The 53,535-nt window shown below is 69.9% G+C and carries 62 protein-coding genes; 8 read left to right on the top strand and 54 right to left on the bottom strand.

Going from position 1 to position 53,535, the window contains the following annotated elements; all coding sequences use genetic code 11:
• Positions 1 to 237 precede the first annotated feature (237 nt).
• The 4 genes from tsaE to ACWCRA_RS03745 form a co-directional block, all read right to left on the bottom strand.
• Positions 238 to 747, bottom strand: coding sequence for a tRNA (adenosine(37)-N6)-threonylcarbamoyltransferase complex ATPase subunit type 1 TsaE (gene tsaE, locus ACWCRA_RS03760; protein ID WP_351547780.1), 510 nt, complete (start codon positions 745 to 747; stop codon positions 238 to 240).
• Complete coding sequence (locus tag ACWCRA_RS03755) at positions 719 to 1,933, bottom strand: alpha/beta fold hydrolase (protein WP_451066784.1); 1,215 nt, start codon at positions 1,931 to 1,933, stop codon at positions 719 to 721. Before ACWCRA_RS03755 ends, tsaE begins: the two co-directional genes overlap by 29 nt.
• Positions 1,934 to 1,988: 55 nt before the next feature.
• On the bottom strand, positions 1,989 to 3,149 hold the full coding sequence (gene alr, locus ACWCRA_RS03750; protein WP_351547786.1) for an alanine racemase: 1,161 nt from the start codon (positions 3,147 to 3,149) through the stop codon (positions 1,989 to 1,991).
• Positions 3,150 to 3,661: 512 nt separating this feature from the next.
• On the bottom strand, positions 3,662 to 5,104 hold the full coding sequence (locus ACWCRA_RS03745) for an NAD(P)H-hydrate dehydratase (protein WP_351547789.1): 1,443 nt from the start codon (positions 5,102 to 5,104) through the stop codon (positions 3,662 to 3,664).
• Positions 5,105 to 5,401: 297 nt separating this feature from the next.
• Here ACWCRA_RS03745 and ACWCRA_RS03740 point away from each other — a divergent pair, with 297 nt between their 5' ends.
• On the top strand, positions 5,402 to 5,974 hold the full coding sequence (locus ACWCRA_RS03740; RefSeq protein ID WP_351547792.1) for a hypothetical protein: 573 nt from the start codon (positions 5,402 to 5,404) through the stop codon (positions 5,972 to 5,974).
• A gap of 2 nt (positions 5,975 to 5,976) precedes the next feature.
• Positions 5,977 to 8,136 carry an endoglucanase gene (locus tag ACWCRA_RS03735; protein WP_451066783.1) on the top strand — a complete coding sequence of 720 codons (2,160 nt, stop codon included), beginning with the start codon at positions 5,977 to 5,979 and terminating at the stop codon, positions 8,134 to 8,136.
• A 30-nt stretch (positions 8,137 to 8,166) separates the two neighbouring features.
• Here ACWCRA_RS03735 and ACWCRA_RS03730 read toward each other — a convergent pair whose 3' ends face one another.
• The gene (locus ACWCRA_RS03730) at positions 8,167 to 9,129 is read right to left on the bottom strand and encodes a DUF389 domain-containing protein (RefSeq protein WP_351547796.1); all 963 of its coding nucleotides are present in this window, start codon (positions 9,127 to 9,129) and stop codon (positions 8,167 to 8,169) included.
• 13 nt (positions 9,130 to 9,142) lie between these two features.
• Complete coding sequence (gene coaA, locus ACWCRA_RS03725; RefSeq protein ID WP_451066874.1) at positions 9,143 to 10,174, bottom strand: type I pantothenate kinase; 1,032 nt, start codon at positions 10,172 to 10,174, stop codon at positions 9,143 to 9,145.
• A gap of 90 nt (positions 10,175 to 10,264) precedes the next feature.
• Here coaA and glmS point away from each other — a divergent pair, with 90 nt between their 5' ends.
• Both glmS and ACWCRA_RS03715 read left to right on the top strand, forming a co-directional pair.
• Positions 10,265 to 12,112: a glutamine--fructose-6-phosphate transaminase (isomerizing) gene (glmS, locus tag ACWCRA_RS03720; RefSeq protein WP_351547799.1), complete on the top strand. Its 1,848-nt coding sequence runs from the start codon at positions 10,265 to 10,267 to the stop codon at positions 12,110 to 12,112.
• Between the two features lie 4 nt (positions 12,113 to 12,116).
• Positions 12,117 to 12,485, top strand: a complete 369-nt coding sequence (locus ACWCRA_RS03715) for a holo-ACP synthase (RefSeq protein ID WP_351547802.1) — start codon at positions 12,117 to 12,119, stop codon at positions 12,483 to 12,485.
• Positions 12,486 to 13,148: 663 nt separating this feature from the next.
• Here ACWCRA_RS03715 and glmM read toward each other — a convergent pair.
• The 4 genes from glmM to ACWCRA_RS03695 form a co-directional block, all read right to left on the bottom strand.
• Positions 13,149 to 14,507 (bottom strand): phosphoglucosamine mutase, encoded by a 1,359-nt coding sequence (gene glmM, locus ACWCRA_RS03710; protein ID WP_351547805.1) that lies wholly within the window; start codon positions 14,505 to 14,507, stop codon positions 13,149 to 13,151.
• A gap of 204 nt (positions 14,508 to 14,711) precedes the next feature.
• Positions 14,712 to 15,233 (bottom strand): 30S ribosomal protein S9, encoded by a 522-nt coding sequence (gene rpsI / locus ACWCRA_RS03705; RefSeq protein WP_351547808.1) that lies wholly within the window; start codon positions 15,231 to 15,233, stop codon positions 14,712 to 14,714.
• Positions 15,234 to 15,274: 41 nt separating this feature from the next.
• Positions 15,275 to 15,718: a 50S ribosomal protein L13 gene (rplM, locus tag ACWCRA_RS03700; protein WP_351547811.1), complete on the bottom strand. Its 444-nt coding sequence runs from the start codon at positions 15,716 to 15,718 to the stop codon at positions 15,275 to 15,277.
• 330 nt (positions 15,719 to 16,048) lie between these two features.
• Entirely contained in the window at positions 16,049 to 17,671 is a 1,623-nt protein-coding gene (locus tag ACWCRA_RS03695) for an ABC-F family ATP-binding cassette domain-containing protein (RefSeq protein WP_351547814.1), read from the bottom strand.
• 55 nt (positions 17,672 to 17,726) lie between these two features.
• On the opposite strand from ACWCRA_RS03695, the gene ACWCRA_RS03690 reads away from it, so the two are divergent.
• The gene (locus tag ACWCRA_RS03690; protein WP_451066782.1) at positions 17,727 to 18,665 is read left to right on the top strand and encodes a hypothetical protein; all 939 of its coding nucleotides are present in this window, start codon (positions 17,727 to 17,729) and stop codon (positions 18,663 to 18,665) included.
• Here ACWCRA_RS03690 and truA read toward each other — a convergent pair.
• The 38 genes from truA to ACWCRA_RS03500 form a co-directional block, all read right to left on the bottom strand.
• A complete protein-coding gene (gene truA, locus ACWCRA_RS03685; RefSeq protein ID WP_351547820.1) occupies positions 18,636 to 19,523 on the bottom strand; it encodes a tRNA pseudouridine(38-40) synthase TruA in 888 nt (295 codons plus the stop codon). The genes ACWCRA_RS03690 and truA overlap by 30 nt on opposite strands.
• A 110-nt stretch (positions 19,524 to 19,633) precedes the next feature.
• Complete coding sequence (gene rplQ / locus ACWCRA_RS03680; protein ID WP_351547822.1) at positions 19,634 to 20,140, bottom strand: 50S ribosomal protein L17; 507 nt, start codon at positions 20,138 to 20,140, stop codon at positions 19,634 to 19,636.
• Positions 20,141 to 20,268: 128 nt separating this feature from the next.
• The gene (locus tag ACWCRA_RS03675; protein WP_003956430.1) at positions 20,269 to 21,291 is read right to left on the bottom strand and encodes a DNA-directed RNA polymerase subunit alpha; all 1,023 of its coding nucleotides are present in this window, start codon (positions 21,289 to 21,291) and stop codon (positions 20,269 to 20,271) included.
• A 226-nt stretch (positions 21,292 to 21,517) separates the two neighbouring features.
• Positions 21,518 to 21,922 (bottom strand): 30S ribosomal protein S11, encoded by a 405-nt coding sequence (gene rpsK / locus ACWCRA_RS03670; RefSeq protein WP_003956432.1) that lies wholly within the window; start codon positions 21,920 to 21,922, stop codon positions 21,518 to 21,520.
• 99 nt (positions 21,923 to 22,021) lie between these two features.
• Positions 22,022 to 22,402 (bottom strand): 30S ribosomal protein S13, encoded by a 381-nt coding sequence (rpsM, locus tag ACWCRA_RS03665; protein ID WP_266659690.1) that lies wholly within the window; start codon positions 22,400 to 22,402, stop codon positions 22,022 to 22,024.
• Between the two features lie 194 nt (positions 22,403 to 22,596).
• Positions 22,597 to 22,710, bottom strand: a complete 114-nt coding sequence (gene rpmJ, locus ACWCRA_RS03660; protein ID WP_003956441.1) for a 50S ribosomal protein L36 — start codon at positions 22,708 to 22,710, stop codon at positions 22,597 to 22,599.
• Positions 22,711 to 22,776: 66 nt separating this feature from the next.
• Positions 22,777 to 22,998: a translation initiation factor IF-1 gene (gene infA, locus ACWCRA_RS03655; protein WP_003956442.1), complete on the bottom strand. Its 222-nt coding sequence runs from the start codon at positions 22,996 to 22,998 to the stop codon at positions 22,777 to 22,779.
• 208 nt (positions 22,999 to 23,206) lie between these two features.
• Positions 23,207 to 24,043: a type I methionyl aminopeptidase gene (map, locus tag ACWCRA_RS03650; RefSeq protein ID WP_351547826.1), complete on the bottom strand. Its 837-nt coding sequence runs from the start codon at positions 24,041 to 24,043 to the stop codon at positions 23,207 to 23,209.
• Between the two features lie 194 nt (positions 24,044 to 24,237).
• Positions 24,238 to 24,897, bottom strand: a complete 660-nt coding sequence (locus ACWCRA_RS03645) for an adenylate kinase (protein WP_351547829.1) — start codon at positions 24,895 to 24,897, stop codon at positions 24,238 to 24,240.
• Positions 24,897 to 26,216, bottom strand: coding sequence for a preprotein translocase subunit SecY (gene secY, locus ACWCRA_RS03640; protein ID WP_351547831.1), 1,320 nt, complete (start codon positions 26,214 to 26,216; stop codon positions 24,897 to 24,899). The genes ACWCRA_RS03645 and secY overlap by 1 nt, the downstream gene beginning before the upstream one ends.
• Before the next feature lie 257 nt (positions 26,217 to 26,473).
• A complete protein-coding gene (rplO, locus tag ACWCRA_RS03635; protein ID WP_351547833.1) occupies positions 26,474 to 26,929 on the bottom strand; it encodes a 50S ribosomal protein L15 in 456 nt (151 codons plus the stop codon).
• 1 nt (position 26,930) lies between these two features.
• Entirely contained in the window at positions 26,931 to 27,113 is a 183-nt protein-coding gene (gene rpmD, locus ACWCRA_RS03630; RefSeq protein ID WP_005313525.1) for a 50S ribosomal protein L30, read from the bottom strand.
• Positions 27,113 to 27,718, bottom strand: a complete 606-nt coding sequence (gene rpsE / locus ACWCRA_RS03625) for a 30S ribosomal protein S5 (protein ID WP_005313527.1) — start codon at positions 27,716 to 27,718, stop codon at positions 27,113 to 27,115. The genes rpmD and rpsE overlap by 1 nt, the downstream gene beginning before the upstream one ends.
• 46 nt (positions 27,719 to 27,764) lie before the next feature.
• A complete protein-coding gene (rplR, locus tag ACWCRA_RS03620; RefSeq protein WP_153486742.1) occupies positions 27,765 to 28,148 on the bottom strand; it encodes a 50S ribosomal protein L18 in 384 nt (127 codons plus the stop codon).
• 3 nt (positions 28,149 to 28,151) lie between these two features.
• On the bottom strand, positions 28,152 to 28,691 hold the full coding sequence (gene rplF, locus ACWCRA_RS03615) for a 50S ribosomal protein L6 (protein WP_351547836.1): 540 nt from the start codon (positions 28,689 to 28,691) through the stop codon (positions 28,152 to 28,154).
• A gap of 21 nt (positions 28,692 to 28,712) precedes the next feature.
• Positions 28,713 to 29,111, bottom strand: coding sequence for a 30S ribosomal protein S8 (gene rpsH / locus ACWCRA_RS03610; protein ID WP_005313538.1), 399 nt, complete (start codon positions 29,109 to 29,111; stop codon positions 28,713 to 28,715).
• 207 nt (positions 29,112 to 29,318) lie between these two features.
• Positions 29,319 to 29,504, bottom strand: a complete 186-nt coding sequence (locus tag ACWCRA_RS03605) for a type Z 30S ribosomal protein S14 (RefSeq protein ID WP_003956452.1) — start codon at positions 29,502 to 29,504, stop codon at positions 29,319 to 29,321.
• Between the two features lie 3 nt (positions 29,505 to 29,507).
• Complete coding sequence (gene rplE, locus ACWCRA_RS03600) at positions 29,508 to 30,065, bottom strand: 50S ribosomal protein L5 (RefSeq protein WP_323449569.1); 558 nt, start codon at positions 30,063 to 30,065, stop codon at positions 29,508 to 29,510.
• On the bottom strand, positions 30,065 to 30,388 hold the full coding sequence (gene rplX, locus ACWCRA_RS03595; protein WP_351547841.1) for a 50S ribosomal protein L24: 324 nt from the start codon (positions 30,386 to 30,388) through the stop codon (positions 30,065 to 30,067). Before rplX ends, rplE begins: the two co-directional genes overlap by 1 nt.
• Before the next feature lie 2 nt (positions 30,389 to 30,390).
• Positions 30,391 to 30,759, bottom strand: a complete 369-nt coding sequence (gene rplN / locus ACWCRA_RS03590) for a 50S ribosomal protein L14 (RefSeq protein WP_003956455.1) — start codon at positions 30,757 to 30,759, stop codon at positions 30,391 to 30,393.
• A 103-nt stretch (positions 30,760 to 30,862) separates the two neighbouring features.
• A complete protein-coding gene (gene rpsQ, locus ACWCRA_RS03585) occupies positions 30,863 to 31,147 on the bottom strand; it encodes a 30S ribosomal protein S17 (RefSeq protein WP_067283945.1) in 285 nt (94 codons plus the stop codon).
• The gene (gene rpmC / locus ACWCRA_RS03580) at positions 31,147 to 31,371 is read right to left on the bottom strand and encodes a 50S ribosomal protein L29 (protein ID WP_153486748.1); all 225 of its coding nucleotides are present in this window, start codon (positions 31,369 to 31,371) and stop codon (positions 31,147 to 31,149) included. The genes rpsQ and rpmC overlap by 1 nt, the downstream gene beginning before the upstream one ends.
• On the bottom strand, positions 31,371 to 31,790 hold the full coding sequence (rplP, locus tag ACWCRA_RS03575; protein ID WP_072485538.1) for a 50S ribosomal protein L16: 420 nt from the start codon (positions 31,788 to 31,790) through the stop codon (positions 31,371 to 31,373). Before rplP ends, rpmC begins: the two co-directional genes overlap by 1 nt.
• Before the next feature lie 5 nt (positions 31,791 to 31,795).
• Entirely contained in the window at positions 31,796 to 32,626 is an 831-nt protein-coding gene (gene rpsC, locus ACWCRA_RS03570; RefSeq protein WP_351547847.1) for a 30S ribosomal protein S3, read from the bottom strand.
• Positions 32,626 to 32,973, bottom strand: a complete 348-nt coding sequence (rplV, locus tag ACWCRA_RS03565; protein WP_351547911.1) for a 50S ribosomal protein L22 — start codon at positions 32,971 to 32,973, stop codon at positions 32,626 to 32,628. Before rplV ends, rpsC begins: the two co-directional genes overlap by 1 nt.
• Positions 32,974 to 33,015: 42 nt before the next feature.
• The gene (gene rpsS / locus ACWCRA_RS03560) at positions 33,016 to 33,297 is read right to left on the bottom strand and encodes a 30S ribosomal protein S19 (protein ID WP_030351437.1); all 282 of its coding nucleotides are present in this window, start codon (positions 33,295 to 33,297) and stop codon (positions 33,016 to 33,018) included.
• Between the two features lie 12 nt (positions 33,298 to 33,309).
• Positions 33,310 to 34,146, bottom strand: a complete 837-nt coding sequence (gene rplB, locus ACWCRA_RS03555; protein ID WP_351547851.1) for a 50S ribosomal protein L2 — start codon at positions 34,144 to 34,146, stop codon at positions 33,310 to 33,312.
• Positions 34,147 to 34,183: 37 nt separating this feature from the next.
• Complete coding sequence (gene rplW / locus ACWCRA_RS03550; protein ID WP_351547854.1) at positions 34,184 to 34,504, bottom strand: 50S ribosomal protein L23; 321 nt, start codon at positions 34,502 to 34,504, stop codon at positions 34,184 to 34,186.
• The gene (rplD, locus tag ACWCRA_RS03545; RefSeq protein ID WP_351547857.1) at positions 34,504 to 35,154 is read right to left on the bottom strand and encodes a 50S ribosomal protein L4; all 651 of its coding nucleotides are present in this window, start codon (positions 35,152 to 35,154) and stop codon (positions 34,504 to 34,506) included. Before rplD ends, rplW begins: the two co-directional genes overlap by 1 nt.
• A 5-nt stretch (positions 35,155 to 35,159) precedes the next feature.
• Positions 35,160 to 35,804 carry a 50S ribosomal protein L3 gene (gene rplC / locus ACWCRA_RS03540; RefSeq protein ID WP_351547860.1) on the bottom strand — a complete coding sequence of 215 codons (645 nt, stop codon included), beginning with the start codon at positions 35,802 to 35,804 and terminating at the stop codon, positions 35,160 to 35,162.
• 14 nt (positions 35,805 to 35,818) lie between these two features.
• The gene (rpsJ, locus tag ACWCRA_RS03535) at positions 35,819 to 36,127 is read right to left on the bottom strand and encodes a 30S ribosomal protein S10 (RefSeq protein ID WP_003948644.1); all 309 of its coding nucleotides are present in this window, start codon (positions 36,125 to 36,127) and stop codon (positions 35,819 to 35,821) included.
• Between the two features lie 860 nt (positions 36,128 to 36,987).
• On the bottom strand, positions 36,988 to 37,221 hold the full coding sequence (locus ACWCRA_RS03530) for a hypothetical protein (RefSeq protein WP_451066781.1): 234 nt from the start codon (positions 37,219 to 37,221) through the stop codon (positions 36,988 to 36,990).
• Positions 37,221 to 38,873: a putative T7SS-secreted protein gene (locus tag ACWCRA_RS03525; protein WP_451066780.1), complete on the bottom strand. Its 1,653-nt coding sequence runs from the start codon at positions 38,871 to 38,873 to the stop codon at positions 37,221 to 37,223. Before ACWCRA_RS03525 ends, ACWCRA_RS03530 begins: the two co-directional genes overlap by 1 nt.
• A 135-nt stretch (positions 38,874 to 39,008) precedes the next feature.
• Positions 39,009 to 39,536 (bottom strand): hypothetical protein, encoded by a 528-nt coding sequence (locus ACWCRA_RS03520; protein WP_451066779.1) that lies wholly within the window; start codon positions 39,534 to 39,536, stop codon positions 39,009 to 39,011.
• A gap of 13 nt (positions 39,537 to 39,549) precedes the next feature.
• Positions 39,550 to 41,376: an alpha/beta hydrolase gene (locus tag ACWCRA_RS03515; RefSeq protein WP_451066778.1), complete on the bottom strand. Its 1,827-nt coding sequence runs from the start codon at positions 41,374 to 41,376 to the stop codon at positions 39,550 to 39,552.
• A gap of 7 nt (positions 41,377 to 41,383) precedes the next feature.
• Complete coding sequence (locus ACWCRA_RS03510; protein ID WP_451066777.1) at positions 41,384 to 41,815, bottom strand: hypothetical protein; 432 nt, start codon at positions 41,813 to 41,815, stop codon at positions 41,384 to 41,386.
• A 103-nt stretch (positions 41,816 to 41,918) separates the two neighbouring features.
• Positions 41,919 to 42,191 carry a DUF397 domain-containing protein gene (locus ACWCRA_RS03505; RefSeq protein ID WP_451066776.1) on the bottom strand — a complete coding sequence of 91 codons (273 nt, stop codon included), beginning with the start codon at positions 42,189 to 42,191 and terminating at the stop codon, positions 41,919 to 41,921.
• Entirely contained in the window at positions 42,188 to 43,051 is an 864-nt protein-coding gene (locus ACWCRA_RS03500) for a helix-turn-helix domain-containing protein (protein ID WP_451066775.1), read from the bottom strand. Before ACWCRA_RS03500 ends, ACWCRA_RS03505 begins: the two co-directional genes overlap by 4 nt.
• Positions 43,052 to 43,209: 158 nt before the next feature.
• Here ACWCRA_RS03500 and ACWCRA_RS03495 point away from each other — a divergent pair, with 158 nt between their 5' ends.
• Positions 43,210 to 43,665, top strand: coding sequence for an ATP-binding protein (locus ACWCRA_RS03495; protein ID WP_451066774.1), 456 nt, complete (start codon positions 43,210 to 43,212; stop codon positions 43,663 to 43,665).
• Between the two features lie 203 nt (positions 43,666 to 43,868).
• The gene (locus tag ACWCRA_RS03490) at positions 43,869 to 46,010 is read left to right on the top strand and encodes a PIG-L family deacetylase (RefSeq protein WP_451066773.1); all 2,142 of its coding nucleotides are present in this window, start codon (positions 43,869 to 43,871) and stop codon (positions 46,008 to 46,010) included.
• Positions 46,011 to 46,147: 137 nt separating this feature from the next.
• Here ACWCRA_RS03490 and tuf read toward each other — a convergent pair whose 3' ends face one another.
• From tuf to ACWCRA_RS03460, 6 genes are all read right to left on the bottom strand, one after another.
• The gene (gene tuf, locus ACWCRA_RS03485; protein WP_190121711.1) at positions 46,148 to 47,341 is read right to left on the bottom strand and encodes an elongation factor Tu; all 1,194 of its coding nucleotides are present in this window, start codon (positions 47,339 to 47,341) and stop codon (positions 46,148 to 46,150) included.
• 163 nt (positions 47,342 to 47,504) lie between these two features.
• Positions 47,505 to 49,631: an elongation factor G gene (gene fusA / locus ACWCRA_RS03480; RefSeq protein WP_351547882.1), complete on the bottom strand. Its 2,127-nt coding sequence runs from the start codon at positions 49,629 to 49,631 to the stop codon at positions 47,505 to 47,507.
• A gap of 38 nt (positions 49,632 to 49,669) precedes the next feature.
• Positions 49,670 to 50,140, bottom strand: a complete 471-nt coding sequence (gene rpsG / locus ACWCRA_RS03475) for a 30S ribosomal protein S7 (protein ID WP_351547885.1) — start codon at positions 50,138 to 50,140, stop codon at positions 49,670 to 49,672.
• A 2-nt stretch (positions 50,141 to 50,142) separates the two neighbouring features.
• On the bottom strand, positions 50,143 to 50,514 hold the full coding sequence (rpsL, locus tag ACWCRA_RS03470; RefSeq protein WP_003948652.1) for a 30S ribosomal protein S12: 372 nt from the start codon (positions 50,512 to 50,514) through the stop codon (positions 50,143 to 50,145).
• Positions 50,515 to 50,897: 383 nt separating this feature from the next.
• Entirely contained in the window at positions 50,898 to 51,812 is a 915-nt protein-coding gene (locus ACWCRA_RS03465) for a hypothetical protein (RefSeq protein ID WP_451066772.1), read from the bottom strand.
• Between the two features lie 153 nt (positions 51,813 to 51,965).
• Positions 51,966 to 52,415, bottom strand: coding sequence for a helix-turn-helix transcriptional regulator (locus ACWCRA_RS03460; RefSeq protein ID WP_351547891.1), 450 nt, complete (start codon positions 52,413 to 52,415; stop codon positions 51,966 to 51,968).
• Positions 52,416 to 52,597: 182 nt separating this feature from the next.
• Here ACWCRA_RS03460 and ACWCRA_RS03455 point away from each other — a divergent pair, with 182 nt between their 5' ends.
• Positions 52,598 to 52,897 carry a WhiB family transcriptional regulator gene (locus ACWCRA_RS03455; RefSeq protein ID WP_351547894.1) on the top strand — a complete coding sequence of 100 codons (300 nt, stop codon included), beginning with the start codon at positions 52,598 to 52,600 and terminating at the stop codon, positions 52,895 to 52,897.
• Positions 52,898 to 53,535 lie beyond the last annotated feature (638 nt).

The raw sequence follows: 53,535 nt of genomic DNA, 5'->3' as shown, positions 1-53,535 counted from the left end.
GGGACGCCCCCGAGACGGCTCCGGGAGCCACCAGCCCGGGGGCGCGCACAGAGTCCCGCCCTCAAACACCGGACGGGCTGAGGTTGCCCAGCACCACCGGGGGACGCCCCCCGAGACGGCTCCGGGAACCACCAGCCCGGGGGCGCGCACAGAGTCACGTCCTCAAACGCCGGACGGGCTGAGGTTGCCCAACCCCGCCGGGGGGGCACCGGCCGGAGAGCGCGCCGGGTGGTGGGGTCAGAGGGTGGAGAGGGGGGTGGCGGACCAGCGGGGGCCGTACCCCCGCAGAGTGACCTCACGGCGGTCGTCCCCCGTATCCCCCACCACCCGGTGAATCACCACGTGCAACCGCTCCTCCGCCAGCCCCTCCACCTTCCCGTCCCCCCACTCGACCACCACCACCGACTCCGGCAGCGAGACATCCAGGTCGAGGTCCTCCATCTCGTCCAGCCCCCCGCCCAGCCGGTAGGCGTCCACATGCACCAGCGCGGGCCCGCCCACCAGTGACGGGTGGACACGGGCGATGACGAAGGTCGGCGAGGTGACCGCGCCGCGCACCCCCAGGCCCTCCCCCAGGCCCCGGGTCAGCGTGGTCTTCCCCGCGCCCAGCTCACCGGTGAGCATCACCAGATCGCCGGGGCGCAGCAGTTTCGCGAGCCGTCGCCCCAGCTCCTGCATGCGGGCGGGGGAGTCGACGGAGAGATGAGCGGCGGACGTCTCAGCCGCCGGGCTGTGCGGTGCTTCCATACGGGCCAACGTTAGCGGCTGACGGTACGGCCCCGACCCGCGCGAGCAGGTCGGCCAGCCGGTCGGTGACCGCCTCCGGGTGCTCCAGCATCACCAGGTGCCCGGCGTCGGGCACGATCACCAGTTCGGCGTCCGGCAGCAGATCGGCGATCGCCTCGCTGTGGGAGCTGGGGGTGACCAGGTCCCGGTCCCCGGAGAGGACCAGCACCGGCACCTCGTCGAGGACGCTGAGCGCGGCGGCGCTGTCGTGCTCGTCGAAGGCGGGGTAGAACTCGGCGACCACGTCGATGGGGGTGGACTCGATCATCCGCTCGGCGAACCGCACCACCGCCGCGTCCACCTCCTTCGACGAGAAGGAGTACCGCTTGATCAGCCCGGCGAAGAGATCCGCGGTGGCCCGGCGCCCGCGCTCCACCAGCTCGGTCTGGGAGCCCAGCGCCCGCAGCACCCCGGGGAGCACCCGGCGCACCGCGTTGACCCCGGCGGCCGGGAGCCCGTAGTCGACCTCGCCGAGCCCGCCGCTGGAGGTGCCGACGAAGGCGACCCCGGCCACCCGGTCCCGTATCAGCTCGGGATACCGGCCGGCCAGCGCCATCACCGTCATCCCTCCCATGGAGTGCCCGACGAGCACCAGCGGCCCCTCGGGCGCCGCCGCCTCGATGACGGCCCTCAGATCCTGGCCGAGCCGGTCGATGGAGACGGGCACCCGGTCGGGGCCGGACTGGGAGACCCCTCGGGCGGAGCGCCCATGGCTGCGCTGGTCCCAGTGGACGGTGCGGACCAGTCCGCGCAGGGCGGCGCGCTGGAAGTGCCACGCGTCCTGGTTGAGGCAGTAGCCATGGCTGAAGACGACGGTGACCGGTGCCGGCTCGCGGCGGCCGAAGAGCCTGCGGCGGCGCGGCGAAGCGGCCCCGGGGTCGCCCTCCTCGATCTCGTCGACCTCGTAGTAGAGCTGGGTGCCGTCGTCGGCGAACGCCTTCCCGGGGGTGCCGCGCAGGGCGCCGTAGGGCCCCGAGGCGTCGAGGGCGAGCCGGGCCTTCCTCCGTACGCCCCGGCTGACGGTGAGCCGCTCGATCGCGACCCCGGCCGCCGCGCCCGCGGCGATCACGCCCAGGGCCGCCCCGGCGATGCCCGCCCGGCGCCAGTTGCCCGCCGGGAGAATGCCCCCTGTGGTGGTCTCGCTCACCGTGCCGCTCTCCTCGTCGTCGTGAACCGGCCGTCCGCGTCCGCACCCCCGCCGGTCAGTGGGCGGGGTCCCGGTCCCGGTGCAGATGGACCCGGGGGACCCGGGACCCGATCCGGGTGACGATCTCGTACGCGATGGTGTCGGCGGCCTGCGCCCAGTCCTCGGCGGTCGGCTCCCCCCGGGTCCCCGGACCGAAGATCAGGGCCTCGGCCCCCTCCTCGATCTTCTGCCCGCCGAGATCGACGACGAACTGGTCCATGGCGATCCGGCCGGCGGCCCGGTGCCACTCGCCGCCGACCAGGACCGGGCCCCGGCCCGAGGCGTGACGCGGGAGGCCGTCCCCGTACCCCACGGGGATGAGGCCGAGGGTGGTCTCCTCGGGGGTGATGTAGCGGTGGCCGTAGCTGACGCCGTGGCCCGCCGGGACGCCCTTCACCAGGGCGACGGAGGCGGCGAGCGTCATGACGGGGCGCAGCCCCAGCTCCTGATGGGTGCCCAGCTCGGGGCTGGGCGCGATGCCGTACATCGCGATACCGGGGCGGATCAGGTCGAAGTGGGTCTCGGGGAGGGTGAGGGTGGCCGCCGAGTTGGCCAGATGGCGCACCTCGGGGTCGATGCCCTCCCCCTCCGCGTACGCCACCATCGCGCGGAAGGCGGTGAGCTGACGGTCGATCGAGGGGTGGCCGGGTTCGTCGGCGCAGGCGAAGTGGGACCAGAGGCCGGTGACGACGGCGGTCCCCTCGGCCTCGGCGGCGCGGGCGGCGGCCACCAGCTCGGGCCAGTCGGCGGGCTGGCAGCCGTTGCGCCCGAGACCGGTGTCGGCCTTGAGCTGGATACGGGCGGGCCGGCCGGCCTCCCGCGCGGCGGCGGTGACCTCGGCGAGCGCCCACATCCCGCTCACCGACATGTCGAGACCGGCCTCGATGCCCTCGCGCCAGGGGTCCCCCGGTGTCCACAGCCAGCACATGATCCGCCCCGGGACCCCGGCCGCGCGGAGCGCCAGCGCCTCCTGCGGGGTGGCGGTGCCGACCCACTGGGCCCCGGCCTCGATGGCCGCGAGGGCGCAGGGCAGCGCGCCGTGCCCGTATCCGTCCGACTTCACCACGGCCATCAGGGCGGCCTGGGGCGCGCGGGCGCGCAGTGAGCGCACATTGGCGCGCAGCGCGGCGAGATCGATCTCGGCACGGACTCGGATGGGCGGTGGTGTCCTGGTCATCGGCCCCAGTCTCTCAGAGCCCTCGGACAGCTCCGCCGCGACAGGTCCCGTTTCCCCGGGCCAGGGGTGTGCCGGGGCCGGCCCGCTCCTCCCCCGGGCGTGCCCCGGCGCGGCCTCGGCGGAAGGACCCGGGCAGCCGGACGTGTCCAGCCCGCCCGGCGCTGGGGCCCTCGCAGCCGGCACAGCAGCGGCCTCCGGCCCCAGGGGCACACCTCCCCAGGGGCACGTCCACGGAGAAAGCCGGCCGGACGCGTCCAGCCCGCCCACAGCTCAGGAACGACCCCTCGCGGCCGGTGCACCAGCGGCCTCCGGACCCAGGCGCACCTCCGCGGAAGAACCCCCGCCCGACACACCCAGCCCGCCCGGCGCTTGAGGGCCCCCGCAGCCGGGGCACCCGCGCCCCAGGGGCCGGGCGGGGCCCGGGCGGGGCCCGGTCCCAGGGGACGGCCGTGTCCGCTCCGAGGAGTGTTCCCCGCACGGCGGGGACCCCGGCCCGGCACCGGCCGGAGGCGTCACCCCCCTCCGCGTACGTCCCTCCACGCGCCGGACAGCGCCTCCGCCACCTCGTACGACGTGATGGGGACGCCCGTCGCGGAGACATGGCGGGCGGCGAGTCCGTGGAGGTAGGCGGCGGCCGAGCCGGCGTCGAGGGGGTGCAGGCCGGCGGCGAGGAGGGAGCCCGCGAGCCCGGAGAGGACATCCCCGCTGCCCGCGGTCGCGAGCCAGGGGGTGCCCATCGGGTTCACCCGCACCGGGACTCCGGCTGCGGGCGCGGCGACCAGCGTGGTCGAGCCCTTGAGCAGCACCGTCGCCCCGTAGCGCGCGGCCAGTTCGCGCACGGAGTCCAGCCGCGACGCCTCCACCTCCTCGCGGGCGACACCGAGGAGGGCCGCGGCCTCCCCGGCGTGCGGGGTCAGCAGCGTGGGCGCGGCCCGGTCCCGTACCGCCCCGGGCTCCAGCAGCCGCAGTCCGTCCGCGTCGACCAGGACCGGGACGCCGGAGGCGAGGACATCGGCGAGGGCGGCGGCGTCCTCGCCGAGGCCGGGGCCGGCGACCCAGGCCTGGACCCGGCCCGCCTTCGCGGGCGGGCCCTGGTGCACCAGGGTCTCGGGGAAGCGGGCGATCACCGCGTCGGCCGCGTGGCCGACGTACCGCACCGCGCCGGCGCCGCCGCGCAGGGCGCCCGCGACGGCGAGGACCGCCGCGCCCGGGTAGCGGGCGGACCCGGCGACGACCCCGACGACCCCGCGCCGGTACTTGTCGCTCCCGCCGGTGGGTTCGGGCAGGAGGTGGGCGACGTCCTCGTGCTGGAGCGCCTCCAGCTCGGGCACGGACGGCAGATGCGGTTCGAGGCCGATGGGGGTCAGCCGTACGGTCCCGGCGCACTCCCGCGCGGGGTCGATCATCAGGGCCGGTTTGTGGGCGCCGAAGGTGACCGTCAGATCCGCCCGCAGCGCCTCGCCGCGCACCTCGCCGCTGTCGGCCTCGACGCCGCTGGGCAGGTCGACGGCGACGACAACGGCGTCGGAGCCCCGGGCGGCGCGGGCGACCGGCACCGCCTCGGGGCGCAGCCCGCCCCGGCCGCCGATGCCGGTGATCCCGTCGAGGACCAGATCGGCCGAGGCCAGGACCTCGAAGGGGTCGTCGGCGACCCGTCCGCCGGCGGTGGTGAGGGCGGTGAGCCCGCCGGGGTGGGTGCGGTCGGGGGCGAGCAGCACCGCGCTGACACCGGCGCCCCGGCGGGCCAGCAGGGCCCCGGCGATGAGCGCGTCGCCGCCGTTGGCCCCGGCGCCGACGAGGAGGACGACTCTCGCCCCGTACACCCGGCCGAGCACTCCGGCGCAGGCGGCGGCGAGCCCGGCGGCGGCGCGCCGCATCAGCGCGCCCTCCGGCAGCCGTGCCATCAGCTCGGCCTCGGCGGTCCTGACGGTCTCCACGCGGTAAGCGGTACGCATGGTGCCGAGTCTGCCGCAGGAGCGGGCTTCCCGCTCCGGGGGCGCGGAAGCGCCCCCGGAGCGGGAGGGGCGGAGGCGGGCCCGCGGGGCGGGGCGGAGGCGCGCCGGCGGGGCGGGGCCGGGCAACGGGGCGGTTCGGAGGCGGAGTTGCCCCGGGTCCGGCGGGGCGGCCGGGACCGCCGCGAGGCCGGACGGCGGGGCCGGCGCCAGGGTTGACGCGACCTCAGATCGAACTTAGGTTTGCCTTACCTAAGCGGACACTCGGTGTGTGTCCGCCTACCGAAAGGTGTCCTCTTCATGCGCCCTGCCGTCCGCACCGTCTCCCGCGCCGCTGTCGCCCTGGCCGGAGCCGGAGCCCTCACCCTGGGCCTGGCCTCCTCCGCGTCCGCCGCCACCGTGAACCGCACGGTCACCGACGGCGGCGCCACCTACAGCCTCTCGGTGACCGCGCCGTCCACGGCCCCGGCCGCCGGCGCCAATGTCACGGTCAGCGGCACCGGTTACAACCAGGCGCAGGGCATCTACGTCGGCCTGTGCGCGGTGCCCGCGGGCGTCGACGTCACCAACCAGGCCACCTGGAACAGCAAGCCCACCCCCTGTCTGGGCGGCCAGGACGAGAGCGGCTCCACCGGCGCCTCCCACTGGATCAACAACCAGTGGTACTGGATGTCCCCGAACAACTCCTCCCCCTACTCCCCGGGCGCCGGCAACACCGGCGCCTTCTCGGTGAACATCCACGTCAAGGCCAGGATCAGCGCCTCGGTCACCTGCGGCCAGGCGGGCGTCACCTGCGCCGTCGTCACCCGCGCCGACCACTTCGACAGCAACGACCGCAAGTACGACGTCTACGTCCCGGTGACCTTCTCCTGACCATGTCCACGCTCATCAGCAGAACCCTGCGCGGAGCCCTGCGGGGACGAGGAGCCGTGGCCGCCGCGCTGCTGCTCGTGGCGGGACTGACCGCCGCGGGCCCGGCGCGCGCGGCCGGCGCCGGCGAGGCCACCGGCCCCACCGGGCAGAAGCTCTCCGCCGGCGCGACCAAGGACCTCGATCCGACCGGCCACCGGGTGACCGTGACCGGCTCGGGATACGACCCGGGCCAGGGCGTCTATCTCGCGGTCTGTGTGATCGGGAAGGCCGGGGAGGCGCCGAGCCCCTGCCTCGGCGGCATGGATCTCTCCGGGGCGTCCGGCTCCTCCATCTGGATCTCCAACAACCCGCCGGAGTACGCCAAGGACCTGGTCCGGCCCTTCACCGTCAAGGACGGCAAGGGCGGGTTCACCTTCGATCTGACCGTCAAGATCAAGGACAGCGGCGCCGACTGCACGGAGAAGAACTGCGCGATCGTCACCCGCTCCGACCACACGGACAGCTCCGACCGCCGGCAGGACGTGATCATCCCCATCACCTTCGGCGCCATGGCCCCGCCCCGGCCCGAGGTCCCGCCCGGGACCGTCCGGCACGCCGAGGTGCGCCGGATCGCCCCGCCGAGCGGAGGGGTGCGGGACGCCGAGGTGGACCCGGTGGCGCGCCGGGTCTGGGTCAGCAGTGCCGACACCTCCGCGTACTGGCTGACGTCCTACGACACCGGGACCGGCGCGATGGTCGGCGAGCCGGTCGAGCTGCCCTCCCACGCCGGGGTGATGGCGCTCGACACGGCATCCGGCACGCTGCACCTCGGGTTCTCCGACCGGATCGCGACCTACGACACCAGGACCGGTGTGCTCACCGACGACCGGACGCCCCGGGTGGCGCAGAGCGTCGGCCACGTGGCGGTCGACCCGGGCACCGGCCGGCTCTATGTCGCCAACCAGAACCGCGCGGAACCGGCGGTCACCGTCTGGGACACCGGGAAGTGGAAGCCGGTCGGCGAACCCGCCCGGCTCGCCTTCCCCGCGTTCGGCCTGGCCGTCGACACCAAGAGGCACATCGGGTACGCGGTCCACGTCGGCAACGTCCGGAACCCGGAGACCGGGCAGTTCACCTTCAGCAACACCCTCGACGGGATCGACGGCTCCACCGGGAGACTCGCCACGACCCTCAGCCTCGGCACCACCGCGCTGGGCAGCCAGGGCGTGGCCGTGGACCCGGAGACCGGGACGGGGTACGTCGCCAATATCGCGGCCGGCTCCGTCCTCACCGTGGATCTGGAGGCGAACAGGGTGACGGGTTCGGTGGTGGTGGGCGGCAACCCGAAGTCCCTGGCGTACGACTCCGGGACCGGCACGCTCTACGCGGCCCAGACCACGGCCGGCACGGTCGCCGTCGTGGACCTCGCGCGGGACCGGGTCGTCCAAGTGCTGGAGACCGGGAAGCGGCCGAACGCGCTGGCCCTGGACCAGCGGAACCACACCCTGTTCACGGTCGCCGAGGGCATCGGGAAGATCGTCCAGACCCAGCGCCAGGTCTCGCCGGGGGTGACCGGGGAGCCCGCGCCCGTCACGGTGCGGGCCGGGCAGCAGGCGGTGCTCAAGGCCGCGGGCGAGGGGACGCCGGCGCCCGGCGCGAGCTGGGAGGTGAGCACCGACGAGGGGCGGAGCTGGCAGCCGATCGCGTGGTCGATCGGGACGGAGCTGAGCTTCCGGGCGACGGTGGAGCACAGCGGGAACCGTTACCGGGCGGTCTTCTCCAACCCGGTCGGGAGCACCCGCACGGCGGGTGTGGAGCTGACCGTGACGCCGGCCCCCGAACCCTCGCCGAGCGGCCCGGGCCCGGGCCCCGGGACCGGCCCGGAGCCGTCACCGGAGCCCTCGCCGAGCGGCACGGAAGCGGAGCCGGACCCCGGGTCCAGCGCGCCGGAGACGGAGACGGAGACAGCGACGGAGACGGGCGCCGGCGGGAGCGGTGACCCGATCACGTCCCCGGCCGGAACCGGAGGCGGGCCCGGCGCCGGGGACGGCACCTCCGCCCAGGGCGGCGGCAGCCTGGCCGCCACCGGGACGGATCTGCTGAGGTACAGCATCGCGGCGGCCGTCCTCATGGCCCTGGGCACCGCGGCCGTGATCCTGCGCCGCAGGGCCGCCCCGGTGTAGGGCCTCCCGACCGGCTCGGCCCCCTCCCGCTCATCGGCCGGGAGGGGGCCGAGTCGCGTCCGGGGACCTCGTCCCCGAGGTGCGGGACCACAGGAGCTTCTGGACCAGCAGGGTGAGCGTCCCCGCCAGGACGATCCCCAGAAGGTTCAGCAGCAGCTGCTCCACCGACCCCCAGGCCTGCCGGTACTCCTCGAAACTGAAGGCCACCGCCGCGTTCGCCGCCGCCGGCACCGTCGTCACCGAGATCGCCACCCCCACCAGCGCCCCCGACTTCGCCGATGTCAGCGAGAGCGTCCCCGCCACCCCGGCCAGCACCGCCACCACGAACGAGAACAGATCCGGCTGCCAGATGAAGCTGGTGTTGGGCCGGTCCGCCTCCAGCATCGACGCCTCGAACAGCCCCCACCACTCCATCACCTGGCTGAACCCCACCGTGATCAGCATGGCCAGCAGGAACCCCGCCACCACCGCCACCAGCGACCGCCACACCAGCCGGGGAGCGCGCCGCACCACCCCCGTGCAGAACCCGGCCAGCGGGCCGAACTCCGGGCCGACCGCCATGGCGCCGACGATCAGGATCGCGTTGTCCAGCACCACCCCGCACGCCGCGATCATCGTCGCCAGCGCCAGGAAGGCGATATAGGTGACGGAGAGCGTGGACTCCTCATGGGTCGCGTCCTCCAGGTGCTCCCAGAGCACCGCGTCCGCGCCCTCCCCCGGAGCCTCCTCCTCCGCCCGGTCCGCGCGCTTCGACAGCGACAGATCGATGTTCTCGACGGCGATCGAGCCGCAGTCGTCGATCCCCAGCTCGCGCAGCGCGCCGATCAGCTCGTCGCCCGCCTCCCGCGCCACATCGCACATCACCAGATCGCCCAGCGGATCGCGGGCGGCCCCGGGCACCACGGCCACATGGGCGGTGCCCACGGTCTCCTCCACCAGGCGCAGCACCTCGGCGGTGCGGTCGGCCGGGGTGATCAGACGCAGATGCAGCACTCGGCGGTCCCCTTCAGAGCTTGCGCAGCGACAGCCGCTGGACCGTGTGGTCCGGGCCCTTGCGGAGGACCAGTGTGGCGCGGCCCCGGGTGGGGGCCACGTTCTCCAGGAGGTTCGGCTTGTTGATGGTGCGCCACATGGTCCGCGCGTACTCCATCGCCTCCGCCTCCGACACCTGCGTGTACTTCCGGAAGTACGAGAACGGGTTCTGGAACGCCGTCTCCCGCAGCTGCCGGAACCGGCTCAGATACCACCGCTCGATGTCCTCGGCCCGCGCGTCCACGTACACGGAGAAGTCGAAGTAGTCCGCGAGGGCGACCCTGGTGCGCCCGTCGCTCCCCGGCAGCGCCGGCTGGAGGACATTGAGGCCCTCCACGATCAGGATGTCGGGCCGCCGCACCGTGAGCCGCTCACCGGGCACGATGTCGTAGAGCAGATGCGAGTAGACCGGCGCGGTGACCTCGTCCTTGCCCGCCTTGATGTCCGCGACGAAGCGGGTCAGCGCGCGCCGGTCGAAGGACTCGGGGAAACCCTTCCGGGACATCAGCCCCCGCGCCTTCAGCTCCTTCATCGGCAGCAGAAAGCCGTCCGTGGTGACCAGCTCCACCCGGGGGTGCTCCGGCCACCGCGCCAGCAGGGCCTGGAGGATGCGGGCGACCGTCGACTTGCCGACGGCCACCGACCCGGCGACCCCTATGACGAAGGGCGTGCCGCGCTGCTCGCCCTGGCCGCTCCCGGCGTCCCCGAGGAAGGTGTTCAGCGCGCCCCGCAGCTCCCCGGTGGCCTGGACATAGAGGTTGAGCAGCCGGGAGAGCGGCAGATAGACATCCCGCACCTCGTCCAGGTCGATCACGTCCCCGAGCCCGCGCAGCCGCTCGACCTCCTCGGCGGTGAGGGGGAGCGGGGTCTTGTCGCGCAGGGCGCTCCACTGAGCGCGGGTGAGGTCGACATAGGGCGTCGGCCCGTGTTCCGCGCGGCGCGGGGTGCCGTGCGAGGCGCTCGGCGTGCCCTGCGTGCCCGGTGTGCTCTGTGGCGGCGAAGAGATCACCTTCACATTGTCGGGGGTGCCGCCGGGGGCGCACCCGTTCCGGGTGGTGTGCTCGGTCACGCGGCGCCGCCGCCGTAGGCTGCCGACATGTGCGGAATTGTGGGATACGTCGGTGGGCAGTCGGCGCTCGATGTGGTGATGGCGGGCCTGCGGCGGCTGGAGTACCGGGGGTACGACTCGGCCGGTGCGGCCGTGCTCTCCGACGGCGGGCTGGCCTCGGCCAGGAAGGCCGGGAAGCTCGTCAATCTGGAGAAGGAGCTGAAGGACCGGCCGCTGCCCGCCGGCTCCACCGGCATCGGGCACACGCGCTGGGCCACCCACGGCGCCCCCACCGACGCCAACGCCCATCCGCATCTGGACAACGCGGGCCGGGTCGCCGTCGTCCACAACGGCATCATCGAGAACTTCGCACGGCTCCGCGCCGAGCTGGCCGGGCGCGGGCACCGGCTGCGCTCCGAGACGGACACGGAGGCGGTCTCGCATCTGCTGGCCGAGGCGTTCTCGGCGTGCGGGGATCTGGCGGAGGCGATGCGGCAGGTGTGCCGGCGGCTGGAGGGCGCCTTCACGCTGGTCGCGGTGCACGCGGACGAGCCGGGTGTGGTGGTCGGCGCGCGCCGGAACTCGCCGCTGGTGGTGGGCGTTGGGGAGGGTGAGTCCTTTCTCGCGTCGGATGTGGCCGCGTTCATCGCCCATACGAGGTCCGCGATCGAGCTGGGTCAGGACCAGGTGGTGGAGCTGCGGCGGGACGGCGTGCGGGTCACCGGCTTCGACGGCGCTCCGGCGGATGTGCGGTCGTACCACGTGGACTGGGACGCATCGGCCGCGGAGAAGGGGGGTCATGATCACTTCATGCTCAAGGAGATCGCCGAGCAGCCCCGGGCCATGGCCGATACGCTCCTCGGCCGGGTCGACGACACGGGGTCGCTGACGCTCGACGAGGTGCGCATCCCGGTCTCCGCGCTGCGGGAGGCCACCAAGGTCGTCGTCGTGGCGTGCGGGACCGCCTTCCACGCCGGACTGATCGCGAAGTACGCCGTCGAGCACTGGGCCCGGGTTCCGTGCGAGGTGGAGCTGGCGAGCGAGTTCCGCTACCGGGACCCCATCCTGGACCGGCGGACGCTGGTGATCGCGATCTCCCAGTCCGGGGAGACCATGGACACCCTGATGGCGCTGCGCCACGCGCGGGAGCAGGGCGCCCGGGTGCTCGCGGTCTGCAACACCAACGGGTCCACGATCCCCCGGGAGTCGGACGCGGTGCTCTACACGCACGCGGGGCCCGAGGTCGCCGTCGCGTCCACCAAGGCGTTTCTGACCCAGCTCGTGGCCTGCTATCTGGTGGCGCTGTATCTGGGGCAGACGCGCGGCGCCCGGACCCCGGCCGAGGTCCGGGCCGTCATCCGCGAACTGGCGGAGGTCCCGGAGGCAGTGGCGCGGCTGCTGGGCACCATGGAGCCGGTGCGGGAGCTGGCGCGTTCGCTGGCCGGGAAGGACACGGTGCTCTTCCTCGGGCGCCATGTGGGCCATCCGGTGGCGCTGGAGGGGGCGCTGAAGCTGAAGGAGCTGGCGTACATGCACGCGGAGGGGTTCGCGGCGGGAGAGCTGAAGCACGGGCCGATCGCGCTGATCGAGGAGGATCTGCCGGTGGTGGTGGTGATGCCGTCGCCGTGCGGAGGGCCGGTGCTGCACGACAAACTGATCTCCAACATCCAGGAGATCCGGGCGCGGGGCGCGCGGACGATCGTGATCGCGGAGGAGGGGGACGAGGAGGTGGTGCCGTACGCGGACCATCTGGTCCGGGTGCCGGCGGTGCCGGCGCTGCTCCAGCCGCTGGTGGCGACCGTGCCCCTGCAGGTCTTCGCGTGCGAGCTGGCGACCGCGCGCGGCAATGAGGTCGACCAGCCGAGGAATCTGGCCAAGTCGGTGACGGTGGAGTGAGCGGATGATCATTGGGGTGGGGATCGATGTCGCGGAGATCGACCGGTTCGCGGCGTCGCTGAGACGGACACCCGGGCTGGCGGCCCGGCTCTTCCTGGAGCGGGAGCTGCTGCTGCCCAGCGGGGAGCGGCGCGGCTATGCCTCGCTGGCGGCGCGTTTCGCCGCGAAGGAAGCGGTGGCGAAGGCGCTGGGCGCGCCGGCGGGGCTGCACTGGACGGACGCGGAGGTGTACGTGGAGGAGAGCGGGAGGCCGAGGCTGCGGGTGTCGGGGACGGTGGCGGCGAGGGCGGAGGCGCTGGGGGTGAGGTCGTGGCACATCTCGCTGAGCCATGACGCCGGGGTGGCCTCGGCGGTGGTCATCGCCGAGTCCTGACCCTCGCGCCTCAAACGCCGGCGAGGCTGAGTTTTCCAGCCCGCCCGGCGCTTGAGGACAGCTTCCGCCGCACAAGTGCCCGAGCACACGAAAACCAGCCCGCCCGGCGCTTGAGGACGGACCCTGTGCCACAGGAACCCGCACCATACGAGCCCCGGTCAGGGCCCCGCCCCGAACCCCGCGCCTCAAACGCCGGCAAGGCTGAGGTTTCCCAGCCCGCCCGGCGCTTGAGGACGGCTTCCGCCGCACAGGTGCCCGAGCACACGAAAACCAGCCCGTCCGGCGCTTGAGGACGGACCCTGTGCCACAGGAACCCGCACCATACGAGCCCCGGTCAGGGCCACGCCCCGAACCCCGCGCCTCAAACGCCGGCGAGGCTGAGGTTTCCCAGCCCGTCCGGCGATTGAGGACGGCTTCCGCCGCACAAGTGCCCGAGCACACGAAAACCAGCCCGTCCGGCGCTTGAGGACGGACCCCGTGCCACAGAACCCCGCACCATACGAGCCCCGGTCAGGGCCACGCCCCGAACCCCGCGCCTCAAACGCCGGCGAGGCTGAGGTTTCCCAGCCCGTCCGGCGCTTGAGGACGGACCCCGTGCCACAGAACCCCGCACCATACGAGGCCCCCGGGGCACAGGCGCCCTCACCGCGCCCCCCCGGAGGGCTACCCCAGGGCGGACTTCACCGCGTCCGCCAAACGCCCCGCCACCGCGCGGGCCTGTTCGATGTCGGCCGCCTCCACCATCACGCGGACCAGCGGCTCCGTCCCCGACGGGCGCAGCAGCACCCGCCCCGTCGCCCCCAGCTCCCGCTCCGCCTCCGCCACCGCGTTCGCCAGCTCCGCCGACGTGTGCACCCGCGACTTGTCCACGTCCGGCACATTGATCAGCACCTGCGGCAGCCGGTCCATCACCGAGGCCAGCTCCGCCAGGGAGCGCCCGGTCGCCGCCACCCGGGCCGCCAGCAGCAGACCGGTGAGGGTGCCGTCGCCGGTGGTCGCGTGGTCCAGGATGATCACATGCCCGGACTGCTCGCCCCCGAGCGCGTACCCGTGCTGCTTCATCGACTCCAGGACGTACCGGTCCCCCACCGCCGTCTGCACCAGCTCCACCCCCTCCCGCTCCATCGCGATCTTGAACCCGAGGTTGGACATCACGGTCCCGACCACGGTGTTCCCCCGGAGCGTCCCCGCCTCGCGCATCGCCAGCGCCAGCACCGCGAGGATCTGGTCGCCGTCGACCTCCTCGCCCGCGCCGTCGACCGCGAGGCAGCGGTCCGCGTCCCCGTCGTGCGCGATGCCGAGGTCCGCGCCGTGCACCAGCACCGCCGCCTTCAGCTGGTCCAGGTGGGTCGAGCCGCAGCCGTCGTTGATGTTGAGCCCGTCCGGCTCCGCGCCGATGGTCACGACCTCGGCCCCGGCCCGGGTGAACGCCTCGGGCGAGACCCGGGAGGCCGCGCCGTGCGCCTCGTCCAGGACGACCTTCAGCCCGTCGAGCCGGTTGGGCACCACAGCGGCGAGGTGGGTCACGTACCGCTCGACACCCTCGTCGTAGTCGGTGACCCGCCCCACGCCCGCCCCGGTGGGCCGGTCCCAGGGAGCACCCGTCCGGTGCTGCTCGTACACCGTCTCGATGCGCTCCTCCAGCTCGTCGGCGAGCTTGTGCCCGCCGCGCGCGAGAAGCTTGATGCCGTTGTCCGGCATGGCGTTGTGGCTGGCGGAGAGCATCACGCCGAAGTCGGCGCCGAGCGCGCCGGTCAGATACGCCACCGCGGGCGTCGGCAGCACGCCGACGCGCAGCACATCCACCCCGGCGCTCGCCAGACCCGCCACCACGGCGGCCTCCAGGAACTCCCCCGACGCCCGTGGATCACGCCCGACCACGGCGGTCGGCCGGTGTCCCGCGAAGGTTCCCGCCTCGGCGAGCACATGCGCGGCGGCGACCGAGAGGCCGAGTGCCAGCTCCGCCGTCAGATCCGCGTTGGCGACACCGCGCACACCGTCCGTGCCGAAGAGTCGTCCCACAGCTGTCCTCCGAAATTGGTCCGTGATGCTCCGAAAAAGCAAGCCTATGAACGCTTCATGCCCGTTCTACGCCCGAGGTGGTGGAAAACGCGTGCTCCGGGCCGTGGTAAATGGGCGCGATCACCGCCCGGGCAGGGAAAGACGTACGCCCCGGCAGCACGGAGTGCTGCCGGGGCGTACGTACAGTGCAGACCGAGCAGGCGATTAACGCTTGCTGTACTGCGGAGCCTTACGGGCCTTCTTCAGACCGGCCTTCTTGCGCTCGACCGCACGGTCGTCGCGGCTCAGGAAGCCGGCCTTCTTCAGCGGCGCGCGGTTGTTGTCCACGTCCGCCTCGTTCAGCGCACGGGCCACGCCGAGGCGCAGGGCACCGGCCTGACCGGAGACACCGCCACCCGAGATACGGGCGATGACGTCGTAGCGGTCGTCGAGCTCCAGCACCTTGAAGGGCTCGTTGACTTCCTGCTGGTGCACCTTGTTGGGGAAGTAATCCTCAAGGGTGCGGCCGTTGATCTTCCACTTGCCGGTGCCCGGAACGATCCGGACACGGGCGATGGCGTTCTTGCGGCGGCCCAGGCCGGCGGCCGGCTGCGGGTCGCCGAACCGGGAGGCCAGGGACTCGGAGGTGTACTCGCCCTCGACGGGCACCTCCGACTCGAAGGTGGTGACCTCGGCGTAGGTCTCTTCGCCCTCGACGACGGGGGCTTCAGCGGTGGTCTCGGCCACGATATTCCTCAGATTCTTTTCGTCTTAGGGGATGGCCGGAACTACTGCGCGACCTGGGTGATCTCGAACGGGACCGGCTGCTGAGCAGCGTGCGGGTGGTTCTCACCCGCGTAGACCTTCAGCTTCGAGAGCATCTGACGGCCCAGGGTGTTCTTGGGGATCATGCCCTTGATGGCCTTCTCCACGGCCTTCTCGGGGCTCTTGGCCAGCAGCTCGTCGTAGCGGACGGAGCGCAGACCGCCCGGGTAGCCGGAGTGGCGGTACGCCATCTTCTGGGTCTTCTTGTTGCCGGAGAGGTGAACCTTCTCGGCGTTGATGATGATGACGAAGTCGCCCATGTCCATGTGGGGGGCGTAGATCGGCTTGTGCTTGCCCCGGAGGAGGTTCGCTGCCGTAGTCGCCAGACGGCCCAGGACGATGTCCTGCGCGTCGATGATGTGCCACTGGCGCGTGACATCGCCGGGCTTGGGGCTGTACGTACGCACGGTCGTAGCCTTCGCTTCTTCAGTGAGTGGGTCTCCCTGGGCCCGGAGGCACGGGGAGCGGGTCCTGACAAGGCCAGCCGGACAATCACAACAGCACTGGCAGCACTTCGGGGACGCAACCCGAGCACCGCCGCTGGTCATCGGCCGGTGGACCGGCGTAAGGGCCCCTCACGTGAGATAGAGCAAGCCAATACGCATAACGAAGCAGCAGCTTACCCGCGCACCGCCGGACGGGTCAAAACGCCGGCCGCGCCCCCACTCCCCGCACCTGCGCGGACACCCCCCGGAGCCGCTCCGCGAGCCCGCGCGCCGGGGGCCCGGGAAGCCCGGTCAGCGGGCCCGCTCCACCCGCCGCTCGTCCCAGACGGGCCCCTCGGTCTCCCGCACCACCCCGTCCGAGCCGAAGACCAGATAGCGGTCGAAACTGCGCGCGAACCAGCGATCGTGGGTCACCGCCAGCACCGTCCCCTCATAGGCCTCCAGGCCCTCCTGGAGCGCCTCCGCCGACTCCAGGTCGAGGTTGTCCGTCGGCTCGTCCAGCAGCAGCGCGGTGGTGCCCTGGAGCTCCAGGAGCAGGATCTGGAAGCGCGCCTGCTGCCCGCCGGAGAGCTTGTCGAAGGGCTGGTCCCCCTGCCGCTCCAGCTCGTACCGCCGCAGCACCGACATCGCGCCGCCCCGGTCCTTGGCGTACTCGGCCCAGAGGATCTCGACCAGGGGCCGGCCCAGCAGCTCCGGATGGGCGTGCGTCTGCGCGAAATGGCCCGGCGTCACCCGGGCTCCCAGCTTCCACGCACCCGTGTGCGCCACCGTGCCCTCACCCGCGAGCAGCCGCAGGAAGTGCGACTTCCCCGAGCCGTTCGACCCCAGCACCGCGACCCGCTCGCCGTAGAAGACCTCCAGATCGAACGGTTTCATCAGACCGGTCAGCTCCAGCCGCTCACAGGTCACCGCCCGCACCCCGGTGCGCCCGCCGCGCAGCCGCATCGTGATCTCCTGCTTGCGCGGCGGCTCGGGCGGCGGCCCCGCCTCCTCGAACTTCCGCAGCCGGGTCTTCGCCGCCTGGTAGCGCGAGGCCATTTCGTCACTGCGCGCCGCGTACTGCTGCATGTCCAGGACCAGCCGCTTGAGCTGCGCCCGCTTCTCCTCCCAGCGGCGCCCCAGCTCCTCGAACCGGGCGAACCGCTCCGCGCGCGCCTCGTGGTACGTACCGAATCCGCCGCCGTGCACCCAGACGTCCGACCCCGCCGGGCTGGGCTCCACCGAGACGATCTTCTCCGCCGTGCGCGCCAGCAGCTCCCGGTCGTGGGAGACGAAGAGCACGGTCTTGCGGGTCTCCTTCAGCCGCTCCTCCAGCCAGCGCTTGCCGGGCACGTCCAGATAGTTGTCCGGCTCGTCCAGCAGCAGCACCTCCTCGGGCCCCCGCAGCAGCGCCTCCAGCGCCAGCCGCTTCTGCTCGCCGCCGCTGAGGGTCCGCAGCTCCCGCCACTGCGCCCGCTCGTACGGGACGCCCAGCGCGGCCATCGTGCACATGTCCCAGACGGTCTCCGACTCGTACCCCCGCGCCTCCGCCCAGTCGCTCAGCGCCTGCGCGTACCGCATCTGCGCGGACTCGTCGTCCACCGTCATGATCAGATGCTCGGCCTCGTCGACCGCCTTCGCCGCGTCGCGCACCCGGGGCTGGGCCAGGGACACCAGCAGATCGCGCACGGTCCGCTCGTCCCGCACCGAGCCGATGAACTGGCGCATCACCCCGAGACCGCCGCTGACCGTCACCGAGCCGCCGTGCGGCCGCAGCTCGCCCGCGATCAGCCGCAGCAGGGTCGTCTTACCGGCCCCGTTCGCCCCGACGAGCGCGACCACCGCGCCCTCACCCACCCGGAACGAGGCGTCGCCGAGCAGCACCCGCCCGTCGGGGAGGTAGTACTCAAGATGTGCCGCTTCCAGATGTCCCATACCCCGATTCTGTCCTCCGGGCCCCCCGGCGCCCAACCGGTTTAGGATGCGCGGCATGAGCTTTGGGCAGGGGGGACCCCAGTGGGGCTCCGGCGGGCAGGACGAGAATCCGTACCACTCCCGGCAGGGCGCACCCGGGTCCTCTGGCCCCTCGGGCACGGGAGGGCCGCCGCACCAGGGGGCCGGCTCCACCCCCGACTGGGCCGCGCTCGCCGACGCCTCGGCGGCCCGCAGCCGCCGCAGGCGGATGCTGCTGCTGGGCGGCGGGGCGCTCGCGACCATCGCGATCGTCTCCCTGGTCGCCACCGCGATCGTCCGCTCCAGCGACAGCGACGGGAAGTCGCCGCGGGCCGGCGCCAGTGAGCTGCCCGGCCCGCAGGAGCTGCCGAGCGACTCCTCCCGGCCCGAGCCGGAGTTCTCCTCCGTCGCCCCGCCCGAGGCACCCGACCCCAAGGACTTCATCTCCAGCGAGGAGAAGGACACCGCGCCGCTGACCGCGGACACCCTCTTCCCCGGCCGGAAGCTGACCATGGGCGACCGGGCATACGCGAAGGGTCCGGCCGCCCGGGCCGGGAGCTGTGCCGCGGCCACCCAGGGCGGACTGGGCACCGTCCTGGCGCGCAACGGCTGCGACCAGGTCTTCCGCGCCACCTACACCAAGGACGGCGTCGCGGTCACGGTCGGTGTCGCGGTCTTCGGCCGGGAGGCCGAGGCGAAGAAGGCCGCCCGCCAGTCCACCGGCAACATCGCCCCGCTGAGCGGCTCCGGCGTCCCCGTCTTCTGCAAGGGCGGCCCGGCCTGCCTCTTCACGTCCAACTCCTACGGGCGGTACGCCTACTTCACGGCCACCGGGTACACCACCGGCACGTCCGTCACCACCGGCGACAAGCGGGCCTACCGCGCCAAGGATGATCTGACGGAGTTCGTCTTCCGCCAGATCGTCCGCCGGGGGAACGCCCAGGCCTCAGCAGCAGTCGCCGAGCCCGCCGGCTGAGCCGGGGCCGCCGGCCGCGCCCGGGAGCGAGCGCCGGTTGCGGGCCTCCAGATTCCGGGCCGCCAGCAGCTCGTCGGCCGGGTAGCCGACCTCCTCCAGGGTGAGCCCGTGGGGCCGCACCACATGCACCGCCGAGTCCCGCACCCCGGCGGCCAGCACCTTCGCGGGCCAGCTCGCCGGCCGGTGCCCGTCGCCGACGAAGAGCAGCGCGCCGACCAGCGACCGCACCATGTTGTGGCAGAAGGCGTCGGCCCGCACGGTCGCGGTGACGATCCCGTCGGCGTCCCGCTCCCAGGAGAGCCGCTGGAGGGTGCGGATGGTGGTCGCGCCCTCGCGCCTCTTGCAGTACGCGGCGAAGTCGTGCTCGCCCACCAGGCCGGCCGCCGCCTCGTTCATGGCGTCCACGTCCAGCGGCCAGTCGTGCCAGAGCACATGGCCGCGCAGCAGCGGGTCGACCCCTCCGGGGTGGTCGGTCACCCGGTAGGCGTACCGCCGCCAGACGGCCGAGAACCGGGCGTTGAAGCCCGCGGGCGCCTCGGCGACCCGCCAGATCCGCACATCGCGCGCCAGCCGCCCGGAGAGCCGCTTCAGCAGCTTCTCGCGGTGCTCGTCCCACACCTCGGCCGGAAGATCGACATGGGCCACCTGCCCGCGCGCGTGCACCCCCGCGTCGGTGCGTCCGGCGACGGTCAGCTCATACGTCCGGGAGGACCGGGTCACGGTCCGCAGCGCGTCCTCGATCTCCCCCTGGACGGTGCGCCGCCCGCCGGCCTGCTTGGCCCACCCGGAGAAGTCCTTCCCGTCGTACGACAGATCCAGCCGGACCCTGACCGCACCGGGCTCCACATCATCACTCACGCCACAGATCCTCTCAGAGCCCCGGACAGCCCCGGACCGGCCTCCCGACAAGCGGAACGGGCCCGCTCCCCGGAGGGAGCGGACCCGTTCACCGACTGCGCGAGCCAAGGTCAGGCCTTGGGCTCCTCGGCCGGCTTGGCGTCCTCGGCGGTCTCGGCGGGCGCGTCCTCGACGGGCGCGTCCTCCTTCTTGAGGGCGTCCTCCTTGACCGCGCGCTTGGCGGCGGCCTCGGCCTCGGCGACGGTGGCCTTCTTGGCGATCTCGCCCTCGACCAGCTCGATCACGGCCATGCGCGCGTTGTCACCACGGCGGTTGCCGACCTTGGTGATACGGGTGTAGCCACCCGGGCGCTCGGCGTAACGCGGGGCGATCTCGGTGAAGAGCGTGTGCACGATGCTCTTGTCCGTGATCGTCGCGAGGACCAGGCGACGGTTGTGGATGTCGCCCTTCTTCGCCTTGGTGATCAGGCGCTCGGCGACCGGACGCAGGCGGCGGGCCTTGGCCTCGGTCGTCCTGATGCGGCCGTGCTCGAACAGCTGCTTCGCGAGGTTCGCGAGGAGCAGACGCTCGTGCGCGGCGCTGCCGCCCAGACGGGCACCCTTGGCGGGCTTCGGCATGGTGTTTCTCCTTGTGTGCTGCACCGGCCGTGTCAGGTACCGGTGTCAGTTCCCCGCGGGCGGCTGCCCGTGGGAAGGCTTTCCGGGCGGGGCGCCCGGGAGATCCCGCGCACCCCGCCGGAGGTGGATCAGTACTGCTCGGTCTCCACGAAACCGGCGTCCGCGTCGTCGTCGGCGCCGAAGGCGTCGGCGGCGGCGGTCGGGTCGAATCCGGGCGGGCTGTCCTTGAGCGCCAGGCCCATGCCGGCCAGCTTCGCCTTGACCTCGTCGATCGACTTGGCGCCGAAGTTGCGGATGTCGAGCAGGTCCGCCTCGGAGCGGGCGACGAGCTCGCCCACCGAGTGGATGCCCTCACGCTTGAGGCAGTTGTAGGAGCGGACTGTCAGCTCCAGCTCCTCGATCGGCAGCGCCAGATCGGCGGCGAGGGCGGCGTCCGTGGGGGACGGGCCCATGTCGATGCCCTCGGCGTCGATGTTCAGCTCGCGGGCGAGACCGAACAGCTCGACCAGGGTCTTGCCGGCGGAGGCCATGGCGTCACGGGGACGCATCGCCTGCTTGGTCTCGACGTCGACGATCAGCTTGTCGAAGTCGGTGCGCTGCTCGACTCGGGTCGCCTCGACCTTGTAGGTGACCTTGAGGACCGGGGAGTAGATGGAGTCGACCGGGATACGGCCGATCTCCTGGCCCACCTGCTTGTTCTGGACGGCGGAGACATAGCCGCGACCGCGCTCGACGGTCAGCTCCATCTCCAGCTTGCCCTTGCCGTTCAGCGTGGCGAGCACCAGGTCGGGGTTGTGCACCTCGACACCGGCCGGGGGCGCGATGTCGGCGGCGGTGACCAGCCCGGGGCCCTGCTTGCGCAGGTACATCACGACGGGCTCGTCGTGCTCCGAGGAGACGACCAGCTGCTTGATGTTGAGAATGAGGTCGGTCACGTCCTCCTTGACACCCGGCACGGTGGTGAACTCGTGCAGGACACCGTCGATACGGATGGACGTGACGGCCGCACCCGGGATCGAGGAGAGGAGGGTGCGGCGGAGGGAGTTGCCGAGGGTGTAGCCGAAGCCCGGCTCGAGCGGCTCGATAACGAACCGGGAGCGGTACTCGTCCACGACCTCTTCGGTCAGCGAGGGGCGCTGAGCGATCAGCATGTGTATCGGTCCTTCAGTCGGGGGCGCCCGCTATTTGACGCCCGACATATGTGTGACAAGGGTACGGGCGGTACGCCCCGAAAGGGGGCCGTACCGCCCGGACACTCCAGCGAAACGCGAACGCGTCAGACGCGGCGGCGCTTCGGCGGACGGCAGCCGTGCCGCGGTATGAGGGGGGCAACCCCCACACCCCCGGCAGCGAACACCGTCCCGGCCTTGGCCTGCCTCAGACGCGGCGGCGCTTCGGCGGACGGCAGCCGTTGTGCGGCGTGGGGGTGACGTCCTGGATCGAGCCGACCTCCAGGCCCGTGGCCTGGAGCGAGCGGATCGCGGTCTCACGGCCGGAGCCGGGACCCTTGACGAAGACGTCGACCTTGCGCATGCCGTGCTCCTGCGCGCGGCGGGCGGCCGACTCGGCGGCCATCTGCGCGGCGAAGGGGGTGGACTTGCGCGAGCCCTTGAAGCCGACGTGGCCGGCGGAGGCCCAGGAGATCACGTTGCCCGAGGGGTCCGTGATCGAGACGATGGTGTTGTTGAACGTGCTCTTGATGTGCGCGTGGCCGTGAGCGACGTTCTTCTTTTCCTTGCGGCGCACCTTCTTGGCAGCGCCCTGACGACCCTTGGGGGGCATCTATATCTCCTACGGGAGGTGGTCGGTCCTACAGCGAAGACCGCTTGGCTGTGCGGGGCCCGGGGGTCGCCCCCCGGCATCCGCAGCGTCCGCTGAGGACTACTTCTTGCCCGGCTTCTTCTTGCCGGCGATGGCGCGACGCGGGCCCTTGCGGGTACGGGCGTTCGTGCTGGTGCGCTGACCGTGGACGGGCAGGCCGCGACGGTGACGGAGACCCTGGTAGCAGCCGATCTCGACCTTGCGGCGGATGTCGGCCTGCACCTCACGCCGGAGGTCACCCTCGGTGCGGAGGTTGGCGTCCACGTACTCGCGGATCTTGACCAGGTCCTCTTCGGCCAGGTCACGAACGCGGGTGTTCGGGTTCACGCCGGTCGAGGCGAGGATCTCCTTGGACCGGGTGCGCCCGATACCGAAGACGTAGGTGAGTGCGATCTCCACGCGCTTTTCGCGCGGGATGTCGACACCGGAAACGCGTGCCATTCAACGGCTCCTGTGTTTTCGGGGGTCTTCCACAGAACCTGTCCCGACCGCCGACCCCACGGAAAGTGGAGTGGTACGTCCGGGTCCCCGGCCCCCGCCGGAGGTGTCGCCGGCCCTTGCGGGCTGGGCGGGTTCTGCGTATGTACGTTTGCTCGCGTCGCGCGAAGAACTGCGGTAGTGCAGGTTGGCGTGCGTCAGCCCTGGCGCTGCTTGTGGCGCAGGTTGTCGCAGATGACCATGACCCGGCCGTGACGGCGGATCACCTTGCACTTGTCGCAGATCTTCTTGACGCTCGGCTTGACCTTCATGGGATGTCAGGTTCTCCGGGTCAGTGCCGACACCCGCCCCGGAACCCGGGAAGGGCGCGACAAGATCTACTTGTACCGGTAGACGATCCGGCCACGCGTCAGGTCGTACGGAGACAGCTCCACCACGACCCTGTCGTCCGGGAGGATACGGATGTAGTGCATCCGCATCTTGCCGGAGATGTGCGCGAGGACCTTGTGACCGTTCTGAAGCTCCACCTTGAACATCGCGTTCGGGAGGGACTCGATCACGGTGCCCTCGATCTCGATGGCACCTTGCTTCTTGGCCACGCTTCGCCCTTCGAATCGGCTACCTTGATCGACTCCCGCCGCCGTGTGCAGACACACGGGTACACGAGAGCCGACGCATCAGTCTACGTCAGGCCATCCGAAAAGACGAATCAGGGATGTCTGCCCATCCGGGGTGATCCTTACGCCATCCGGTCCGGTAAGAACCCCCGCCGGAGAAATCCCGGCGGGGGGAGAGCCGGGGAGCGTCTCAGCCGAGGGGGTCGGGCGCCGCCGTGATCCCCAGCTCGGCGAGCTTGGCCCGGCCGCAGTCGGGCGAGGTGAGCACGAGGGGGCCCTCCTCGGTGACGGCGACGGAGTGCTCCCAGTGGGAGGACCAGGTCCCGTCCGTGGTGATCACGGTCCAGTCGTCGGAGAGCACCTCGGTCAGCGGCGTGCCCAGCGAGACCATCGGCTCGATCGCCAGACAGAAGCCGGGGACCAGCTTGGGGCCCTTGCCGCGCTTGCGGGCGACATAGTTCAGCAGATGCGGGTCCATGTGCATCTCGGTGCCGATGCCGTGGCCGCCGTAGTCCTCGACGATCCCGTACCGGCCGCCGCCGGGCTTCGGCTGGCGGCGGATGTACGTCTCGATGGCGCGGGAGACGTCCACCAGCCGGTTGCCGGGCTTCATGGCGGCGATCCCGGCCCACATGGACTCCTCGGTCACCCGGGACAGCTCGACCAGCTCCGGGGCGTGACCGGTGCCGACGAAGACGGTGAAGGCGGCGTCCCCGTGCCAGCCGTCGATGATCGCGCCGGCGTCGATGGAGAGGAGGTCGCCGTCCTTGAGGACGGTCTTGTCGTCGGGGATGCCGTGGACCACGACCTCGTTGACCGAGGTGCAGATGGTGGCGGGGAACCCGCCGTACCCCAGGAAGTTCGACTTCGCGCCGTGGTCGGCGATGACCTTGCGGGCCACCTCGTCCAGGTCGCGGGTGGTGGCGCCGGGGACGGCGGCTTCGCGGGTCGCGGCATGGATCGCGGCGACGACCAGCCCCGCCTCGCGCATCTTCGCGATCTGCTCCGGGGTCTTGATCTGCACCATGGCCTTGCCTTCTCCCTCTGTGCGGCCGGACGGCCGCCGTCTCGCGGAGGTGATCGCGCTCCGCTTCGGTTCCCCGTGTGCCGGGTCGCCTCAATTATCGGCGAAGGCCGAGGGCCCCGCCCCACGCGGACGGCCGCGGTGTCGCTCGGACACCACGGCCGTTCACGTCGTTCAGCTGATCCCGCGCGCCCTGGTCAGGCGCTCTCGGGCTTGTTCAGTGCTTCCATCGCCCGGCCGGTCACATCGGTGACCTTCCCCAGCGCCGAGATCGTCACCACGAGGCCCTGGCCCCGGTAGTAGTCGATGATCGGCTCGGTCTGGGTGTGGTAGACCTCCAGGCGCTTGCGGACGGTCTCCTCGGAGTCGTCGTCGCGCTGATACAGAGCGCCACCGCAGGTGTCGCAGACACCGTCCTGCCGCGGGGGCGAGTAGGTGACATGGAAGACATGGCTGGAGTCGTTGCGGCAGATGCGGCGGCCCGCGATCCGCTTCACGACCTCGTCCTCGGGGACCTCCAGGTCCAGCACCGCGTCGAGCGTCATGCCCTCGGACTTCAGCATCGCGTCGAGCGCCTCGGCCTGCGAGACATTGCGAGGGAAGCCGTCGAGCAGGAAGCCGTTCCCGGCGTCCGGCTGTTCCATCCGGTCCTTGGCCATGCCGATGGTGACCTCATCGGGCACCAGCTCTCCCGCGTCCATGTAGGACTTGGCCTGCCGACCGAGGTCGGTGCCTTTGCTGATATTGGCACGGAAGAGGTCGCCCGTTGAGATGTGCGGGATCGACAGGTTCTCGGCAAGGTACGCAGCCTGCGTTCCCTTGCCGGCACCGGGTGGCCCGACGAGGACGATTCGCATCAGCGGAGGAACCCTTCGTAATTGCGCTGCTGGAGCTGGCTCTCGATCTGCTTCACGGTCTCCAGACCCACACCCACGATGATGAGGATGCTCGTCCCGCCGAACGGGAAGTTCTGGTTAGCGCCTCCGAAGCCTGCCAACGCCATCGTCGGGACGAGAGCAATCAGACCCAGGTACAGCGAGCCCGGCCAAGTGATCCTGTTGAGCACGTAGCTCAGATACTCGGCAGTAGGTCGACCTGCCCGGATTCCCGGGATGAAGCCACCATACTTCTTCATGTTGTCCGCGACTTCCTCGGGGTTGAACGAGATCGCGACATAGAAGAACGCGAAGAACACGATCAGGAGGAAGTACGCGGTGATGTAGTAGGGGTGGTCGCCCTTGACGAAGTACGACTCGATGAAGGTCTTCCAGCCGGACGTACCGCTGGAGAACTGGGCGACCAGCGCCGGAATGTACAGCAGCGACGAGGCGAAGATGACGGGAATGACACCCGCCTGGTTCACCTTGAGCGGGATGTAGGTGGACGTACCGCCGTAGGACCGGCGGCCGATCATGCGCTTGGCGTACTGGACCGGGATTCGGCGCTGGGCCTGTTCCACAAAGACGACCAGGCCCACCATCACAAAGCCGATCAGGATGACGGTGCCGAACTCGATCCAGCCCTGGGCGAGCTTGCCGCTCTCCTTGATGGCCCACAGCGCGCCGGGGAAGCCGGCGGCGATCGAGATGAACATCAGGATCGACATTCCGTTGCCGATACCGCGGTCGGTGATCAGCTCACCGAGCCACATGGTGGCGGCGGTACCGGCGGTCATGGTGGTCACCATGATGATCGTTGTGAAGATTGATCGGTCCGGCACGATCTGATTGGCCACTTGGCAGCCGCTGAACAGCGCACCGCTGCGGGCCGTCGCCACCAGGCCGGTGCCCTGGAGCACGGCGAGGGCGACCGTGAGATAGCGGGTGTACTGGGTAATCTTCGCGGTGCCGGACTGGCCCTCCTTCTTGAGGGCCTCCAGCCGCGGAATGACCACGGTCAGCAGCTGCAGGATGATGCTCGCCGTGATGTACGGCATGATGCCCAGCGCGAAGATGGTGATCTGCAGCAGCGCGCCGCCACTGAACATATTCACCAGGCCGAACAGGCTGTTGTTGCTCTCTGAAGCCTGTTTGACACAGATCTGTACGTTCTGGTAATCGATGCCGGGAACCGGGATGTGTGACCCGATCCTGTACAGCACGATGATGCCGAGCGTGAAGAGCAGCTTCTTGCGCAGGTCGGGCGTCTTGAACGCCCGGGCGAACGCGGTGAGCACGGTGCCTCCTGCGACCCCCGCGCTACTGCGTCAGAGGTGACGGTCTTGAGGATCGACGAATACGAATCAGGCAATCCCATACGGCCCCTGCGGAAGCGGACCTTACGGGCACGAGGGCAGAGCCCCCGCATCTTTACAGCAACAGTGCACGCCACCTTACCGGCGACGGTGCCCCCCTAGGAACGACCAACCGGGGATGCCCCATTTGAGAGGGCATCCCCGGTCGGATGTTTCAGCCTTTAGCCACCGAACTGGTCTCAGACGAGCTCGGTGACGCTGCCGCCAGCGGCAGCGATCTTCTCCTTGGCGGAGCCGGAAACGGAGTCAACCGTCACCGTCAGCGCCACGGAGATCTCGCCCTGGCCCAGGACCTTGACGAGCTGGTTCTTGCGAACCGCACCCTTGGCGACCAGATCGGCCACCGTGACCTCTCCACCCTCGGGGTAGAGAACGGCGAGCTTCTCCAGGTTGACAACCTGGTACTCGGTGCGGAACGGGTTCTTGAAGCCCTTGAGCTTCGGGAGACGCATGTGGAGGGGCATCTGCCCGCCCTCGAAGCGCTCCGGAACCTGGTAACGGGCCTTGGTGCCCTTGGTTCCACGACCAGCGGTCTTACCCTTGGACGCCTCACCACGACCCACACGGGTCTTGGCGGTCTTGGCGCCCGGGGCAGGACGGAGGTTGTGGACCCTCAGCGGGTTGTTCTCCGCCATGTCAGTCGACCTCCTCAACCGTCACGAGGTGGCGGACGGTGTGCACCATTCCGCGGAACTCGGGGCGGTCCTCCTTGACAACCACGTCGTTGAGCCGCTTGAGGCCCAGCGAGCGCAGCGTGTCGCGGTGGTTCTGCTTGCTGCCGATGTACGACTTCGTCTGCGTGATCTTGAGGCGGGCCATTACGCACCCGCTCCCGCACGTGCCCGCAGGAGAGCCGCGGGGGCGACGTCCTCGAGGGGCAGACCACGGCGAGCCGCGATCTCCTCGGGACGCTGCAGGCCCTTGAGGGCCGCCACGGTCGCGTGCACGATGTTGATCGCGTTGTCGGAGCCGAGCGACTTCGACAGGATGTCGTGAACGCCGGCGCACTCCAGAACGGCGCGCACCGGGCCACCGGCGATAACACCGGTACCGGGGGAAGCAGGCTTCAGCAGGACGACGCCCGCGGCCTTCTCACCCTGGATGGGGTGCGGGATGGTGCCCTGGATACGGGGGACCTTGAAGAAGTGCTTCTTGGCCTCCTCAACACCCTTGGCGATGGCGGCCGGCACCTCCTTGGCCTTGCCGTAACCGACACCGACGGTGCCGTCACCATCGCCCACCACGACGAGCGCGGTGAAGCTGAAGCGACGACCACCCTTGACAACCTTGGCGACGCGGTTGATCGCGACAACGCGCTCAACGTACGCGGTCTTCTCGGCGGCAGCTGCGCCGCCGTCACGGCCCTTCCGGTCCCGCCGCTCGCCGCCACCGGCACCGCTTCCGCGGCGCTGGGGTCCAGCCATTGGATTTACCTCTCTCTGTTACGTCCGTTAGTCCCGGAACCGGGGCTTAGAACTTCAGCCCGGCTTCGCGGGCGGCGTCAGCCAGAGCGGCAATGCGCCCGGCGTACCTGTTGCCACCACGGTCGAACACGACGGCCTCGACGCCGGCGGCCTTGGCGCGCTCAGCGACCAGGGCACCGACCTGCTTGGCCTGGGCGCTCTTGTCGCCCTCGCCACCGCGGATCGAGACGTCCAGGGTCGACGCCGACGCGAGCGTGTGGCCCGCGATGTCGTCGATGACCTGAGCCACGATGTTGCGGTTGGAACGCGTCACGACCAGGCGCGGACGCTCCGGCGTACCGGAGACGTGCTTGCGGACGCGGATATGGCGTCGCTTGATGGCGGCGCGCTTGTACGCGTCGCCCTTAGCAATCTTGACACCGTATGCCATGGCTTACTTACCCGCCTTTCCGACCTTGCGGCGGATGACCTCGCCCGCGTACTTGACGCCCTTGGCCTTGTACGGGTCGGGCTTCCGCAGCTTGCGGATGTTCGCGGCGACCTCGCCGACCTTCTGCTTGTCGATGCCCTCGACCGAGAACTTGGTCGGCGACTCGACCTTGAAGGAGATGCCCTCGGGCGCCTCCACCAGGATCGAGTGGCTGTAACCGAGCTGGAACTCCAGGTTGGAGCCCTTCGCGGCGACGCGGTAACCGACACCGCTGATTTCGAGCGCCTTCGTGTACCCCGTGGTCACACCGGTGATCATGTTCGCCACCAGCGTGCGGGACAGGCCGTGAAGGGCCTTGTTCTGACGCTCGTCGTTCGGGCGGGTGACGCTGAGAACGCCGTCCTCACCCTTAACGATCTCGATCGGCGCGGCGACGGTGTGGCTCAGGGTCCCCTTGGGGCCCTTCACCGCGACCGTACGGCCATCGATGGTGACGTCCACACCGGCGGGAACCTGAATGGGGAGCTTGCCGATTCGCGACATTGGCTATTCCTCCGTTCCCGACTACCAGACGTAGGCGAGGACTTCCCCACCCACGCCCTTCTTCTGTGCCTGCTGGCCGGTCAGGAGGCCGTGCGACGTGGAGATGATCGCCACGCCGAGGCCACCGAGAACCTTGGGCAGGTTGGTGGACTTCGCGTACACCCGGAGACCCGGCTTCGAGATCCGCTTGATGCCCGCGATGGAGCGCTCACGGTTCGGGCCGAACTTGAGCTCGAGGACGAGGTTCTTGCCGACCTCGGCGTCCTCGACCTTCCAGCCCGTGATGAAGCCCTCCTGCTGGAGGATCTCCGCGATGTGCGACTTGATCTTGCTGTGCGGCATCACGACGGAGTCGTGGTACGCCGAGTTCGCGTTACGCAGACGCGTCAGCATGTCTGCGATGGGATCAGTCATGGTCATGAATTGGCCTTCGGCCTCTCTCGCCGGGGTTTCCTGTATGCGCCATCCCTCTCCCCACACAGGGGCGGGACGGGTGCGGCGCGGGGACCTACGGCGTAGTAAGTCGTACGGGCGGCGGACGCCCAACCCTCCAAGCCTACGGCATGAAGTGCGGGGCTTCCGCCAGCCCTCTGCTTACCGAGAGACTCCTGCTTCCCTGTTAGGGGATTACCAGGAGCTCTTGGTCACGCCCGGCAGCTCGCCGCGGTGCGCCATCTCACGAAGGCACACACGGCAGAGGCCGAACTTGCGGTACACGGAATGGGGACGACCGCAACGCTGGCAGCGCGTGTACGCACGCACGCCGAACTTGGGCTTGCGGGCGGCCTTGGCAATGAGAGCCTTCTTCGCCACGGCTCACGCCTCCTTGAACGGGAAGCCGAGGTGACGGAGGAGCGCGCGGCCCTCGGCGTCGTTGGTCGCCGTGGTGACCACGGTGATGTCCATACCCCGGACGCGGTCGATCTTGTCCTGGTCGATCTCGTGGAACATGACCTGCTCCGTGAGACCGAAGGTGTAGTTGCCACGGCCGTCGAACTGCTTGGGGGACAGACCACGGAAGTCGCGGATGCGCGGAAGCGCGAGCGACAGGGTGCGGTCCAGGAACTCCCACATGCGGTCGCCACGGAGCGTGACGTGGGCACCGATCGGCTGACCCTCACGCAGCTTGAACTGCGCGATGGACTTGCGGGCCTTGGTGACGGCCGGCTTCTGACCGGTGATCGTGGTGAGGTCCTTGATGGCACCGTCGATCAGCTTGGAGTCGCGGGCGGCGTCGCCCACACCCATGTTGACCACGATCTTGACGAGGCCGGGAACCTGCATGACGTTCTCGTACGAGAACTCCTCAAGCAGCTTGCCCTTGATCTCCTCGCGGTACTTCGTCTTGAGACGCGGAGTGGTGGTGGTAGCCATCAGATGTCCTCACCCGTCCGCTTGGCAACGCGGATCTTGTTGCCCTCTTCGTCGAAGCGGTAACCGACACGGGTCACGACCTTGTTGCCGTCCTTCTCCACGACGAGCTGAACATTGCTCACGTGGATGGGGGCCTCGGTGGTGATGATCCCACCGGTCTGGGAACCGCGAGCGGTCTGACCGGCCTTGGTGTGCTTCTTGACCCGGTTGACACCCTCGACCAGGACACGGTCCTCGCGGGGCATGGCCTGAATGACCTTGCCCTGCTTGCCCTTGTCCTTACCGGTGATGACCTGGACCAGGTCGCCCTTCTTGATCTTCATGCTTACAGCACCTCCGGCGCGAGCGAGATGATCTTCATGAACTTCTTCTCGCGCAGCTCACGGCCGACCGGGCCGAAGATACGGGTGCCGCGAGGGTCGCCGTCGTTCTTCAGAATGACGGCGGCGTTCTCGTCGAAGCGGATGTACGAGCCGTCCTGGCGGCGGCGCTCCTTGACGGTGCGAACGATGACCGCCTTGACGACGTCACCCTTCTTCACGTTGCCACCGGGGATCGCGTCCTTGACGGTGGCGACAATGACGTCACCGATGCCCGCGTAGCGGCGACCGGAACCACCGAGAACACGGATGCAAAGGATCTCCTTGGCACCAGTGTTGTCGGCGACACGCAGTCGCGACTCCTGCTGGATCACGTCTATCTCCTGATTTGTCTGCCGGTTCCCGGCGAGGGGTCCGGATTAGCGGAGCCCCTCGCCGAGCCTGGCGGAACTGACCTGAGGAAAACCCCTCAGGTAATTACTTGGCCTTCTCAAGGATCTCGACGACGCGCCAGCGCTTCGTCGCGGACAGCGGCCGGGTCTCCATGAGGAGGACACGGTCGCCGACGCCCGCAGCGTTCTGCTCGTCGTGGGCCTTGAGCTTGTTCGTACGGCGGATGACCTTGCCGTACAGCGCGTGCTTCACACGGTCCTCAACGGCGACGACGACGGTCTTGTCCATCTTGTCGCTGACGACCAGACCCTCACGGGTCTTGCGGAAACCGCGCGCGGTCTTCTCTTCAGTCACGTTGCTCTCGCTCATCAGGCGCTCTCCACCGTCTCGATGCCGAGCTCGCGCTCACGCATCAGGGTGTAGATCCGGGCGATGTCCTTGCGGACGGCCTTCAGCCGGCCGTGGTTCTCGAGCTGCCCGGTCGCCGCCTGGAAGCGGAGGTTGAACAGCTCTTCCTTGGCCTCGCGGAGCTTGTTGACAAGCTCCTCTCCGCCCAGCTCGCGCAGCTCGGACGCCTTGGTTCCGGCCGACATCACGCCTCACCTGCCTCGCGCCGAACGATGCGGCACTTCATCGGAAGCTTGTGAGCAGCGCGGGTGAGCGCCTCACGAGCAATCTTCTCGTTCGGGTAGGACAGCTCGAACATCACCCGACCGGGCTTGACGTTCGCGATCCACCACTCAGGGGAACCCTTACCGGAACCCATGCGGGTCTCGGCGGGCTTCTTGGTCAGCGGGCGGTCCGGGTAGATGTTGATCCAGACCTTGCCGCCACGCTTGATGTGGCGGGTCATCGCGATACGGGCCGCCTCGATCTGGCGGTTGGTCACGTACGCCGGAGTGAGGGCCTGAATGCCGTACTCGCCGAACGCAACCTGCGTACCACCCTTGGACATACCGCTGCGCTTGGGGTGGTGCTGCTTGCGGTGCTTGACCCTACGGGGGATCAGCATTTCGGTCAGGCCTCCGTTCCGGTGCTCTCAGCCGGAGCAGCGGCGGGGGCGTCGGCCTTGGGGGCCTCGGCTCCGGCGTTCTGCTGCGGCTTACGACCGCGACCGCCACGCTCGCCACCGCGGCCACCACGGCCGGCCGGGCGGTCGGAACCACCACGGGCCGGACGGTTGCCGGCGCGGGCAGCGGCGTTCTCGGCGCGGACCTCGGCGATGTTCTTGACGTCGCCCTTGTAGATCCAGACCTTCACACCGATACGGCCGAAGGTCGTCTTGGCCTCGAAGAAGCCGTACTCGACGTTCGCGCGGAGCGTGTGCAGCGGCACACGGCCCTCGCGGTAGAACTCCGAGCGGGACATCTCGGCGCCGCCGAGACGGCCACCGCACTGGATCTTGATGCCCTTGGCGCCCGCCTTCATCGCCGACTGCATGCTCTTGCGCATGGCACGGCGGAAGGAGACACGGGAGGAGAGCTGCTCGGCGACGGCCTGGGCCACCAGCTGAGCGTCCACCTCGGGGTTCTTGACCTCGAGGATGTTCAGCTGGACCTGCTTGCCGGTCAGCTTCTCCAGCTTGCCGCGGATCTTGTCGGCCTCGGCGCCGCGGCGACCGATGACAATGCCCGGACGAGCGGTGTGGATGTCCACACGGACACGGTCACGGGTGCGCTCGATCTCCACCTTCGAGATGCCGGCGCGCTCCATGCCGGACGTCAGCATCCTGCGGATGGCGACGTCTTCCTTGACGTAGTCCTTGTACAGCTTGTCGGCGTACCAGCGGGACTTGAAGTCCGTGGTGATACCGAGCCGGAACCCATGCGGGTTAACCTTCTGGCCCATTACCGGGTTCCTTCCTTGCTGCTCACGACCACGGTGATGTGGCTGGTCCGCTTGCGGATGCGGTAGGCGCGACCCTGGGCACGCGGCCGGAACCGCTTCAGGGTCGGACCCTCATCCACATACGCCTCGCTGATGAACAGCGAATTGGCGTCACTGTGGTCGTAGTTGTGCGCGGCGTTGGCAATGGCGCTGTCCAGCACCTTGCCCACCGGCACGCTCGCGGCCTGCGGGGCGAAACGCAGGACCGCCTGAGCCTCCGTGGCATCCATGCCACGGATGAGGTCCACCACGCGGCGGGCCTTCATGGGCGTGACGCGGATGTACCGCGCCTGGGCCCTGGCTTCCATGGTTGTCCCTTCAGTGTCTGTCATGATCGGTCACACCCCGCCTTAGCGGCGCTTCGACTTCCGGTCGTCCTTGACGTGGCCGCGGAAGGTGCGCGTCGGCGAGAACTCGCCGAGCTTGTGGCCGACCATCGACTCGGTGACGAACACCGGGACGTGGATCTTGCCGTTGTGCACCGCGATCGTGTGGCCCAGCATGGCCGGGACGATCATCGAGCGACGGGACCAGGTCTTGATGACGTTCTTGGTGCCTGCTTCGTTCTGTACGTCCACCTTCTTGATCAGGTGGTCGTCGACGAAGGGCCCCTTCTTGAGACTGCGCGGCATCTAAACCCGCTCCTAGCGCTTCTTGTTCGTCTTGCGGCGGCGGACGATGTACTTGTTGCTCGCCTTCTTGGGAGAACGAGTACGACCCTCCTTCTGACCCCACGGGCTGACCGGGTGGCGACCACCGGAGGTCTTGCCCTCACCACCACCGTGCGGGTGGTCAACCGGGTTCATCGCGACACCGCGGACGGTCGGGCGGACGCCCTTCCAGCGCAGGCGGCCGGCCTTGCCCCAGTTGATGTTCGACTGCTCGGCGTTGCCGACCTCGCCGATGGTGGCGCGGCAGCGGACGTCGACCAGACGGATCTCGCCGGACGGCATGCGGAGGTGGGCCATGGCCCCCTCCTTCGCCAGCAGCTGCACGGAGGCACCCGCGGAGCGGGCGAACTTCGCGCCGCCGCCGGGCCGCAGCTCGATGGCGTGGATGGTCGTACCGACCGGGATGTTGCGCAGCGCCAGGTTGTTGCCGGGCTTGATGTCGGCGGCCGGGCCGTTCTCGACACGGTCGCCCTGCGACAGGCCACGCGGGGCGATGATGTAGCGCTTCTCGCCGTCCGCGTAGTGCAGGAGCGCGATGCGCGCGGTGCGGTTGGGGTCGTACTCGATGTGAGCGACCTTCGCCGGCACGCCGTCCTTGTCGTGACGACGGAAGTCGATCACTCGGTAGGCGCGCTTGTGGCCACCGCCCTGGTGACGGACGGTCACACGACCGGTGTTGTTACGGCCACCCTTGCTGTGCAGAGGGCGGACCAGCGACTTCTCCGGCGTGGACCGCGTGATCTCGACGAAGTCGGCGACGCTGGAGCCACGACGGCCCGGAGTCGTCGGCTTGTACTTGCGGATACCCATTTCTCAGTCCTCGTCCGATATCGGACCGAGGTCTCCGTTAGGAGACCTGGCCGAAGATGTCGATACGGTTGCCCTCGGCAAGGGTCACGATGGCGCGCTTGGTGTTGGCGCGCTTGCCGAAACCGGTGCGGGTGCGCTTGCGCTTGCCCTGCCGGTTGATCGTGTTGACCCCGGTGACCTTGACCGAGAAGACCGTTTCAATGGCCTGCTTGATCTGAGTCTTGTTGGCACGCGGGTCGACGACGAACGTGTACTTGTTCTCGTCGAGCAGCGCGTAGCTCTTCTCGGAAACAACCGGCTTGACGAGGATGTCGTGCGGGTCCGTGAAGGTCTTGCTGGTGACGGTTGCCTCAGCCATCAGGCGTCGCTCCCTTCGGTCTCGTTGGCCTGGGGGCCAGACACGAAGGTCTCGAAGGCGGCCTGGGTGAAGACCACGTCCTCGGAGCGGATCACGTCGTACGTGTTCAGCTGGCCCGGCTCCAGGATGTGCACCTGGGGCAGGTTGCGGGCGGACAGCCACGCGGCCTCGTCGGAGCGCTCGACGATCAGGAGCGTGTTCTTGCGCTCCGAGATCTTGCCGATCAGCGTCCGGACGGACTTGGTGGAGACGCCACCCTCAAGCACGCCGGTGACGACGTGGATGCGCGAGTTGCGTGCCCGGTCGGTGAGGGCACCGCGCAGGGCGGCGGCCTTCATCTTCTTCGGGGTCCGCTGCGAGTAGTCGCGCGGCGTGGGGCCGTGCACGACGCCACCGCCGGCGAACTGCGGAGCGCGGGTCGAACCCTGACGGGCGCGGCCGGTGCCCTTCTGGCGGTAAGGCTTCTTGCCACCACCGCGGACCTCGCCACGACGCTTGACCTTGTGCGTGCCCTGACGGGCGGCGGCCAGCTGCGCGACGACGACCTGGTGGATCAGCGGGATGCTGACCTTGGCGTCGAAGATCTCGGCCGGGAGCTCAAGGGTCCCGGTCTTGTCGCCCGCGGGCGACAGAATGTCAATGGTGCTCATAGTCCTCAGGCCCCCTTGGCCGCAGTGCGGACCAGGACCAGGCCGCCGTTGGGGCCAGGAACCGCACCCTTGATCAGGAGCAGGCCCTTCTCCGCGTCAACAGCGTGAACGGTCAGGTTCTGGGTGGTGACCCGCTCGTTGCCCATGCGGCCCGCCATGCGGAGGCCCTTGAACACGCGGCCCGGGGTGGCACAGCCACCGATGGAGCCGGGAGAGCGGTGCTTGCGCTGGGTGCCGTGACCGGCGCCGAGGCCCTTGAAGTTGTGACGCTTCATGACACCGGCGAAGCCCTTGCCCTTGCTCTTGCCCGTGACGTCAACCTTGACGCCGGACTCGAACACCTCGGCAGTGATCTCCTGGCCGAGCGTGTACTCGCTGGCGTCGGAGGTGCGGAGCTCCACCAGGTGGCGGCGGGGGGTCACGTCGGCCTTGGCGAAGTGACCCTTGAGGGGCTTGTTCACCTTGCGAGGGTCGATCTCGCCGAAGGCGATCTGGACCGACTCGTAGCCGTCGGAGTCATTCGTACGGACCTGGGTAACGACGCAGGGCCCGGCCTTGACGACAGTGACCGGGACGACACGGTTGTTCTCGTCCCAGACCTGGGTCATGCCGAGCTTCTCGCCCAGGACGCCCTTGATCTGCTTTGCCATCTCTTCCGTGCCTCTCAGAGCTTGATCTCGATGTCAACGCCGGCCGGAAGGTCCAGGCGCATCAGCGAGTCAACGGTCTTGGGCGTCGGGTCGAGGATGTCGATCAGGCGCTTGTGCGTGCGCATCTCGAAGTGCTCGCGCGAGTCCTTGTACTTGTGCGGCGACTTGATGACGCAGTACACGTTCTTCTCAGTGGGCAGCGGCACCGGGCCTGCGACCGACGCACCAGTACGCGTCACCGTCTCGACGATCTTCTTCGCCGAAGAGTCGATGACCTCGTGGTCGTAGGCCTTGAGCCGGATGCGGATCTTCTGTCCCGCCATGGCTACTTCGTAGTCCTGTCTGTCTGGGGAAAACGCTCTGGAACTCGGTGAGTGACGATCTCTTCTCCGACCCACGCGGTCGGGCGTGTCGCACTCCCTCTACGGAAGAATCCCGAAGGATTTCCCAACCAAGGGGGTGCGGGCCTGGCCCGCGCATCGGGGGAAGAGCTCCCACCGAGTGCCTGGCCGGTACCCCGCTGACACTTCCCGAAAGATTCCCGTACGTCCGCTCCAGCGCTGCCCGGGGGCAGATGGGGCGACGAGTACTGTGGGACTCGCTTCCGGTCCTCCCGGCGGGAGGCGCGCAGCATCGGCACTCAACCGAGCAACCCCGACAGTCTGCCATACGGGGGCGGGGCCTGGCCAATCGGGGCGAAGAGAGTACCCCAGGTGGGGCTGGGTGAAGCGGCGAGCGCCCCGGCCCGCCCGAGCACCCCGGGCGCCGGACCCCCGCCCGGACCCCCGGCGCCTTCAGTAGCCGGCCAGATACACCCGGGCACGACCACCCGCGAGGTCGTCCACGTGCACCTCGATCGCCTGCACCCGGCCGCCCGCCAGGGCCGGGTGCGGTCACCCGGCGATGCTCCCGACCCGTGCGGCCGTCCGGCGCCACCCCGCGCCCGACGGCCGGCGGCGGAAGCTCCACGGGCGGAGCATCACCCACGGGAACGAGGCCCGGCGCCGGGCCGCCGCCGCGCGCACGGACCACGAGAGCCCGAACGAGCTGAAGGGGTACCGCTTCGCCCCGAGCCGCTTGGGGGCCGGCGAGGACGCGGAGACCCTGACGCCTTTCCCGCACTGGCCTCACTCGGTGACCGGACAGCGGTGCCGGCCCGAAGCGTTCGGCGGGCCCGGGGTCCTCAGCTGGCGCTCATCCCTCGCTCGGGCCACTCGTCCGTCTCGCCGTAGAGCGAGTTGATCTTCCGCGAGGTCTTGACGAATTCATAGTCGATCCGCTCGTCGATCGGGAGAGATCTGCGGGTGGCCTTGTTCATCACCAGTCGGCGAGGGTTCTCGGCGTGATCGAATCCGAAGAGATACTCGACCTCCTCCGCGGTCTCAGCGACCTTACGGAAATAAACCAGTGAAGCCACTACCATTCACCTTCCCAATCTTCTCTCACATACAGCGGAACCAGGGAGTCCCAATGATATTTAGTATTAGCGTACGCATGGGCCTCTTGATACGTGCTGCCCGGGCGATCACGAAGGTAGCTGAGCTCAGCCAGCTCATGCTCCAAGAGCACGTAATCCTCCGGAACCGCCCTCCCTGATCTCAGGCGAATCCACGCATCAGCGATCTCGGCATCCGCGTCAAATTTTCGCACATGAACTTCCCCCGTCTCGGAGTCAATTATAGGGTGCTCCGTTTCGAAAACATGTCTTTTCACCGAGGAAATTTCATCGCGAGAGAAGCCTGTCGAGCCATTATCCCTCTCGACATGACTCGTGAACTCACTAATCGAATCTATATCGCGGGGGTTCTCAAGAAAATTCGCATAGGCTGCCTCGGCCCAGCGGGTCTGAAGGGGGTCGTCCAGGAGATCACGGGGGCGCCGTCGAGCGCCCGTAACCCACTCATCAGGCAGAGGCGGCAGAGGCGACGGTTGATCCCGGTACCCGCGTGTCCCCGCCCTCACGGCCCCCTTGACCAGCCCCGCGCCCTTCGCGCCGACGATCTCCGGGATCAGCCGGCCCAGGAACTCGCTCGGGTCACCCTTCGCCGCGTCCCACGCGTTCCTCAGCGCCCGGTCCGGATTCGCCGCCGTGGACGCCAGACCCGCCAGGGTCGTGTTCACCTTCCGGTAGTACTCCGCCGGATGGGCCAGGTTGTACGGGTCCAGCGGATTCACCCCCCGCACAAAACTGACCAGCCCCGCCGTGCCCTTCACCACCCCGCCCGCCACATGCAGCAGCTCCGTGCCCCGCGCCACCACATGGTCCATACCGTCGACCCTCAGCCGCTCCCACCCCCCGGGCTCCTCCGGAGCATCCGCCAGAGCCGCCGTCAGCGCCCCCCGCGCGGTCCGCGCCGCGTCGTCCCGCTGGCGCCGCGCCTCCCTCAGGACCTGCCTCGCCCGGTCCCGCACCCCCTTCCCCGGATCGGAGAACGGCTCCGGCCGGGCCGGCGGATTCGGCTCCCCCCGCGCCGCGTTGTACGCATCGACCCGCCCGTTGTACGCCGCCACCGCGTCCCTCGACGCCTCCTCACCCCGCCGGTACAGCGCGACCGCCTCCCGCGCCCGCTCCTGCGCCCAGGTCACCGTCCCCGCGAACGCCTCCAGCGCTTTCGCCGCACCCTCGAACGAATCCGCCGCCCGCACCCACTCCCCCGGCAGCGGGGCGAACCTCTCCCGGAACGCGTCCGCGCCCTCGCCCCTCCAGCTCCCCGAGTCCAGCCGCCGCATCCCCGTACCGACCGCGTCGAACGCCCGCTGGAAATCCCGCAGATTCCCCGCCGCCGACCCGATCCTCACCGGATTCCCGTGGATCAGCTCATTCGCCTCGGTCGTCTGCCCCAACTGCTGCTCATCGACATCCGCCCCGAGCGACGACGCGGTCTCGTCCCCCCAGTCCTCCACCGCATCGGCCCAGTCCTCCGCCCCGACCTTCTCCAGCACCGCCCCGGCCTGGTCAGTGGCGTAGTCGATCCCCTCACCGACCAGCTCCCCGCCCTTCTCGATCCCGCCCCGCACCCCGTCATAGACATCACCGGCGAGATCCTTGAACGCGTCACCAAGCCCCACAACCAACCCCCGTCAGCACTGAATTGCCCGGCCGCCAACCATGCTGCCACCGCGGGAAGTCAGTACGCAGCCAAGTAGGCGCGGGCACGGCCGCCCGTGCACGGCCGTGTGACAGCCATGCGCGAAGCCAGGCGGTCAGGCGGGTTCCTTGGGGCGGAAGCACTTCGTGGAGACGGTGACAACGATCGCGGACTCGTACTCCTTGCCGGGGGTCACGAGGTGCAGCCGGAGGTCAGCGGCTACCTGGCCGTCGGCCGATTCCGCAACAACCTGTGGGGCCTTCACCCGGCTGTCGTCCAGACCGTCCTTGACAATCTTCCAACTGCTCGTGGGGAGGCGCTCCCGCAGCCGGTCCATCGCAGCCCGTAGGTCGGTGTCTGCGGCCCCCCACACACTCCAGGTATGACGAACCCGCTGCACCTTGGACTCCTTCGAGTAGCCGGAGCACTCAAGAGGGAAGGGCATCGAGTCTTTGGCTTTGGCCTTCTCCTTCAGGGCGATGATGTCGAGAATCTGGCTGGATGCCATGGCTACCCGCTTTTCCACCTCCGCCTCGACACGCACGGGTACCGTCTTCGGGTCCCGATTTCCACCACCGTCGCCATCCGCGTTCACCTGCGAGCACCCTCCTACGAGCAGGCCCGCCGCGAGCGCGACGAGCACGGATCGATACCTCTTACTCACTCTTCGTCCATTCGTATTGACCAGTGATGACCCATGCCTGCTGGCTCAGGCTGAGGGAGTTCTCTCTCCAGAAATCACTGTGGTCTTTGGCGTCCGACTCCAGGACGTTCGACCCGAACGCCTGATCGGTGGGGATGGTCCAGTTGTCCCCGAGCCCGGCAGCTCGCCCTCCAACCCGGACCCACAGGTCGTTGCCATCGCCGCTCATGGCCCACATGTGCCCCGGCTTGACACCGAGGTCCGCCGAGTTGTCGGCCTGCATACCCGGGCTTCCCGCCACAAGAACGTCGTCGACCGCTAGCGGGCCATCCGGCCAGCCGCCTGCCTTCGCCGCCTCGCCGATGAGAGTGCTGCCGTAGCTGTGGCCGATAGCCGTAGTGTGTCCGGCGTCTCCGGTGGCCGCCGTATGCGCTGCCCGGCCACCGTCAAGAAAGTCCCGCAACGCAGGTCCCCCTTCAATGGCGCGCCGGTCGAACATCGCCTCCGGGAAGATGTCCCCCTTCTCTCCCGGCGTGGCCGAGCGCGGCGCGTCGTAGTCGAACCAGGCGACGGTGGACACCGTGGAGCCCTGTGCGACGCCGTCGCTCTCGGCCCACAGAGTCTCGCTGCGACCGAGGTCTCCCTCGATGTCGCTCAGTTTCGTGCCCGTACCAGGCACATACACCGCCGTATGGTCGGCGGTGTCGGGATTGCCATTGGCCAGGATGACCCGGCCGTCCCCCTTGTTCGCATCCGAGTCGAAGCCGATCAGATACGCCGGCGGCAGGCCCCTCTCCCCGGTCCTGTCGAACCGCTCCTGGATCACCTCCATCCCGTCCAGCCGGCCCTGAAGACGCTCCCGCTGCTTGTTCCACGCCTCCCACTCCTCGGTCTGGACCATCGCTCCCCCGACCACCCGGCCCGTGACCGGGCTGATGTACGGCTGGTACTGCTGCGGCTCCTTCTTCGCCCAGGCCGCCAGCTCAAGCCGGGTCTCGCCACGCTGTTCGTTCAGGACCACACGGTTCGCCTCGTCGCGGATGTCCGCCGGGAGGCCGTTCATCGCACCGACGCTCGCCGGGTTCATCGTGAGCTGGGCGGCGCGCTCCTCCTCGGTGAGGCCCTTCCACCACTCGGCGTTCTGGGCCGGCGACGCCTCCTTGGGCGGGCCGTCGATCGTGGCGAGGTACGGGGTGGCCGCCTCGCGGGCGCCGGCCGTGTCGGAGGCGGTGTCCGACCAGTCGGCGGCCGAGACCGTGAGGTCGTCGTCCGCCTTCAGGGCGCGCAGCTTCGGGGCCCACTTCTCGTCGGCGGCCGTCGCCTCCGCCAGCGCGGTGGACACGCGGTCCGCTATCGCCTGCGCACGGAGCGCGTACGGATTCGGGTTCAGGCCCGCCGCCTGGCGGCCGACCGCCTGGGCCTGGGGGGAGCTGTAGCCGCCGGTCATACCGCCGTCGGGGATGGCGCCGTCCACCTTGTCCGGGCCCGGTGGGTACGTCACCGTCCCGTCCGGGTTCACCGTCATCCGGTCGGCCCGGGCATCGGCGATGGCCGCTTCCAGCTTCCGCTTGGCCGCCGCCATGTCGAAGGCGAAGCCGTTCAGAGCCGTACTGATCACACCGCACTCGGTCTGCGTGTACTGGAAGTTCTGGGCCAGCTCCTGGATCTCGGCGTGGGCCGCGTCCGCCGCGTTCCCCTCCAGTGACTTCCGCATCCCGGCGACGACGGTGTTCCCCAGGTGGTCCTTGGCCGCCTGCGCCATGTCCGCCAGCGCGCGGTAGCCGTCCGCCGCGCCCTCGTACTCCGTGGGCTTCAGGGCCTGGAGCGTCTTGAGATCCACTCCCCCGTCACCGGCCCCGCTGCGGGGCGCCGCCGACGGCCGCCGTGTCCGCGTACGCCGACTTCACCGAGGCGATCCCCGCCTCGACACTCTCATCGGTCCTGAGCTGCTCGTGCCCCACCCGCTCCATGATCTTCTGGAGGCTTCCGCACCGCTTGCTCACGTTCTCGGCGTACGTCCTCCAGGAGGCGTACAGGTCCTTCTGCGCCGCCGCGCTGAGACACCCGTCCGTGTCCCCGAGCCCCGCCTGTCCGTCCTCCAGCCGGCCCAGCGCCGTACCGATCCTTCCGCGTAAGGACCCCACCCCCTCGCCCGCCGATAACCACCCCTGCCTGCTGGACTTCAGCCGGTCCGTCCCCCCGCTGCTGTTCAGCCGCATCCCGGCGGACTGACGCTCGGCCACACCCGCCTTGAGCTGCTCCCACTCGTCCCACGCCATGCGCGTTCTTCCTCCCCGGGTCCACCTCGACGACTCCGGACCCTATCGCCCGCAGCAGAGCGCCCCGCAACCGGAAACAGGTGCGGGGCGAGGGGAGTTGAGGTCAGTTGATGGAGGCGTACGCGATGAAGTCGGACCAGGCTCCGGAGGTGAAGCCGAGCTGGGGGCCCTGGAGGTTCTTGGAGTCGCGGACGTGGACGGTGGCGCAGGAGGGGGTGGCCGCTACCTCGACGCAGGACTCGATCTCGTTGCTGTCGCTGTAGCTGCTCTTGAACCAGGCGACCTCGACGCAGTCGTGGCCGTTGCTGCTGTCGCTGTAACTGCTCTTGAACCACTCCGGCTCGGAACCGCACCCGGCAGAGGGTTTACGGGTCATGTCTCTCCCAGCACTTGCTCGATGAAGGCCAGCGACTCCCCAGGCGTGAGAGCCTGGCCCCGGATGATGCCATACCGCAGCTCGACGATCTGGAGCTGTTTCGGATCAGAGACCGGACGGCTGTGGAAGTCCCCTTCGCAGCGTCCGAGCGCCGTGCCGTCCTCGAACTTCAGGACACGGATCTCCCCGCCCATGGCAGCGTGGTTCTCGCGGTTGGTCGGCATCACCTGGATCTCGACATTCCGCAACTGGGCCACCTCCAGCAGGCGTTCGAGCTGTCGACGCTTCACCATTCTGCCCCCGATCGGGCGCCGAAGCGTTACCTCTTCCTGGATAAAGCTCAGTTCTGGGGACGGCCGTCGACCGAAGATCGACTGCCTGTCAATCCTGGCCGCCACCGCCCGCTCTGCATCGTCCTGCAGATGTGCCGGCCGTCGCATCCCGAACAGAGCTCGGGCGTACTCCTCCGTCTGAAGCAGACCGTGGATGTTGTGGTTGCAGTAGGCCGACAGCTCGACTGCCTGCTCCTCCATCTTCGCCAGATCCCGGACCTTCTTCGGGTACCTCGCCTCCGCCATCACCTTTTTCATCGCCGCGATCCTGCCCCCGGCCTTCAGCATCCGGTCCGCCTTGTCCAGGTACTCCGGGCGCGGAATCCTCGCCCCCCGCTCGACCTTGCGGATCAGGTCCTGGCTGTAACCGATCAGCCTCCCGAACTCCGCCACCGAGAGCTCCGCCACCTCCCTCCATGCCTTGAGCTGCGCACCCGCCATCTCCACCGCCGGCGCGATCTCGTCCTGCGGATCGACGTCCCAGCCGGGCTCGTCCGCCCCGCTTGTCACGTCCGTCGTATCGTCCATGCCGCACCCACCTTCGACGCGTTGGCCATGTTCAACGCCCGCCGTACCCGGCCGTCACGCGAGACAGCCGGGACAAGACGAGACAAGCGCGAGACAAAACCCCCGCGTACTCCGCGAGCCACTATTCAGGCCGCACACATCTCGCCACGCTGAGTGATGTGAACCACACCACCCAAACCACCGTCCCCACACGCCAGTTCAGCGTGCGGCTCTCCTCCACCCGCCGTGGCGCCCGGCTCGCCCGGCTGCTCGCCGTGCAGCAGCTCCAGTCCTGGGGGCACGACTTCGAGGCGGCGGCGCACATCGTCGCCGAGCTGGCCGCCAACGCCGCCACCCACGGGCGGGTCGCCGGGCGGGACTTCCGGCTGACCCTCACCGAGACCGCGCGGACCCTCCGTATCGAGGTCACCGACACCCGGGGGGACAGCTTTCCCGGGCGGCGGGCCGCCGGGGAGGAGGACGAGGGCGGGCGGGGGCTGCTGCTCGTGGAGGCGTTCGCCGACCGGTGGGGGGTGGCCTCCGGGCCCGCGCCCGGGAAGCGGGTCTGGGCCGAACTGGATCAGCCTGAAGAACCCGCCGCACGGAATGCGGTCGTGCCGGCCCCCCACGGCTGAGGGCGGCCGAGGCGCCGGCACCACCCGGCGGCACCATCCGCACTATCACCGGGTGGTGCCCGCACCCGGGCGAACCGAGGCAACCCGGCGGGACGATAATCCGTCTAGTTGAACGCGAACGGGTCTGACCAGCCCGTTCGCACCCTCACACCTCAGCGACAGAACGTCCGCTGCGGGGGAAAGCGGACGGAGCACCCAGACAAGTGAAGACGATCAGCGCTGCCCGAATACCCGAGGGCGGCGCACGCCCGACCCCGCGCCGCCGCGCCGTTCTCGGTGCCATCGGGGCACTCGGCGCACTCGGGGCGACCGCCACCGCCGTCGGCGGGTGTTCGGTGCCCGAGCCGCAGCGGCCCGTCCCGGCCGCCGACCCCGCGCCCGGGCTGCGTATCGCCACCTCCGGACGGGCCCAGTTGATGCAGATCCTGGCCCACCCGGACGACGACCTCTACTTCATGAACCCGGACACCCAGCGGATGCTGGACGCCGGGGTCCCGCTGGTCTGCGTCTATGTCACGGCCGGCGAGCACACCGGTGTCAACCGCGTCCCGGGGCAGCGCGGCGAGGTCCGCGCCGACACCCGGGCGTACTCCTCGGCCCGGCACCAGGGCCTGCGGCAGGCGTACGCGACCCTGCTCGGGCTCGACAAGTTCACCCCGTGGAGCAAGGGCATCGTCACCCTCCGGGGCGACCGGGTCGCCGAGATCAACACCCTCACCCAGGGCAGCCGCCGGGTCGAGCTGATCTTCCTCAACCTCCCCGAGCACACCCGGCGCCGCTGGGCGGCCCTCCCCAGCCTCTGGAACGACCGCTCGCTGAGCGTCCACACCGTGCTCGCCCAGGACTCCCCGGTGCGCGAGACGGTGGCGTACGACTACGAGGGACTTCTCGGCGTGCTCGTCGGGCTGATGCAGCAGTACCGCCCCACCGTCGTCCACACCCTGGACCCCGACCCGGACATCCAGCTCAGCGACGAGTCCACCCGCCGCAGGGACAGCGAGCAGCGCGGCTACTCCGACCACGGCGACCACACCGCCGCCGCCTGCTTCGGCTGGGCCGCGATGGTGCGCTGGGTCGCGGAGGCCACCGAGAACGGCGGCCAGGTGCCCGGCTTCGTCACCCATGCCTTCCGGGGCTACTACGGCCGGCACTGGCCGAAGAACCTCCCTCCCCGGGTCCTCCAGGAGAAGGCGGGGCACCTCGTCCCCTACGGCGGCGACCCCGCCTGGCAGTGCGGCAACGACGCCGGCTGCGGCGACTACGGCGTCGGCGGCGGGCGCCCGCTCCAGAACAAGAAGGGGTGGGTGCGCTCCACCCACCACCGCTTCCCCGGGGCCCGGCCGGCCGTCTCGGTGGACCCGGGCGACCGGCTCGCGGCGTACGGAGTGCTGGGGCTGCGCGCGGTCCGGTGGCGGGAGACCGAGGCCGGCAGCGGGCAGTGGGGGCTCCCCGACGACCTGGGCGGCGGGCCGCTGGCGCCCGCGCTGGGGGCGGCGGCGCTCAGGGACGGCCGGCAGCTGCTGTTCGGGCTGCGGATCGCCGCGCTCGGCGGCCGGGGCGCGGCCAACCGGCGGGAGATCGTGCTGCTGGAGCAGTCCACTCCGGGCGGCCGGTTCCTCCCCTGGACCGGGCTCGGCACCCCGGAGCACACCGACGACCGGAGCCGGCGGATGGGCGTCCCGGTGGCGGTGACCGCGCCGGACGGCCGGGTCCATCTCTTCGTGCGCACCGCGGACCGGCAGGTGGCCACCCGGGTACGGGCGGTCAGCGGGCGCTGGAGCCCCTGGCGGGACCTGGGCGGCGCCCCGGTCCAGGACGGTCTGTCGGCCGTGGCCGACACCGCGGGCCTGGTCCATGTCTTCGGCGCGGGCCGGGACTCCGTGCGCCACTGGGCGCAGAGCGTGCCCGGCGGCGAGGTGTCCTTCCGGCCGGAGGGCATCGGGCCGGTGCCCGGCGGGCCCGTCGCCGCGCTGCCCGGCCGCGACGGCGGCGTACGGCTGCACTACCGCACACCGGCGACCTCGACCGTCACCGCCGTGTCGGTGACGGGGTCCGGTGAGGTGACCGCACGGCCGGACGGAATGCCCGGGTACGGGCCGGTGTCGGCCGCCGCCGGTCCGCGCGGGGCGACGGCGCTGCTCTCGCTCGGCGAGGACGGGCGGGTCCGGCTGCGCACCGGGGGCGGGGTGCCGGCCCGCGAGGGCGGCGCCCCCGCCCTGGCCTCCCCCGCGCTGCTGGCCGGTCCGCACGGGGCCACGGCCGTCGGGATGGGAGCGGACGCCCGGCCGTGGATCTGGCGTCCGGAGCGGCGCGGCGAGCGGGTCAGACCCGCCCGCAAGATCTGACGGTCATCGGGGCGGGCGGGGCGGGCCCGTCCGCGAGATCTGCTGAAGCGGAACGCGAAGAGGCCCCGCACCGTACGGTGCGGGGCCTCTCGCTTGGTGCCCTGTTACGGAGCTACCAGGTCGGATCTGCCGGAGAATCAGGCAAGGATCTTGGTGACCTGGCCGGCGCCGACGGTCCGGCCACCCTCACGGATGGCGAACTTCAGGCCCTCTTCCATGGCGACGGGCTGGATGAGGTTCACCGTCATGACGGTGTTGTCACCCGGCATGACCATCTCGGTGCCCTCGGGGAGGGTCACCACGCCGGTCACGTCCGTGGTACGGAAGTAGAACTGCGGGCGGTAGTTGTTGAAGAACGGGGTGTGACGGCCACCCTCGTCCTTCGACAGGATGTAGGCCTGGGCCTCGAACTCGGTGTGCGGCGTGACCGAACCGGGCTTGATGATGACCTGGCCGCGCTCGACGTCCTCGCGCTTGATGCCACGGAGGAGCAGACCGACGTTCTCACCGGCCTGGCCCTCGTCGAGCAGCTTGCGGAACATCTCGATGCCGGTGACCGTGGTGGTGGTCTTCTCGGTCTTGATACCGACGATGTCGACGGTCTCGTTGACCTTGAGGACACCACGCTCGATACGGCCGGTGACGACGGTGCCACGACCGGTGATCGTGAAGACGTCCTCGATCGGCATCAGGAACGGCTTGTCCACGTCGCGCTCGGGCTGCGGGATGGACTCGTCGACGGCGGCCATCAGGTTCAGGACCGACTGGCCCCACTCCTTGTCGCCCTCGAGCGCCTTGAGCGCCGAGACCTTGACGACCGGCAGGTCGTCGCCCGGGAACTCGTACTCGGAGAGGAGCTCACGGACCTCGAGCTCGACGAGCTCCAGGATCTCCTCGTCGTCCACCATGTCGGCCTTGTTCAGCGCGACAACGATGTACGGAACGCCGACCTGGCGGGCCAGGAGCACGTGCTCCTTGGTCTGCGGCATCGGGCCGTCGGTGGCGGCGACCACGAGGATGGCGCCGTCCATCTGCGCGGCACCCGTGATCATGTTCTTGATGTAGTCGGCGTGACCCGGGCAGTCGACGTGCGCGTAGTGACGCGACTCCGTCTGGTACTCGACGTGCGCGATCGAGATCGTGATACCGCGCTGGCGCTCCTCGGGAGCCTTGTCGATCTGGTCGAAGGCCGAGGCCTCGTTCAGGTCCGGGTACGCGTCATGCAGCACCTTGGTAATGGCGGCCGTGAGGGTCGTCTTACCGTGGTCGATGTGACCGATGGTGCCGATGTTGACGTGCGGCTTAGTCCGCTCGAACTTCGCCTTCGCCACTGGGTCCTCCTGTGGAGTGGTTCTGTACGCCTTGCTTCATCGGCGCCAGGTGATCTTTGCTGGAATGCCGGGGCCCGGGACACCCCAACCGTATACGTAGGTATTCGACTGGAATGTCCGCGGCAGGCTCCGGTGACAAGCCTAAAGCGTGTACTCGGGTGAGTTACTCGCCCTTGGCCTTCGCGATGATCTCCTCGGCGACGTTCCGCGGAACCTCGGCGTAGGAGTCGAACTGCATCGAGTAGCTTGCGCGACCCGAGGTCTTGCTGCGGAGGTCTCCGACGTAGCCGAACATCTCCGAGAGCGGCACCAGGCCCTTGACGACCTTGGCGCCGGCCCGGTCCTCCATGGCCTGGATCTGGCCACGGCGGGAGTTGATGTCACCGATGACATCGCCCATGTAGTCCTCGGGCGTGGTCACCTCGACCGACATCATCGGCTCCAGGAGCACGGGGCTCGCCTTGCGCGCGGCCTCCTTGAACGCCTGCGAACCGGCGATCTTGAAGGCGAGCTCGGAGGAGTCGACCTCGTGGTAGCCACCGTCGAGGAGCGTCAGACGGACGCCCGTCATCTCGTAGCCGGCCAGGATGCCGAACTGCATGGCCTCCTGCGCGCCCGCGTCCACCGAGGGGATGTACTCCTTGGGGATGCGGCCACCGGTGACCTTGTTCACGAACTCGTACGCCGAGTCGCCGCCCTCGATGGGCTCGATCGCGATCTGCACCTTCGCGAACTGACCGGTACCACCGGTCTGCTTCTTGTGGGTGTAGTCCACGCGCTCGACGGCCTTGCGGATCGTCTCACGGTACGCGACCTGCGGCTTGCCCACGTTGGCCTCAACGCGGAACTCACGGCGCATCCGGTCGACCAGCACCTCGAGGTGAAGCTCGCCCATACCACCGATGATGGTCTGGCCGGTCTCCTCGTTGGTGTGCACCTGGAAGGAGGGGTCCTCCTCCGCGAGACGCTGGATGGCGACACCCAGCTTCTCCTGGTCGCCCTTGGACTTGGGCTCGATGGCGACCTGGATGACCGGCGCCGGGAAGTCCATGGACTCCAGGATGACCGGGTTCTTCTCGTCGCTCAGCGTCTCACCGGTGGTGGTCTGCTTGAGGCCCATGACGGCGACGATGTCGCCGGCGCCCACCGACTCGATCTCCTCACGCTTGTTCGCGTGCATACGGTAGATCTTGCCGATGCGCTCCTTGCGGCCCTTCACGGAGTTCAGGACCGCGGTGCCCGAGTTCAGGCGCCCGGAGTAGATCCGGATGAAGGTCAGCTTGCCCAGGTGCGGGTCGCTCGCGATCTTGAACGCGAGGGCCGACAGGGGCTCGTCGTCCGACGGCTTGCGCTTGACCACGACCTCCGGGTCCTTGACGTCGTGGCCCTCGATGGCCTCGACGTCCAGGGGGGAGGGGAGGTAGCGCACGACCGCGTCGAGCAGGGGCTGGACGCCCTTGTTCTTGAACGCGGTGCCGCAGAAGACGGGGGTGACCGTGACGCCCTCGGACTTGCCGGAGGCGATGGTGATACGGCGGATCGCCGCGTACAGCTGCTCCTCGGTGGGCTCGACGCCCTCCAGGTACAGCTCCATCAGCTCTTCGTCGTTCTCGGCGACGGTCTCCAGCAGCTTGCCGCGGTACTCCTCGGCAGCCTCGGTGTGCGTGGCCGGGATGTCGACGACGTCGTACATCTCGCCCTTGGACGCCTCGGCGGACCAGACGAAGGCCTTCATGGTGACGAGGTCGACGACACCCTTGAAGTCCATCTCGGCGCCGATGGGGAGCTGCATCACGATCGGCGTCGCGCCGAGGCGGTCGCTGATCATGTCGACACAGCGGTGGAACTCGGCACCGGTGCGGTCGAGCTTGTTGACGAAGCAGATGCGCGGGACGCCGTAGCGGTCCGCCTGACGCCAGACGGTCTCGGACTGCGGCTCAACACCGGCGACACCGTCGAACACGGTGACGGCTCCGTCGAGGACGCGGAGCGAACGCTCCACCTCGACGGTGAAGTCGACGTGACCCGGGGTGTCGATGATGTTGATCGTGTGATCGACGTCGTCGAGCGGCCAGTGACAGGTCGTCGCGGCGGACGTGATCGTGATGCCGCGCTCCTGCTCCTGCTCCATCCAGTCCATCGTGGCAGCGCCGTCGTGGACCTCACCGATCTTGTAGCTCACACCGGTGTAGAACAGGATGCGCTCGGTGGTCGTCGTCTTGCCCGCGTCGATGTGGGCCATGATCCCAATGTTGCGGACCTTGGCCAGGTCAAGCGAAGTGGTGGCCATATGGCTCAGTCTTCTCTCGGTCTCGATGGGGTAAGCGACTACCAGCGGTAGTGCGCGAAGGCCTTGTTGGACTCGGCCATCTTGTGCGTGTCCTCACGCTTCTTGACCGAAGCGCCGAGGCCGTTGGAGGCGTCGAGCAGTTCGTTCATGAGGCGCTCGGTCATGGTCTTCTCGCGGCGGGCGCGGGAGTAACCCACGACCCAGCGCAGCGCGAGGGTGGCGGCGCGACCGGGCTTGACCTCGATCGGCACCTGGTAGGTCGCACCACCGACACGGCGGGACTTGACCTCGAGGGAGGGCTTGACGTTCTCCAGCGCGCGCTTCAGCGTGATGACCGGGTCGGCGCCGGTCTTCTCGCGGAGGCCTTCCATGGCGCCGTAGACGATCCGCTCGGCGGTGGAACGCTTGCCGTCAAGCAGAAGCTTGTTGATCAGCGAGGTGACAAGAGGAGAGCTGTAGACCGGGTCGATGATGACCGGGCGCTTCGGGGCGGGGCCCTTACGAGGCATTCTTACTTCTCCTTCTTGGCGCCGTAGCGGCTACGGGCCTGCTTGCGGTTCTTGACGCCCTGGGTGTCCAGGGAACCGCGGATGATCTTGTAGCGAACACCCGGCAGGTCCTTCACACGGCCGCCACGCACGAGCACGATCGAGTGCTCCTGCAGGTTGTGTCCCTCACCCGGGATGTAGGCCGTGACCTCGATGCCAGAGGTCAGACGCACACGCGCGACCTTGCGCAGGGCCGAGTTCGGCTTCTTCGGGGTGGTCGTGAACACACGCGTGCAGACGCCACGGCGCTGAGGGGAACCCTCAAGTGCGGGCGTCTTGTTCTTCTCGACCTTGTCCTGCCGGCCCTTCCGGACCAGCTGCTGGATCGTAGGCACTACTTCTCCGGTTTCTGTGTGCCGTTCGTGAAACTAACCTGGAACGCCACCGACCCACGCGGTCGGGTGTGTCGAAGCTGCGAGGCTCTCGCCGTACGACGAGAGAAGGCGCAGAATACGGTGGCCAGTGATCGGACTCGCTGTGCGGTTGAGGACACGCACAGGAGCCCAGGCACACCCCAGGCACAAGGTCAGAGCGTACCTACCGCATGGGCTGCGGTCAAAACAAATGCCCACGCACGGGAGAGGGGGCCGTTCCCCGGGGAAGGGCCCGTTCGGGGGGCGGGGCGCCGGGGGGCCTGGGAGGGGAGCCCCGGGGCGGGCGGCTCCGGGGGGTGCGGCACCGGGGGCCGCACGGGCCGGAGAGGGCGAAGGCTACACCGTTACGCCGGGTCACCGTCGGGCGGGGTGGGCGGGGCCGCAGGGGGGTCCGGGGGGACCGGGGGGACCGGGGCCTCCGGTGGGGCGTGTGCGTCCGGTGCGTCCGGCGCGTCGGGGGGTTCGCGGCGGGGGCGGCGGGACCGTGCGGCGGGGGTGGAGGGGGAGTCGAGCCGGGGGATGGTGGGGACCTTGGACTTGCGGCTCTTGGGGGCGAGGGAGGGGGGCGGGGTGGTGGGGGTTCCGGTGTCCTGGTCCTGGCGGTGCTGGTGGTCCTCGCGGTTCTCGCGGTTCTCGCGGTTCTGCCGGGCCCGCTGATCGTGCTGGTCGTGCTGGTCGTGCTGGTCGTGCCGGGCCTCGCGTATCGCGTCCTCGCTGTCCTTGCCGCCCTCGCCGTCCATGCCGTCCTTCATGTCCTTGATGTCGGACCGGGGGTGCGGGTGCCGGGGGCTGTCGCGGGCGGGGTGGTCGCGCTCCGGGCCGCCGGCGGCCGTGCGGGGGTCCGGAGGGTGCCGGCCGGCCGGGTCGTCCCCGGCGCCGCCGTCCGCCGGGTACCGCCCGCGCTCGTCCTGCGGGAAGGGGATGACCGCCGCCTGACCGGGGGTGCGGCCCACCAGCCGGAGGGGCCTGGCGGCAGCGGCGGCGGCGCGGGCCTCCTCCAGCGCGGGGCCGTACTCGGCCACCGCGTCCCGCCACCCACTGGCGTACGCCGCTATCTCGCGCCGGTCCAGCTCCTCCCGCAGCAGCACCGCGACCTCGGCGGGTGCACGGTCCTCCAGCAGCCGGCCGAGCAGGGCGAGCAGCCCCGGAAGGTCCTCCGGGGACGCGGCGGGACGGGCAGGGACCTGTGACGCGCCGTGCCGTGCCTCGTCGCCCTCGGCCATCCGTATCTCTCGCCGCATCTCTCGCTCGCGTCCCATCGCTGCCCATCCCGCCCACGCGATCGGAGAGCAGGCCTCGGCAACACCTCTGATCCTTGGGGGCGTACGTACGGCCTGTGTGAAGGTGAAGTACAGGCCGTGACAGCTTACTGGGGGCCGAAAACGAGTGCGGGGGCCCGTTCCGCCGCCCGGTCAGTCCTTGGCGAGGGGGGCGCGGCGGGCCGGGGCCGGGGGCAGGAACTGGCCGGCGACCCGGATGAACATCTCCCGCTGGTCATCGGGGATGCCGAGCCCGGCGGCGGCCTCCTCCAGGGTGAGTCTGCGGCCTCCCGGGGCGGCCGGCGCCGCCCCGGCGGCCGAGTCGGCCTCCAGGGGCAGGGGCAGATCGTCCTCGGTGAGCCGGCCGGAGCGGATGAGCATGTCGCGCACCGGCACGTCGAGGACATGGGCCAGCCGCCGGGTCGTCTCCAGGTCGGGCATGCTCTGCCGCTGGAGCAGCCGGGTGATGGCGGCGCGGTGGACCCCGGCCTCGTCGGCGAGCCGCGACTTGCCGCCACCCCGCGGGCTGTCGATGTCGAAGCCGCGGGCACGGATGAGCTCCTCGACCCAGGCGGCGAACTGATCCAGATCATTGGCGGTCACGGGTGGTCGCCTCCCTCCGAAGCGGACCTCAGACTATCGCGCTTGCGCGCACGGAATTACGTGATTCCGCGCGCGCACAGTGGGGATTCTGCGGAGATGCCCCTTCTTTTGGTTGCGCGTGCGCGCGCAACGTGTCAGTGTGCGGAACCGCAACGACCCCCGCAGAGTCAGGAGTTGCCGTTATGCCCCTCCCCGATTCCCTGGAGTCCGCCGGCTGGCGCGCCGCCGCGGCGTGTGCGGGACTGCCCCCGCACATTGTCTTCGCACGGCGAGAGTCGGAGGCCCGACCTGCGCTGAAGGCCTGCGAACGGTGTCCGGTGACCCGGCGCTGCGAGGAGAGCGTGGCACCGGCCGCGAGCTTCTTCGACGGGGTGAGCGCGGGGCGGCTCTGGCGCAATGGGCGGGTGGTGAGGTTGCGGGGTGGGGGTGTTGCGGGCTCGCGCGCTAGTGGGGTGGGGGCGTACGGGGACGGCGGGATGTAAACCCCCGCGCGGCGAGTATTCGCCCTACGCCGGGGGCGGCTGCGGGGCCCTGCGTGGCGCGTACGGCCCTCCGAGCGCCCTCGCGCACCCCGGGTCCCGGCAAACCCGGCCCCGCCGGCGAACCCGAGCACCTTCCGCCCCGCCGCCGATCGAGGCGCACCCGTCCAGACCCGCCAGCGAACCCGAGCAAACCCGGTCCCGCCGCCGATCGAGGCGCACCCACCCGGCCCCGCCGGGAAACCCGAGCAAACCCAGCCCCACCGGCAATTGAGACGCACCCACCCGGCCCCGCCGGGAAACCCGAGCAAACCCGCCCCCACCGCCGATCGAGACGCACCCACCCGGCCCCGCCGGGAAACCCGAGCAAACCCAGCCCCGCCGGCGATTGAGGCGCGGGGGCTCGGGGGCTGGCCCCCGACCGCAGCCCGCACCGTGCGGGCACCTGCGGCCCAGGGTCCGTCCTCAATCGCCGGACGGGCTGAGTTTGCCCGGGCCACCCGTGGACCAAGGTCCGTCCTCAAACGCCGGACAGGCTGAGTACGCCCGGGCCACCCGTGGACCAAGGTCCGTCCTCAAACGCCGGACAGGCTGAGTACGCCCGGGCCACCCGTGGACCAAGGTCCGTCCTCAAACGCCGG

Source organism: Streptomyces sp. NPDC001889, from assembly GCF_053594535.1.
This window is presented reverse-complemented; position numbering and strand designations above follow the sequence as displayed.

What these genes read in the sequence shown, in the direction of transcription:
- rpsH (WP_005313538.1), bottom strand. Translation starts at nt 29,111, where the DNA reads ATGACCATGACTGATCCCATCGCAGACATGCTGACGCGTCTGCGTAAC.
- rplC (WP_351547860.1), bottom strand. Translation starts at nt 35,804, where the DNA reads ATGGCAAAGCAGATCAAGGGCGTCCTGGGCGAGAAGCTCGGCATGACC.
- ACWCRA_RS03745 (WP_351547789.1), bottom strand. Translation starts at nt 5,104, where the DNA reads ATGCGTACCGCTTACCGCGTGGAGACCGTCAGGACCGCCGAGGCCGAG.
- rpsK (WP_003956432.1), bottom strand. Translation starts at nt 21,922, where the DNA reads ATGCCCCCCAAGGGTCGTCAGGGCGCTGCCAAGAAGGTGCGCCGCAAG.
- alr (WP_351547786.1), bottom strand. Translation starts at nt 3,149, where the DNA reads ATGACCAGGACACCACCGCCCATCCGAGTCCGTGCCGAGATCGATCTC.
- rpmC (WP_153486748.1), bottom strand. Translation starts at nt 31,371, where the DNA reads ATGTCGGCCGGAACCAAGGCGTCCGAGCTGCGCGAGCTGGGCGGAGAG.
- ACWCRA_RS03465 (WP_451066772.1), bottom strand. Translation starts at nt 51,812, where the DNA reads ATGGGACGCGAGCGAGAGATGCGGCGAGAGATACGGATGGCCGAGGGC.
- rplX (WP_351547841.1), bottom strand. Translation starts at nt 30,388, where the DNA reads ATGAAGATCAAGAAGGGCGACCTGGTCCAGGTCATCACCGGTAAGGAC.
- rpsM (WP_266659690.1), bottom strand. Translation starts at nt 22,402, where the DNA reads ATGGCACGCGTTTCCGGTGTCGACATCCCGCGCGAAAAGCGCGTGGAG.
- rplR (WP_153486742.1), bottom strand. Translation starts at nt 28,148, where the DNA reads ATGGCATACGGTGTCAAGATTGCTAAGGGCGACGCGTACAAGCGCGCC.
- rplF (WP_351547836.1), bottom strand. Translation starts at nt 28,691, where the DNA reads ATGTCGCGAATCGGCAAGCTCCCCATTCAGGTTCCCGCCGGTGTGGAC.
- rplQ (WP_351547822.1), bottom strand. Translation starts at nt 20,140, where the DNA reads ATGCCGAAGCCCGCCAAGGGTGCCCGTCTGGGCGGCAGCGCCGCGCAC.
- rplP (WP_072485538.1), bottom strand. Translation starts at nt 31,790, where the DNA reads ATGCTGATCCCCCGTAGGGTCAAGCACCGCAAGCAGCACCACCCCAAG.
- rpsJ (WP_003948644.1), bottom strand. Translation starts at nt 36,127, where the DNA reads ATGGCGGGACAGAAGATCCGCATCCGGCTCAAGGCCTACGACCACGAG.
- tsaE (WP_351547780.1), bottom strand. Translation starts at nt 747, where the DNA reads ATGGAAGCACCGCACAGCCCGGCGGCTGAGACGTCCGCCGCTCATCTC.
- rpsC (WP_351547847.1), bottom strand. Translation starts at nt 32,626, where the DNA reads ATGGGCCAGAAGGTTAACCCGCATGGGTTCCGGCTCGGTATCACCACG.
- rplD (WP_351547857.1), bottom strand. Translation starts at nt 35,154, where the DNA reads ATGAGCACCATTGACATTCTGTCGCCCGCGGGCGACAAGACCGGGACC.
- rpmJ (WP_003956441.1), bottom strand. Translation starts at nt 22,710, where the DNA reads ATGAAGGTCAAGCCGAGCGTCAAGAAGATCTGCGACAAGTGCAAGGTG.
- ACWCRA_RS03645 (WP_351547829.1), bottom strand. Translation starts at nt 24,897, where the DNA reads ATGCGAATCGTCCTCGTCGGGCCACCCGGTGCCGGCAAGGGAACGCAG.
- ACWCRA_RS03500 (WP_451066775.1), bottom strand. Translation starts at nt 43,051, where the DNA reads ATGGACGATACGACGGACGTGACAAGCGGGGCGGACGAGCCCGGCTGG.
- ACWCRA_RS03455 (WP_351547894.1), top strand. Translation starts at nt 52,598, where the DNA reads ATGCCCCTCCCCGATTCCCTGGAGTCCGCCGGCTGGCGCGCCGCCGCG.
- rplW (WP_351547854.1), bottom strand. Translation starts at nt 34,504, where the DNA reads ATGGCTGAGGCAACCGTCACCAGCAAGACCTTCACGGACCCGCACGAC.
- rplE (WP_323449569.1), bottom strand. Translation starts at nt 30,065, where the DNA reads ATGGCTACCACCACCACTCCGCGTCTCAAGACGAAGTACCGCGAGGAG.
- rpsE (WP_005313527.1), bottom strand. Translation starts at nt 27,718, where the DNA reads ATGGCTGGACCCCAGCGCCGCGGAAGCGGTGCCGGTGGCGGCGAGCGG.
- rplB (WP_351547851.1), bottom strand. Translation starts at nt 34,146, where the DNA reads ATGGGTATCCGCAAGTACAAGCCGACGACTCCGGGCCGTCGTGGCTCC.
- ACWCRA_RS03735 (WP_451066783.1), top strand. Translation starts at nt 5,977, where the DNA reads ATGTCCACGCTCATCAGCAGAACCCTGCGCGGAGCCCTGCGGGGACGA.
- ACWCRA_RS03715 (WP_351547802.1), top strand. Translation starts at nt 12,117, where the DNA reads ATGATCATTGGGGTGGGGATCGATGTCGCGGAGATCGACCGGTTCGCG.
- glmS (WP_351547799.1), top strand. Translation starts at nt 10,265, where the DNA reads ATGTGCGGAATTGTGGGATACGTCGGTGGGCAGTCGGCGCTCGATGTG.
- rplO (WP_351547833.1), bottom strand. Translation starts at nt 26,929, where the DNA reads ATGGCGGAGAACAACCCGCTGAGGGTCCACAACCTCCGTCCTGCCCCG.
- rpsG (WP_351547885.1), bottom strand. Translation starts at nt 50,140, where the DNA reads ATGCCTCGTAAGGGCCCCGCCCCGAAGCGCCCGGTCATCATCGACCCG.
- rplV (WP_351547911.1), bottom strand. Translation starts at nt 32,973, where the DNA reads ATGGAAGCCAGGGCCCAGGCGCGGTACATCCGCGTCACGCCCATGAAG.
- fusA (WP_351547882.1), bottom strand. Translation starts at nt 49,631, where the DNA reads ATGGCCACCACTTCGCTTGACCTGGCCAAGGTCCGCAACATTGGGATC.
- rpmD (WP_005313525.1), bottom strand. Translation starts at nt 27,113, where the DNA reads ATGGCCCGCCTCAAGATCACGCAGACGAAGTCGTACATCGGCAGCAAG.
- rpsQ (WP_067283945.1), bottom strand. Translation starts at nt 31,147, where the DNA reads ATGAGCGAGAGCAACGTGACTGAAGAGAAGACCGCGCGCGGTTTCCGC.
- map (WP_351547826.1), bottom strand. Translation starts at nt 24,043, where the DNA reads ATGGTGCAGATCAAGACCCCGGAGCAGATCGCGAAGATGCGCGAGGCG.
- ACWCRA_RS03690 (WP_451066782.1), top strand. Translation starts at nt 17,727, where the DNA reads ATGAGCTTTGGGCAGGGGGGACCCCAGTGGGGCTCCGGCGGGCAGGAC.
- ACWCRA_RS03510 (WP_451066777.1), bottom strand. Translation starts at nt 41,815, where the DNA reads ATGGCGTGGGACGAGTGGGAGCAGCTCAAGGCGGGTGTGGCCGAGCGT.
- ACWCRA_RS03505 (WP_451066776.1), bottom strand. Translation starts at nt 42,191, where the DNA reads ATGACCCGTAAACCCTCTGCCGGGTGCGGTTCCGAGCCGGAGTGGTTC.
- ACWCRA_RS03675 (WP_003956430.1), bottom strand. Translation starts at nt 21,291, where the DNA reads ATGCTGATCGCTCAGCGCCCCTCGCTGACCGAAGAGGTCGTGGACGAG.
- rpsS (WP_030351437.1), bottom strand. Translation starts at nt 33,297, where the DNA reads ATGCCGCGCAGTCTCAAGAAGGGGCCCTTCGTCGACGACCACCTGATC.
- ACWCRA_RS03740 (WP_351547792.1), top strand. Translation starts at nt 5,402, where the DNA reads ATGCGCCCTGCCGTCCGCACCGTCTCCCGCGCCGCTGTCGCCCTGGCC.
- ACWCRA_RS03695 (WP_351547814.1), bottom strand. Translation starts at nt 17,671, where the DNA reads ATGGGACATCTGGAAGCGGCACATCTTGAGTACTACCTCCCCGACGGG.